Source organism: Brevundimonas sp. SGAir0440 (genome assembly GCF_005484585.1).
Lineage (GTDB): Bacteria > Pseudomonadota > Alphaproteobacteria > Caulobacterales > Caulobacteraceae > Brevundimonas.
The window spans coordinates 783,036-837,775 of the sequence record NZ_CP039435.1; the positions used below are offsets into that span (position 1 = coordinate 783,036).

Consider the following 54,740-nt stretch of genomic DNA (forward strand, 5'->3'; position numbering starts at 1 on the left):
CTGGCGTTTGGACTGTTTGGTGTCGCCGGTGCGCGTCTCGACGTGGATGTTCAGCCCGATCTCGCGGATCGGCGTCATCAGATTGCGCTCGACGTCCGTCGTCAGGGCCTTCAGCGGCGACAGATAAAGCGTATGCACCCCCGACCCCGGCCCGGTCGCCGGCTTCGGTCCGCGCTCTGCCAAGTCGATCAGGCTGGGCAGAAACCCCGCCAGCGTCTTGCCCCCGCCGGTCGGCGCGACCAGCAGGGCATGGCTGCCGGCCTGACCCGCCTCGACCATCTCCAGCTGATGCCGCCGGGGCGCCCAGCCGCGCGACGCGAACCAGTCGGCGAACAGGGGCGGAAGCGTTGCGGGAGCGGCGGCGGTCGTCACGGACGGGATATAGCATGTTCCCGTTCCGTTTCAGCCCCAGGGTCGCTATCTATCGGACGTGTCCGACGAATCCGTCCTTTCCGAAGCCCGCCCGACCGGCGCCCAGCCGTGGGCGGACTTGCCGCCGGCGCTCGCCACGCCGCCCGGCGCGGGGGCGGTGTGCGACGAGGCGGGGGCCAGGAAGATCGGGCGCGGGGCGGCCGAGGGGTTCTTCAGCACCGGGCCGGTGATGACAGCCCATGCGTCGCTTACTGCGCGCCGGTTGGGGCTGACGCCGCCGCCCCGGTCGCCGGAGCTGATGGACGTGCTGGAGCTTTACGCCTTCGTGCGGCCGGCGCGCTTCTGTGCGCCGTCGCCGACGGGGCTCGCGCTTTCGTTGGGCTCAGCCGAGCCGAAGTCGGCGGAGGACCAGGCGGCGGCCCTGCGCGAGGCGGCGGGTCTGCTGCTGCGAGAACTGGCCGATCCGGCCTACCCGGAGCGCGAGGCGGCCTATGTCCTGGCGCTGACGATGCAGCGGGCGGGCTGGGCCTGGGGCGAGCGGGTGGTTCAGGCGCTGGAGGCCGGCGGCGTGCGGGCGCGCCAGCATCGCGGGTCGGGTATGGATGTCTGGTCGCGGCTGATCGAATGGGAGGACGAGGCGCCGCGCGGCGAGGCGGGATCAGCGCCGGTCGACAGCGAGAGCGCGCGCATCCGGCTGGAGAAACTGCTTCAGGCCTCGGGTCTGGACGAGACGCGGCCGACCCAATCGGACTACGCCGCCGAAGCCGCCTTCGCCTTTTCGCCGAGGAATGAGGAGGGGCGGCCCCGCATGCTGCTGGCCGAGGCGGGAACCGGCACCGGCAAGACTCTCGGCTATCTGGCGCCCGCCTCCCTATGGGCCGAGCGGAACCAGGGCGCGGCCTGGATTTCGACCTATACCCGCGCGCTGCAACGCCAGATCGACCGCGAAAGCCATTCGCTGTGGCCCGATCCGGCCGAGCGCAGGAAGAAGGCGGTGATCCGCAAGGGGCGCGAGAACTATCTGTGCGTCCTCAACCTGCAAGACATGGTGCAGGCGGCCCAACTGGGGAATGGCGACCTGATCGGCCTGGCGCTGGCCGGGCGCTGGGCGCTGCATACGCGGGACGGCGACATGACAGGCGGGGACTTTCCCGGCTGGCTGCCCGGGCTGTTCGCCATGCCGGCCGCTCATGCGGCGGGAGCGGCCAATCTGGTGGACCGGCGCGGTGAATGCGTCCACGCCGCCTGTCCGCACTACCGCACCTGTTTCGTCGAAAAGACGATCCGCGCCAGCCGTCGGGCGGACCTGGTCATCGCCAACCACGCCCTGGTCCTGACCCAGGCGGCGTTCGACGGCGCGCGCTCGGCGCGGGGCCAGAAGTCGGACGGCGAGACGGCGGCGCTGAAGCGGATCGTCTTCGACGAGGGCCACCACCTGTTCGACGCCGCCGACAGCGCCTTTTCCGCCTGTCTGTCGGGCCAGGAGGCGGCCGAGCTGCGCCGCTGGATCCGTGGGCCGGAAGGGCGGGGGCGTCGCGGCCGCGGGCTGGAGCAGCGGCTGGGCGACATGGTCAACGACAATGAGGCGGCGTTGAAGGCGCTGCAGGACGCCATCCGCGCCTCGGCCGCCCTGCCGGGCGAAGGCGTGTCGGGCCGCGTCGCGCCGGCCTCGGGCGAGGTCAATCCGATCGGCCCGATCGAAGCCTTTCTGGCCGCCGCCCTGGACCAGCTGCGCGCCCGCACGGCCGAGACCAATGCCTATGGCGGACCCGAGTTCGGCATGGAATGTGCGCTGAAGCCGGTGACCGATCCGGTCGCCGAGACGGCGCGCGCCGCAGCCAAGGCCCTGGCTGCCATCGAGGCGCCGCTGCTGGCCTTGTCGCGGCATCTGGAAGACATCCTCGACGACGAGGCGGCCGAGTTGGACGGGTCGCAACGGTCGCGCATCGAGGGGGCGCTGCGCGGGCTGGATCGGCGCGCGCGCATGACCCTTCCGGGTTGGCGTTCGATGCTGGCGGCGCTAGAGGATGGAGGCGATCAGCCCGATCCCGATTTCGTCGACTGGCTGTCGGCCGAAACGGCCTTCGGACGCATTCACGACGTGGCCCTGCGTCGCCACTGGATCGACCCGACGGTTCCGCTGGAGGCCGCCGTGATCGTGCCGTCGCACGGGGTGCTGGTCACGTCCGCCACCCTGTCCGATCCCTTGCAGGAAGACCCGTTCGACCTGGCGCGCCTGCGCACCGGCTCGGCGCGTCTGATCGAGCCGCCGCGCACCCTGAAGGTCGAAAGCCCGTTCGACTATGCGGCCAACAGCCGGGTCATCGTCGTCAACGACCTGGTCAAGGACGATCCGCGCCAGACGGCGGCGGCGATGCGCGAACTGTTCCTGGCGGCGGGCGGCGGAGGCCTGGGCCTGTTCACCGCCATCCGCCGGCTGAAGGCGGTCTATGAGCGGCTGGGGCCGGATCTGGCCAAGTCGGGCGTGCCGCTTTACGCCCAGCACGTCGATCCGCTGGAGGTCGGGGCGCTGGTCGATATGTTCCGGGTCGAGGAGAATTCCTGCCTTTTGGGCACCGACGCCGTGCGCGACGGGGTGGACGTGCCGGGGCGCTCCTTGCGCGTTCTGGCCTTCGATCGCGTGCCTTGGCCGCGCCCGGACCTGCTGCACAAGGCGCGGCGCGAAAGGATGGGCGGCAAGGGCTATGACGATGCGCTGGCCCGGGCCCGCATCGCCCAGGCGTTCGGCCGGCTGATCCGACGCGGCGACGACAAGGGGGTGTTCCTGATGCTGGACGCCGCCACCCCCACCCGCCTGTTCGCCAGCCTGCCGCCAGGGACCGAGGTGCAGCGCATGGGCCTGGCCGATGCGGTCGAGTTGACCCGCAGTTTCCTGAATCCCGAGACGACATAGGATGTCCAAGACCACGCCCGCGACCGTCGCCCTGACCAGGGCCGGGGTCGCCTTTGATCGGTTTCCCTACGACTATGATCCCGACGCGCCGCGCGTGGGGTTGCAGGCCGCCGAGGCCTTGGGGATCGGGCCGGAGCAGGTGTTCAAGACGCTGATGGTACTGGTCGATGGTGCGCCCGCCTGCGTCATCGCGCCGTCCGACTGCGAGGTCAGCATGAAGAAACTGGCGGCGGTGCTGGGGGCTAAGTCGGCCCAGATGATGAAGCCCGCCGACGCTGAACGGCAGACCGGCTACAAGGTCGGCGGGGTCAGCCCGTTCGGCCAGAAAAGGGCTGTCCCGACCGCGATGGACGAAACCGCCATCCTGTTCGATCAGATCCTGATCAACGGCGGTCAGCGCGGGCTTCTGCTGGGTCTGGCGCCGGAGGATGCGCGTCGGGCGGCGAACGCCGTGCTGGCCGACCTGACCGCCTAGAAGGCCGCTGTGCGGCGCGCTATAGGTCCGGCATGACCGACGCCTCGACGACCAAGCGACACAGCCGCAAGGGCCTGTATGCGCCCTTCATCCTGGTGTTGATCGCGCTGGCCGCCTGGACCGGATGGTGGTTCTATCTGACGCGCCAGATCGACACGCGGCTGGAGGCCCAGATCCAGACCCTGCGTCAGGTCGGCTGGAACATCCGCTTTGCTGGCAAATCCATCGACGGCTGGCCGTTTCGCACGCATGTGGCCTTGACGAACCTGATGGTTCAGGCGCCGTCGGGCCATGCGATCGAGGCGTCCCAACTGACCGCAGAGGCCAACGCCTATCAGCCGACCAAATGGGTGGTGGTGGCCCCGCAGGGCCTGATGCTGACCCGCGCAGGCAAGGGCGAGGTCGCGGTCAAGGGCGACGCCATCCGCATGAGCGCCAGCGGCATCGATCAACGCTGGCCCAATCTGGCGCTTGAGATGGTCAATCCGGTCTTCACGGCCCAGACCGGCGCCGAACCCTTCCCCATCGCCCGCGCGGCGCGGATCGAATTCTACGCCCGGCCGCATCTGGAGGGCTCGACCACGCCGACCGACGACGTCGATGTCATGTTCCGGCTGGTCGACGGGCAGGGGCGGGCGGACGGCCCCGTCGAAGGCTTCGCCCAGGATGGCCGCCTGACCACCCAGCTGGAGGCCGAGATCGGTCAGGCCAGCTTGCTGAAGACCGGGGGCGACGCCGCGGGCGTCTTTTCCGCCTGGACCAAGGCGGGCGGCGCCTTCCGCAATGTGCGCGGCGATCTGCAAGCCGGCGACAGCCGCGCGACGCTTTCAAGCGACGTGTTGAGCGCCGATGCGAACGGCCGGTTGACCGGCCAGGTCCAGCTTCAGGCGCAAAAGCCTCTGCCCGCCCTGGCCGGTCTGATGGCGACCCGACAGGGGCCGGTCAACCGGATCGGCGCGGCGGGGGCCGCCGCAGCGGCGGGCGCGGCCCAAGCCACGGGAAAGGCGACGGGTAAGGAGCAGCTGCCCCTGACGCTGGTCTTCCGCGACGGCCGCACCTGGCTTGGTCCTTTCCCGCTGGCCCCGGCGCCCAAGCTGTTCTGATGGCCCTGCTGGACGAACCCGAAGCTGACGACGCCCTGCTGGCGCTGGATCGCGCCTTGGTCAAGGCGGTGCGGGCGCGGGTCGCCGCCGGTCCGCGCGACCGGGCCGACGCCTCGGCCATCGCCCTGCGTCAACTGCTGGACGGCGCCTCGACGGACGAGGCTGCGGCGGTCAAGGCGGTGTGGGGCCGGATCGAGGCGGCGACCGGACCCGCGCTGGTCGTCTGCGGCGGCGTGGCCCAGGCCCTGGCGACGGACCGCTACGGCCTGCGGTCGCGGCCTCTGTCCGCCGACGAGGCGTTGAAGGCGGCCGAGGCGGGCTCGCGCGCCGTAATCGACCTGTCGCCCGACCGGCCGTGGTGGGGCCGCCTGCTGGCGCGGCCCGAACTGAAGATCGTCGCCGCCCTGCCGGACGATCGGCGCGGACGGCCCCAGGCCTTCGTCGTGTCAAAGGAGACGTCCGGCCCCACGGGCGAGGACCGCAGCTTCTGGGTCACCGATAGCGGCTGGTCCGAGACCAAGATCGTGGACGCCCTGGGCGACGCGGGACTGGTCGCCGATCCGCTGGCGGCGGCGGGCGGGTTGAAGCTGTTCATGCTGACGGGCTATGTGCAGGTCGACGACGGGCGGTTGAAGAGCGCGCCCGGCCGAATGAGCGGCGTGATCGGCGCCGCCCCCATCTTCTGAGATCAAGGCTTCCATGACCGACGCGACCGCACCCCAAGGCCCCGTGGCGAAACCCGGCATCCTCGACATCGCGCCCTATGTCGGCGGCAAGTCGTCCATCGCCGGCGTCGCCGAGCCGATGAAGCTGTCGTCCAACGAGAACATGCTTGGCGCGGGCGAGAAGGCGCGCGCGGCCTATGAGGCGGCGGTCAGGAACATCCACGTCTATCCCGACGGCCGGGCGACCAAGCTGCGGAATGCGGTGTCGGAACTGCACGGGTTGGAGCCTGAGCGGCTGATCTTCGGCAACGGCTCGGACGAGGTCTTCGCCCTGTTGAACCAGACCTATCTGACGGCGGGCGACAACATCGTCTGCGGCCAGTACGGTTTCCTCGCCTACCGCATCAGCGCCCTGGGTTGCGAGGCCCAGGTCAAGCTGGCGCCCGAGCCGAACTTCAAGGCCGAGGTCGATGCGCTCCTGGCCCAGGTCGATGACCGCACCAAGATCGTCTATGTCTCCAATCCGTCCAACCCCACCGGCAGCTACAATACGGGCGAGGAAATCCGCCGCCTTCACGCAGCGCTTCCTGCCCACATTATCCTGGTCGTGGACGAGGCCTATGCGGAATATGTGACCGAGGCCGACTGGGAGACCGCCTTCCCGCTGGCCAGGGACGCCGAGAACATCGTCGTCACCCGCACCTTCTCCAAGATTCACGGCCTGGGCGGTTTGCGCATCGGTTTCGGCTATGCGCCGCTGAAGGTCGCCGAGGCCATCGACCGTATCCGCCTGCCGTTCAACGTCTCTGTGCCGGGGCTTGAGGCCGCAACGGCCGCGCTGTCGGACGAGGCGCACCAGACGACGTCGCGCGATCTGATCTCGAACTGGAAGCCGCGCCTGACCCAAGCCCTGCGCGGCTTTGGGCTGAACGTCCTGCCGAGCGCCGGCAACTTCGTGCTGGTCCTGTTCGACAGCCCCGAACGCGCCGCCGCCGCCAACGACTATCTGAACATCAAGGGCATCATCGTCCGCCCCGTCGGGGGCTACGGCCTGCCCCAGGCCCTGCGCATCACCATCGGCACCGAGGACCAGAACCGCGCCGTCATCGATGCACTGAGCGAGTTCGCGGCGGGTTAGTCCGTCTCAGAAATCCGTGACGGCATAGCGCCGTCACGGAACAATGGTGAAGCCTTCGACGGGCTGCGACTCGACATGCCCGGGGTGATACATGTCGATATAGATCGTGGTCTTGGCTGGCTGACCGCTGCTGCAGGTCACGTCGAAACCGTCGATGACGTGGCTCGAATGCTGAATGCCCATACTGCCGATACGGGAGAAGATGGGCGGTTTGCCGTCGGAGCAACGCAAGCGGTTGAGGTAGGCCTGCTCTCCCGGCGGCATGTCAGCGCGGACAGGATTCGCCTCACTGCCCAATGCGCCGTTCGTCGCCCCTGTCGTGGCGCACCCGGCCAATGTTAAGAAGACAGCCGTCAGTCCGATCGTTCTCATAGACAGTTCCCCCTTGAGATCCCCAGACTTGCTCATGCGTGATGAATAGACAAGCCAGGTTGCATCTCAACCAAGCTTGAGCCCTCAGTCCGCGCTGGAAAACCGCACCACGCCGATCAGGCCCGCGCGCCAGACGTGGTCGTCGCTGACAAGGGGGCTGTCCTTGGTGTCGCCCAGGCGCTGTTCGTAGTTGACGAAGCCGCCGACGCCGAACCGCTTGCCGACCGGGATGGCCAGGAAGGCGACGGCGCCCGCGCCCGATAGACCGCCCGACGCTTCATAGGGGCTGAAGCCGCTGCCCGGCGCCTGTTCGGCGGTGACGCCGTAGTAGCGTTGTAGGCGCTTGTCGTCGCCGCCGGTCACATAGCCGCTGACCCGCAGCAGACCTACCGGCGTCACGCGCTGATGACCGACCGAGGCGAAATACTGCATGCCGGCGTCGTCACCCGACACGTCCTGGGCGACGCGTCCGCCGACCACGATCCCTCCGAACCGCTTGTAGGCGTAAAGCGCTGCATCTGCGCCCAAGCCGGGGCGTTCCAGGCTGGAGCCTTCGATGTCGCCGGCTGCGAAGCGGGGGCGCAGTTGAACGCCAGCGCGCGTGTCGTCCGTCTTGAACGCGTTCCAGCCCAAGCCGTCCAGACCATTGGCGTAGACCACGTCCTTGTAGTTGGCCGAACCCCAGGCGGTGTAGTTGACGTCATCGCCCGTATTGCCCGTTGCGCTGAAACCGTGGGTGATCCCGCCCCCGACATCGACCCGCCACGTCTTGGGCGCCTCGACCTGCTCATAGGGTTGCGACTGGGCCAGGGCGGAGCCGGCGACGGCGGCGAAGGCGACGGAGAGCAGAAGGGGACGAAGCATCGGGCGTTTCCATGAATGGCGCCCGAGCGGGGAGGTCAGGCCGGTTCAGAATGCGCAAGCTGGGCCTTTGGCTCCAGCAGCGCCAACGACGCCGTCTCTATGCGACTTTCCAGCAACGCCATCATGGCCCCGCGCTTCAGCTGGGCCGGGATCGGCTCAAGAAATTGGAACACGACCGTGCCGGGATAGCGGCGGAAGCCGTGGGCCGGCCAGTGGACGCCGGAGTTGGTGGCGACGGGCCAGCAGGGGCCTTCCAGATCGCGATAGATGGCGGCGACGCCGGGCTTGTAGTCGCCGGGCACGCCCGGATCGTTGCGCGTGCCCTCGGGGAAGATGACGATCTGGCGGCCTTCGGACAGGCGGTCGCGCGCCTGTCGCGTCATATCCTTCAGCGCCTTGGCGTGGCCCGCGCGATCCACGGCGATCATCTTCGACTTCCAGGCGAACCAGCCGAAGAAGGGCAGGGGCATCAGTTCCTTCTTCATCACGAAACAGGCGTCGGGCAGGACGGCCAGCAGGGCCACGATGTCCAGCATCCCCTGGTGTTTGGACGCGATCAGGGCGGCGCCGGACGGGGCGTGCTCCAGCCCGCGCACCTCGACCTTGACCCCTGCGATCCAGCGCAGGCCGAACAGGACGATCTTCGCCCACAGCTTGCACACGCCCTGAACATAGCGATGCGGCAGCAGCAGGACCGGCGACAGGCCGATGGCGATGATCGGCATCGACAGATAGAGCCAGGCGGTGAAGATCAGGGAACGCAGGGTGTTCACTTAGGACGCGGCCTTTTCGTCAGGGGCGGTTTCGGTCTCGGCCGTGACGGCGGCGGGCCGGTCGCGGGTGATGCGACGCACGCCCTCACGGCCCAGGACGGCGAGGTATTTCATATATTCCAGCGTCATCCGCCGCGCAGTCACCGCCGCCCGCCACCAGCGCGCATTGTCCAGCGACGGGGTGGAGATGGCGTAGGGCGTCAGTTTCACGCCCGGCAGTTGGCCCCGGATTTCGACCAGCGATCGCGGCATATGATAGTCGGAGGTGACGACGATCAGGCTGCGATAGCCCTTGGCGCGGCTCCAGGCGGCGATCTCCTGGGCGTTGCCGACCGTGTCCTCAGCCTCGAAACCCAGGTCGACGCAGCAGTTGAACAGACGGCTGGAGCCGGGCGTCAGCTCGCGCAGCTCCTGGCGGCGCACCTCGCGATTGACGCCGGAGATCAGCACCCGTTCGCCCTTGCCCTGTTCCAACAGGCGGATGGCGGTGTTGACCCGCTCGGACGACGGACCGGTCAGGGCCACGATGGCGTCGGCGCGCGCGGGATCGTCGGCCGGCGTCAGCTCGCGCACCCGGTGCGCAAAGGCGAACAGGCCGACCAGCCAGATCAGACCGGCGATGAAGATGACGCTCAACAGTCTCATGCGCCCCCTCCCTCTGTCGGCCGTCCTGACGCCAGCATTCGCATGGCGGCGAATCTCGCCGCGAGAACGGCAACCGTAGCCGCGAGCAGCGGGCAAGGCGAGAGCAACGCTAGGTCGCTCCAGCTGATCGGCAGGGCCGCCGTCAGGCCGCCCGATCCGCCGATGAACCGCAGGAGGATCAGAAGGACCGCCGCCAGCCCGGCGCCGATCGCGCCCGCGCCGGCCGCCATCAGGCCGAACCGTCGCTGGAACAGCCAGGCGATGGCCCCGTCGGTCGCGCCGTTCAGGCTCAGGGTCTCGATCACGCCTTGACCGGCCGCTAGGCCCGCCCGCGTCGCATAAGCGATGGCGGCGCCCGCAGCGAAGGCGACGGCCAGGAAGGCGGCGCCGGCCAGGACCGTGATCATGCCGGCGGACCGCTCGACCTCGCCGCGCCACAGGCTGTGATCGTCCACCGTGGCGTCCAGCCCGGCCTCGGCCAGGGCGCGGCTCAGGGTCACGGCGCTGGCCGGCGCCTGGGCGTTCAGTCGGACCGTCACCAGATGGGGCAGGGGCAGGTCGGGCAGGACCGCGTCGCCCAGCCAGGGGCGCAGCAAATCCTCGGCCGCCTTGCGGCTCAGGGCGGCGGCCTCCTCCACCCCATCGACGCCGGACAGGGTCTCGGCCGCGCGGGCGGCGGCGGTGTCGCCGGTTTCGCCGACGCGGGGACGGACCTGCACGGTGGCCTCGGCGCCCAGCTGTCGGGCCCAGCCGTGCGCGGCGCGGTCGGCGGCCGAGGCGGCGACGGCGGCGAGGCAGGCCAAAAAGCACAGGACGGCGATGACGGTCATCAGCCACGGCTCGCCGGCCGCGGCGGGCGGAAGCAGGCCGGGCCGGCGGCTGGAGAGGCTGAAGTCAGACAGACGGATCATGCGGCGGCCCGCGAGGGTTCGCTGAGCCGTCCAGCCTCCAACCTTAAGACGCGCGCCCCCGACCGCTGGGCCAGGGCCTCGTCGTGGCTGGCGATCAGGACGGTGGCGCCCAGTTTGTTCAGCGACTGGAACAGCCGCAGCAGCTTGTCGGCCATGACGGCGTCCACGCTGCCGGTCGGTTCGTCGGCCACGATCAGGCCGGGGCGGGTGATGACGGCGCGGGCGATGGCCAGCCGCTGCTTTTCACCGCCGGACAGGGCGGGGGGACGGGCCTCCATCCGGCGACCCAAGCCGACCCATTTCAGCATCTCGCGCACGTCGTCGGCGTACTCGGCCTCGGATAAGCCCGTGAGGCGCAGCGGCAGGGCGACATTGTCGAAGGCTGACAGATGATCCAGCAGGCGGAAATCCTGAAACACCACGCCCATCCGCCGCCGAAAGGCCGGGATGTCGCGACGATCGATGCGCGTGACATCCGATCCGAACAGGCGGAGGGTTCCCGTTCCGGGTTGGTCCGCCAGCGTCAGCAGACGCAGCAACGAGGACTTTCCGGCCCCGGACGGCCCGGTAAGAAAGTGGAAAGAGCCGCGCGGCAAAATGAGGTTAACGTCCCGCAGCACGTCGGGCGCGCCGACATAGCCGAAGCCGACGCCGGACAGGCGAACGGTCTCGGTCATAGCGGCGGGTTCGGCGGGCGAGGACGGCATGGTATGTGTTTCAGGAACAGGGCGCGGCGTCGCGCCTTACGGGAGGGGGCGACAGCCTCGCAGTCAGCCACATGATACTGACCTGCCCCGCCTGCGCCACCAGCTATTTCATTCGTGACGAAGCCATAGGCCCCGAAGGCCGCAAAGTGCGCTGCCAATCGTGCGGCGACGTGTGGCGCGCGACCCCCGACGAGCCGCTGGAACTGACCCTGACGCCCGAGCCGGCGGTCGCCGCTGCCACGCCTGCAACCTCGCCCGAACCCGATCCGGCACCGACCGCCTCCAGCCTGGCCGAAACGCCGGCGCCGGAGCTGCCTCGCGCCTTCCGCGCCCGCGCCGATCGGCAGAAGAAGCTGCGCCGCGCTGCGACCCAGGGCGTGATCTGGGCGGGTCTGGCCAGCGTCTTTATCGGCCTGATCGTTTCGGCCTTCCTGTTCCGCGTCGAGATCGTCCAGGCCTTCCCTCGGGCGGCTTCGGCCTACAAATTCTTCGGCGCGCCGGTCAATCCGGTCGGGCTGGACTTCGAAGCCCTGACGGCCAAGGCCGCGCCAAACCATCCCGGCATGATCGTGGTGTCCGGCGCCATCCGCAATGTGCGCGACGTCGAGATCGTCTCGCCGCCGATTCGCGTGGCCCTGCTGGACGCCGCCGGCGCCGAGGTCGGGTTCAAGATCGTAAAGATCGACGCGGCGCCGGTCCTGCCGGGCAAGGTCCAGGGCTTCGCTGCTCTGATCCCCGATCCGGGCGGCCACGGGGCCGGGATCGGCGTCGACTTCGCGCCGGCCAGCCCTTCGCCTGTAAAACCCCAAGCTGAACACGGCGGCCATGAGGCGAAGGCCGCGCCCGCGCACGCGCCGCAGCCCGCCGCCGAAACCTCTCAAGGACTGCGCTCGGCGACGGCGCCCGGCGCCGAGGCGCCGAACACGGCCGCGCCGATCGACGCGCGACCGGTCGGGGCTGTGGACAAGGGGCATGGTGAGGCGGTATCGGCCTCGCATCATGGCTGATCCCTCCCCGACGCCGACCGTTCTTCTGTCCGAGGCCGAGGTGGCGCGCATCGTCGCCGACCTGGCCCAGCGCATCGCGCCCGTCATCGACGACGATACGGTCGCCGCCGTGCTGCTGACCGGCGGCCTGTGGTTCGCCGCCGACCTGACCCGCGCCCTGTCGCGCGTCGGCCGCAACGTCCGTTTCGACGCCCTGTGGCTGGCCTCCTATGGCGACGAGCAGACCAGCCGGGGCCGGATCGACGTCTATGCGCCGTTCCAGCGCCCGATCGCGGGACGCCGCGTCCTTATACTGGACGACGTCTTCGACACCGGCCTGTCGCTGGCGGAAGCCGTGCGCATCGCCCGGGAGGCGGGAGCGTCCGAAGTCCTGACCTGCGTTTTCGCCAGGAAGCCTTGGCCCAAGCCCCGCGCGCCCGAGCCGGACTTCGTCGGCTGGGAGGCGCCGAACCGTTTCCTGGTCGGCTATGGCCTGGACCACGCCGGGACGCTGAGGGGCCTGCCGGACATCTGCGCCCTCGACTGAGCTCAAGGCGCGGCGACAGCGGGGATAATCCGTCCAGGGCTGAATTTCCGCCTGGTTCGGCGTTGACTCTCCGACACCCTTCCGTATATGTCGCCGCTCTTCGCCGCCGGGGCCCTCTCCGGGGGCGTATCTTTTTTTGCGTTTGCGCTGAGGCTTCAACATGTACGCGGTGATCAAGACCGGCGGCAAGCAGTACCGGGTCCAACCGGGCGACACCATCGTCGTCGAAAAGCTCGACGGCGACGCCGGCGCTGAGCTGAAGTTCGACAGCGTCCTGATGCTGGGCGGCGACAAGGGCGTGACCCTGGGCGCCCCCCTGATCGACGGCGCCTTCGTCGGCGCGACCCTGGTCGAGACCCGCAAGGGTGAGAAGATCAAGATCTTCAAGAAGACCCGTCGCCAAGGCTATCGCCGCACGAACGGCCATCGCCAGATGGAATCGGTCCTGCGCATCACCGGCATCGAAGGCGCCGGCGAGACCGCCAAGTGGGACGGCAAGGTCGATCTGACCACCAAGGCCGAGATCAACCTTCGCGCTCGCAACCTGGCCGCTCGTGACGCTGCGTCCTCGCTGGGTTCGACCGAGACGGTCGTGACCGACGTGGACGGCGCCGAGGTCAAGGGCGTCGTGGTCGAGAACTCGGCTCCCGCCAAGAAGGCCCCGGCCAAGAAGAAGGCTGCGCCCAAGGCTGAAGCCGCCGGCGACGAAGCCTAAGACATTCACCGGCGCTCACCGCGCCAGACCAGTTAAGAGAGACGTCCTCAAGTAGGCCGAAAGGCCGGTAGGACCCTCAAGAAAGTACGGAGCGGCAAGATGGCTCACAAGAAATCCGGTGGTTCGTCGCGTAACGGTCGCGACTCCGAGTCGAAGCGCCTTGGCGTGAAGAAGTATGGCGGTGAGCGCGTGCTGGCCGGCAACATCATCGTGCGCCAACGCGGCACCACCTTCCACCCCGGTGAGAACATGGGTATGGGCCGCGACCACACCTTGTTCGCCCTGACGAATGGCGCTGTGAAATTCACCACCAAACGTGGCGGCCGTTGTTACGTGTCGATCCTCGCGGCCAATGACGACGCCGCTCAGGCGATGGCCGCCGAGTAACGCAGTCTGGATCTTCCCGGATCGCGTTGCTCCTGCCAGCAGCCGATCCGGACCAGGGATGATAATCCGCGGGGAGTCTGGATCACCAGGCTCCCCGTTTGCGTTTCCCCGCCTCGAAGACCGTCCGAGCCCTTCAAGGAGATGGTCGACAATCCGAGGCAACGCCCATGTGCGTCATCGAAACCTCTCCTGTCGTCGAGACCCGGCGCCTGATCCTGCGCGCGCCCGCGCCCCAGGATGCGCCGCGCATCGCCGCCCTGGCCAACGACCTGGACATCGCGCGCATGACCAAGCGGATGCCGCATCCGTTCCAGATGCGCGACGCCGACGACTTCGTGTTGCAGGTCGCCTCGCAGGACCCAAGACGAGCCAACACCTTCGTCATCGACCATGAGGACGTGGGGCCCATCGGCGTCATCGGCCTGTTCGAGGGCGAAGACCGGGTGCCGGAAACCGGCTATTGGATCGGGCGTGAATACTGGGGTCGGGGCTTCGCCACCGAGGCGCTGGACGCCGCCCTGGTCTGGGCCAGCCGCAAGTGGAAGCGCCGGGCGCTGGTCGCCGGCCATTTCGCCGACAATCCGGCCTCTGGCCGCGTGCTGGAAAAGGCGGGCTTTCTCTACACCGGCGAGACGCGCCGGGCGTGGAGCCGTGCGCGTCGGGCCGAGGCCGATACGCGCATGATGGTGTGGCTGGCCTGACGGCCAGCCCGCAGGGTCAGCCGCCCGCCAGGGCGGGGCCATAGACGGCCGCGACGGCGACGGCGCCCACCACCAGCATGGCGCCCGCGCCGGCGATGAAGGTGGCGATGGTCTTGGACCGGCGACGCCGCATGCCGCCCGCCTTGTACTTGCGGATGATGACCGACGGCCCTCGCGTAAAGGCCTCGGATCCTATGATGTTGTGTTGGGACAAGAAAAAAGCTCCCCGAACTCTCGCACAGAAGCCGCGATCAGTCCGGGGCGCTCGTGGTCAGAAGATGGCGATCCGCGTTACCGGGGTCGCATCTTCGTGAGAAGGGGCCTGCGGGTCACAGGGTGACGGAGACGACCCGGCCGCCGCGCGTCTGCACCGACTGCATCAGCACCAGGGGCGCATCGCCCGAGGTGACCGGCACGATCAGGAACCAGCCGCCGTCTGGCAGGCCGTCAAAACGGAAACGGCCGTTTTCGCACCGCTCGGAGCGGACATAGTTGCGATAATCGGCGTTGGCGTCGGCGACGGTGCGGGCGCGAACGACGGCGGCAGGCACGGCCGCGCGCTGGGTCGAGCCGTACAGGGTGCGAATGCGCGCGCGGGTATAGGGTGTGTCCGGCGTCAGACCGACGCTGGCGACGCAGTCGAAGGCCTTGCCGTCCCGGGCGAAGGCGATCTGGCCTTGAATGCTGTTGCGGCCGGGCATCTGGGACCAGCCGAAATCCGCCTCGTTGAAGGCGGCCGGTCCCCCGTTCGGCAGGCCGCCGCCGGCTGTCGGCGCGCAGGCGGAGAGGGCGGCGGCGGTCAGGGCGAGAGCCAAGCCAGGGGCGGCGAACGAACGGATCGACATGGGGCTTCCTCCGGGATTTCGGGGTCGTGGGGGACGACTTCCCCCACTATCGCACGACAGGCCGGGCGACTTCCACGCTCAAGATTCCCCCTCTGGACCCGGACCCGACAACGCGCGAAACAGGCCCGACAACGCGCCCATTCGTCGAGGCGCGACAGCTCGGAAACGCCCTGCATGACCGTCACCTTCGCCGATATTCAAGCCGCGCGCACCCGGATCGCCGGCGCGGTCGACCGCACCCCGACCCGCTACTCCAGAAAGCTGTCGCAGCTGACGGGCGCCGAGGTCTGGGTGAAATTCGACAATCTGCAATTCACCGGCAGCTTCAAGGAGCGCGGCGCTCTGAACCGGTTGCTGATGCTGAGTCCCGAGGAGAGGAAGCGCGGCGTGGTGGCCGCCAGCGCTGGGAACCACGCCCAGGCCCTGGCCTATCACGGCGGACGTCTGGGCGTGCCGGTGACCATCGTGATGCCCGAGGGCACGCCCTTCGCCAAGATCAACGGCACGCGCTCGCACGGCGCGACCGTGGTGATCGAGGGGCTGGACTTCACCGGCTCGACCGAGGCGGCCAAGCGGCTGGAGGCCGAAAAGGGCTATGTCTTCGTCTCGGCCTTCGACGACGAAGGCATCGTGGCGGGCCAGGGTGTCTGCGCGATAGAGCTTCTGGAGGATGCGCCCGAGGTCGAAGCCTTGATCATCCCCATCGGCGGCGGCGGGCTGATCGCGGGCTGCGCCATTGCGGCCAAGGCGATGAAGCCAGACATCAAGGTCTTCGGCGTTGAGGCCGCGCGCTATCCGTCCTTCACCGCCAAACGGGCGGGAATGCCGCCGCTCTGCACCGGCCAGACCATCGCCGAGGGCATCGCCATCAAGGCCGTCGGCGACATTCCCTTCGCCCTGGCCGACCCGCTGGTAGACGACGTCTTCGTCTGCCAGGAAGCCGACTTCGAACGGGCCGTCGCCACCTATGTCACCTATGAGAAGACGGTGTCGGAAGGGGCCGGCGCGGGCGGTCTGGCCGCGCTTCTGGCCTATCCCGACCGGTTCAAGGGGATGAAGGTCGGGCTGGAGTTGTGCGGCGGAAACATCGATGCGCGGATGCTGGCGGTCGTCTTGAACCGCGAGATGGTCCGTGAGCGCAGATTGATCGTCTATCGCATCCTGGGCGACGATCGGCCGGGCATGCTGTCGGCCATGGCGGCGGTGATCGGCGGCCTGGGCGGCAACATCATCGACGTGGTCCACAACCGTCTGGCGCTGGACGTGCCGGCCAAGGGCGCCGAGTTCGACATCATGGTCGAAACGCGCGATAGCGCCCACGCCGACGAGATCGGCGAGGCCTTGAAGGAACGCGGCTATGAACTTCGGATGGGGTAAGGCGGCGATCGTCGCGGGCTTCTTGCTGGCGGCCTGCGGCCAAGCCGCGCCGGTCGATCCGAACGCAGGCAAGGCCGAGGCGGCCGCCTTCATGGCCAAGAACGGCAAGGAAGAGGGCGTTCAGACCCTGACCAGCGGCCTGCAGTACAAGGTGGTGCAGGCGGGGCCGGCTGGCGGCGTCAGCCCCGACCGCAACGACTTGGTCAAGGTCGACTACGAGGGCAAGCTGGTCGACAACAGCGTGTTCGACAGCTCATTCGCGCGCGGGGCGCCGGCGGTGTTCACGCCCGAGGAAGTGGTCAAGGGATGGACCGAGGCGCTGCAGAAGATGCGCGTCGGCGACGAATGGCTGCTCTATGTCCCGCCCGAGCTGGGCTATGGCGAGCAGGGCAATCCGAAGATCCCGGCCAACTCGGTGCTGATCTTCCGCCTGAAACTGCTGGACGTGGCCAAGGTGCCCGGCGGCGGATCGGGCGTCGGGATGGCGATGGGGTGACGGTTGGCGTTTCCTCCGCGCGAGGCGAAGGAAATGTGCACTGTTGATTTTTTTGAGTGCACTTTCGTGCAGATTTTTGCGAGCGGTTTGCAGGTCCCCGGCGGATGTCGAAGGTCAGGCGGGCAGTATAGCCGAATGCGCGGGGACGGTTGAGTAACGGTCGCTGGACGTTTTCAGGGCGTTGAAATTGCTGTGGTTCGTCGCGGCGGTTGCGCTGGCTAGACGGGTTCCAGGCCCCGCCATTCGGTCAGGACCGCGGGATCGGTCTCGGTCGTCGCCTCGGCCAGGGTCGCGAACTCGGCGGGCGGCGTCAGTTGCGACAGGGCCCAGACGGCGGCGCCGCGCACCAGGGGCGAGGGGTCGTCAAGCAAGGCCTTCGTCGGGGCGATGAGGGTCGCGTCGTCCGAGTTGCCGACGGCGTAGAGGACATTTCTGAGGAAGCGGTCGCGGCCGATCCGCTTGACCGGACTCTTGGTGAAAAGGGCGCGGAAGGCGGCGTCGTCCAACGCCAGCAGGTCATGCAGGCGTGGGCTTTGAAAAGCCGGGCGGGGCGCCAGCCGGATTTCGCGGGCTTCCTGGGCGAACTTGTTCCACGGACAGACCGCCAGACAGTCGTCGCAGCCATAGATGCGCGATCCGGTCAGGGTGCGGAACTCGACCGGCCAGGGCCCGGCGAACTCGATGGTCAGGTAGGACAGGCAGCGCCGGGCGTCGAGCTGGAACGGGGCGGGAAAGGCCTTGGTTGGGCAGGCGTCGAGACAGGATGTGCAGCGGCCGCAGTGTTCGGTCTCGGCCGCGTCCGGCGCGATCTCGGCGGCGGTCAGGATCGTGCCCAGAAACAGCCAGTTGCCGTGGGTGCGGCTGAGCAGATTGGTGTGTTTGCCCTGCCAGCCCAGGCCGGCGCGCTGGGCCAGCGGCTTTTCCATCAGGGGGGCGGTGTCGACGAAGACCTTGATGTCGGCCCCGTTGCGGGCCGCGATCTGGCCCGCCAGCTGTTTCAGCCGGCCCTTGATGACCTCGTGATAGTCGTCGCCGCGCGCATAGACCGAGATGTAGCCGGCCGAGCGGTCAGCCAGCTGATCCAGCGGGTTCTGCTCAGGGCCGTAGTTCATGCCCAGGACGATGGCGGTCCTGGCCTGATCCCACATGGCGGTGGGGTGCTGGCGGCGATCCAGCGTCGTCTCCATCCATTCCATGTCGCCATGCCGGCCCTCGTTCACGAAACGCCGCAGCCGCTCGCCCGCCGGCCAGGCGTCGGCCGCCGAGGCGAACTGGCAGACATCGAAGCCCAGCTCGGCCGCGCGCTGGCGGATGAAGGTTTTCAGGCGGTCGGACACGGGGCGGGGGATAGCATGAAGTCTCATCTGCAAGCAGCGGCGAAGAGACGTCTTTGTCAGTCGCCGGATGCCGCCGCGCCGTCGAACAGTTCGAGAATCTGGGTCCGAATGTCAGTGGGCCAAGGGGCGATCAGGGCGGTCAAACGATCGCGGTCGCCGGCGAACAGCGCGCGGCTGGTCTCCTCGAAGTCGGGGGCGTCGCCGGCCATCTCGACCATGAAGCCGTAGGCGGCTTCGGTGCGACGGCGGCGTACATCGTTGTCGGCGCCGGTCTTGCGGGCCTGTTCCACCAGACGGCGCAGGGCGGCCGAGGCGCCGCCCGGCTGGGTCGCCAGCCAGTCCCAATGCCGGGGCAACAGCGTGACCTCGCGTGCGGCGACGCCCAGACGCGGACGGCCGCGCTTTTGAGCCAAAGCCGGTTCTTGTTCGCGGAGGTCCAGGTCGACCGGCCGACCGGTCGCCAGATCGAACACGCGTAGCGCGGCGTGAGGCGAGGCCGCCAGGGCCTTGCGACAGGCGGCAGCCACGGCGGCGTCCGAGCCTCTTGCGATGCGTCGGGGGCCGTCGAACAGGATCAGATCGCGAACTTCGTCGCTCATGTATTTACCCGGATGAAATTGTCTGTCATCTTTATACCCGGATAAATAAGAGAGCGCCATGACCCCGACAAATCGCAAGAGCCTGATCGCCGAATATAAGGAGCGCGTGACCATCGCCGGGGTATATGCCGTGATCTGCAGCGCGACGGGTCAGGTCTGGGTCGGCAAGAGCCGCCACATCGACACCGAGCAGAACGGCCTGTGGTTTGCGCTGCGCCACGGCGGCAGTCCGTATCGGTCGCTTCAGGCGGCGTGGAAGGCGCACACACCCGAGGATTTTCGCTTCGAACAGCTGGACCGTCTGCCGGAAGACATCTCAAACTTGAGGCGCAAGGACGAGCTGCTTAGTCGCGCCAAGCTGTGGATCGCCCGGTTGGGCGCCGAGGCGCTTTAAAAATCCAGGTCCGCATACCACGCCGACGGCGGCACGCCGACGAAGCGGTCGGCGAGCAGGGGGCGGAAGCAGGGGCGGGATTTGAGCTTGGAGTACCAGGTCTTCAGGCCGGGCCAGGTCTTCCACTGGATCTCGCCGAAATAGTCCAGCACCGACAGGTGGGCGGCGGCGATCAGGTCGGCCTGGGACAGGCGGCGGCCGGCCAGCCAGTCGCGCGCGGCGACCAGGTCCTCCAGCATGGCGAGGTGGGATTTCAGGGCGTCGCGGCCGTCACGCAGGGCGCGGGCTTCGGGCGGGCCTAGCTTCAGCAGCGGTTTTTCCATCCGCTCGTGCAGCAGGACGGCGTCGACCTCGTCCATGAAGCGGCGCTCGAACCAGCCGGTCAGGCGGCGCGCCTCGGCCCGTTCGGCCAGATCGGCGGGCAGCAGCAGCGGCCCCTTTTGCTGATCCTCGATCCAGCCCAGGATGGCGGGCAGTTCGCACAGCACCAGCGGGCGGCCGCGATCCATCGTCTGGATCACCGGCGGCAGGCCGGACGGGTTAAAGTCGTTGACCGGGCAATCGTCCTCCCACGGACGGACCGGCGCATCCGTCCATTCGATCCGCGCCTCTCCCAGCGCCAGTCGCGCGGCGCGTGAGGCGGGCTGGAAGGCGAAGTGGAAGAGAACACAAGGGTCGGCCATCTAAGGGTGATGCGCCCGGACCCGTTAATGCGCGTTTACTGCATTGAAATTGGACGCAAGGTCAGGACCACGGCCCCTTGGGCGCGGGGCCGGTCGAGGCGGCTTGGGGCTCGGCGGGAGCCGCGGCCGGGACCGCGGGCTGCGGACGGGCGTGGCCGCGCGGGTCGGCGTGGATCAGGATGTCGGCGGCGGGATACTGAGCCAGCACCCGGTTCTCGGCGGCGACGACGATGGCGTGGGCGGCGTCCAGCGTCTGGTGCGCGTCCAGGTCGACATGCATCTGGATCATCATCACCTGACCAGACATGCGGGTGCGCAACTGGTGCACGCCGAAGACCTGGGGGTCGGCCAGGACGGCCTTGGTGATGGCGGCGCGGTCGGCCTCGGGCACGGCGCGGTCCAGCAGGTGATCGGCGGCGGCCTTCAACATGCCCGTCGCGCCCCAGAACAGCCAGACGGCGACGACGATGCCGGCGGCCGCATCCAGTCCCGGCGCGCCCAGGAAGGCCCCCGAAATCACCCCGATCAGCACAACGACGTTTGCGGCCAGGTCGGCGGCGTAATGGGCGCGGTCGCCGGCGACGGCGAGAGAGCCGGTCTTCTTCAGCGTCTGGGTCTGCATCCACACCAGCCAGGCGGTGATGGCGATGGCCGCGACCATGACGCCCGTGGCCCAGACGCCGGAGGTCACGGGACGGGGGTCGAAGATGCGCTGCACCCCCTCCCAGGCGATGAAGAGGGCCGAGGCGAAGACCAACCCGGCCTGGACCAGGGCCGACAGCGCCTCGCCCTTGCCGTGGCCATAGCGGTGGTTCTCGTCGGCCGGGGCGGCGGCCCAGCGCACGGCGAAAAAGGTGGTCAGGGACGCCGCCAGATCCAGCACCGAATCCGCCAGGGTCGCCAGGATGGAGACCGAGCCTGAGGCGCCCAGCGCAAAGGCCTTCATCGCGATCAGCGCCACCGCGACCCCGACCGACAGGCGGGTGATGCGGCGGGTGGCCAGATGGGCGTCGTCGAGCGAGGCGGGGGCGGGGGCGGGCGTCGTCATTGTCGGCTTCTTCTCGCGCAATCGTGGCTGAAAGCCAACCGCTGGCCCAAACGGGTCGTTCCGTCAGAAACGATCATGCTCTAGGGGGAAGGCATCCGGGCGCGGCGCGTTCCGGGCGCATTGGTTTTCGAGGGTCTCATGTCGGACTGGCTTGCCGCCATCATCCTGGGTCTGGTCGAGGGGCTGACCGAGTTCATTCCGGTCTCGTCCACCGGCCATATGCTGCTGCTGGGCCATTTCATGGGCTTCGAGAGCGCGGGCAAGACGTTCGAGATCGTGATCCAGCTGGGCGCCCTGCTGGCCATCGTCAGCGTCTATTTCAAAAAGCTGTGGACCCTGGCGACGCGCTGGCCCTTCGACGCCGAGGCGCGCCGATTTCTGATCGGCCTGCTGGTCGCCTTCGCGCCGGCCGTCGTGATCGGTTTCCTGGCCTATGACTTCATCAAGACGGTGCTGTTCGAGACGCCGCAGGTGGTGTGCATCGCCCTGATCGTCGGCGGGGTGATCCTGTTGCTGCTGGATCGGATGGACAAGACGCCCAGGTGGCTGGACGCCGAGGCCTATCCGATGCGCATCTATTTCCTGATCGGCCTGTTCCAGTGCCTGGCCATGATCCCCGGCGTGTCGCGGTCCGGCGCCACCATCGCCGGCGGCCTACTGCTGAGAACCGACAAGCGGTCGGCGGCCGAGTTCAGTTTCTTTCTGGCCCTGCCCACCATGGGGGCGGCGGTGGCCTATGACCTGCTGAAGAACCACAAGACGCTGGATTTCAGCGACATCGGCCTGATCGTCGTGGGCTTCGTCGTGGCCTTCATCTCGGCCCTGGCGGTGGTGCGGTTCCTGCTCGATTTCGTGTCCAAGCGCGGCTTCGGCGTCTTCGCCTGGTGGCGGATCGTGGTCGGGGTCGTGGGGCTGGCGCTGTTGCAGGCGGGGTTCTGAGGCCATGACCACGCTTCTGTATGGCCGCCCGCCGGTCGTCTTCGATCCGCCCGGCGACGCAATCCAGACCTCGCCCCTGATCCCGGACTCGGCTGCGCTGGAGGCGCAGGAACCGGGCTCGGCCGACAGCATCATGATCTACGCCCCGCCCGGCGTGCTGGAGCGGCGCTACGTGCTGGCCCTGGCGCTGAAGGCGCTGAAAGTGGGGGGACAGCTGGACGTCATGGCGCCCAAGGACAAGGGCGGATCGCGCCTGGGCAAGGAGCTGAAGACGTTCGGCCTGGAGGTCGCCGAGACCGCCAAGGCGCACCATCGTCGCTGCATCGTCATTCGACCCGAAACGGTCGAGGGGCTGGACGAAGCCATCGCCTCCGGCGGGCCGCAGATCGTGCCGGGACTGGAAGCCTGGTCGCAGCCCGGCGTGTTCGCCTGGGACCGGATCGATCCGGGTTCGGCGCTGCTGGCCGAACACCTGCCGCCGATGAAGGGCGAGGGGGTCGATCTGGGCTGCGGCTATGGCGCGCTGTCGATCGTAGTGCTGCGCTCGCCCGCCGTGACCAAGCTGAAGATGGTCGATCTGGATCGCCGCGCCATCCAGGCCGCTCGCCGCAATATCGAGGACGACCGCGCCAAGGTGTGGTGGTCGGACGCCCGCACCCTGGACGCCAAGGGCGACAAGGATTTCGTGGTCAGCAATCCCCCCTTCCACGACGGCGGGGCCGAGGACAGGCGGCTGGGGCAGGCCTTTATCCGCAAGGCGGCCGAACTGCTGAAGAAGGGCGGCGTCGCCTGGGTCGTGGCCAACCGGCACCTGCCGTATGAGGCCGAGCTGAACGCGGCGTTCAAGCGGGTGCGGCTGGTCGCCGAGGCGGGCGGCTACAAGCTGTTCGAGGCGGTGAAGTGACCGCGCTCAAGCAGTCCGAAGGGCGGTAGCGCATGAAGAAAGTCCCGACGTCGAGGGTCGATCGTCTGCTGGGCTCGATGGGCTATGGATCCCGCGCCGAGATGGCGCGGATGGCCAAGGCGGGCGGCATCGTGCTGGACGGGACGGACCTGACGGACGTGTCCAAACGCATCGCCGTGACGCCCGATCTGCCCGGCCGGATGGAGATCGACGGCGAGCCTCTGGACCCCGTGCAGGGTCTGGTGATCCTGCTGAACAAGCCGCTGGGCATGACCTGTTCCCACAAGGAAGAGGGGGCGCTGGTCTATGACATCCTGCCGGGGCGCTGGCGGGCGCGCGATCCCGCCATCTCGACCATCGGACGGCTGGACAAGCAGACGACGGGTCTGCTGCTGCTGACTGACGACGGCGATCTGCTGCACCGGGTGATCAGTCCCAAGCGCCATGTGGCCAAGGTTTACCGGGCGGGTCTGGCGCGGCCGCTGACCGGAACGGAAGGCGCGCTGTTCGCTTCGGGCGAGCTGGTGCTGGAGGGCGAGGACAAGCCGTTGGCGCCGGCGGTGCTGGAGGTGGTTTCGCCGACCGAGGCTCTGCTGACGGTGACGGAGGGGCGCTATCATCAGGTGCGCCGGATGTTCGCCGCCGCCGGCAACCACGTCGAAACCCTTCATCGCGAACAGCTGGGCGGACTGGTCCTGCCCGCCGATCTGGCGCCTGGTCAGTGGCGCCTCGCGACGGCGGACGAGGTCGCTTCGATCTTCACGGCGCCCGGGAGCGTGGGTTGAGGCTCTTGACGCCTGCGGGATCGGACGCGCAGGTCGAGGGATGACGACCAAGATCAAGATCTGCGGCCTGACCACGCCCGACACGCTCAACGTCGCTCTGGTGGGCGGAGCGGATTTCGTGGGGGCGGTGGTGTTCCCCAAAAGCCCGCGCCATCTGGATCCCGAAACCGCCGCCGCCCTGTTCGAGCGGGCGCGGGGGCGGGCGAAGATCGTGGCGGTGACGGTCGATCCCGACGACGCCCTGCTGCAACAGATCGCCCGGACGCTAAGGCCCGACCTCATCCAGCTGCATGGGTCTGAGGCGCCGGCGCGGGCAGAGCGCGTGCGGGCGCTGACGGGGGCGGGTGTGATCAAGGCCCTACCCATCCGCCAGGCGGACGATTTCGCCGCCGCCGATGCGTGGGATGATCATGCCGATCATCTGATGTTCGACGCCAAGCCGCCGGAGGGGTCGGCGCTGCCCGGCGGGGTGGGGCACAGTTTTGACTGGACCCTGCTGTCGGGTCGCGCCTTTCGACATCCGTGGTTCCTGGCGGGCGGTCTGAACCCGGACAATGTGGCCGAGGCGCTGAGGATGACGGGCGTGCCCATGGTCGATGTGTCCTCTGGCGTGGAAAGCGCGCCGGGTGTTAAGGACGCCGACCGGATCGCGGCCTTCATCCAAAACGCGCGCCGGTCGTAATTGCGACGCCTCTCCGCGTGAAAGTCGAAACCGTGAACGCCCAGACCCCTATTCAAGCCGCCGATTCCACCCAGTCGCTGTCGAACGCCTACGCCTGGCCGGACGCGCAGGGTCGCTTCGGTCCGTATGGCGGTCAGTTTGTGGCCGAGACCCTGATGCCGCTGATCCATGAGCTGGACGCGGCCTACAAGGCGGCCAAGGCGGACCCCAGCTTCCAGGCCGAGCTGGACGGTTATCTGGAGCATTACGTCGGTCGCGAGAGCCCGCTGTATTTCGCCGAGCGCCTGACCGAACATTTCGGCGGGGCCAACATCTGGCTGAAGCGCGAGGACCTGAACCATACGGGCGCGCACAAGATCAACAACTGCATGGGCCAGATCCTGCTCGCCCGCCGCATGGGCAAGACGCGCATCATCGCCGAGACCGGCGCGGGGCAGCACGGCGTCGCCTCGGCGACCGTGTCGGCGCGGTTCGGCCTGCCCTGCACGGTCTATATGGGCGCGGTGGACGTGGAGCGGCAGCAGCCGAACGTGTTCCGCATGCGTCTGCTGGGTTCGGAAGTCTTCTCGGTCACGGCCGGCGCCGCGACCCTGAAGGACGCGATGAACGAGGCGATGCGCGACTGGGTCACCAACGTCTCGGACACCTATTACATCATCGGCACGGCGGCGGGTCCGCACCCCTATCCGGCCATGGTGCGCGATTTCCAGTCGGTGATCGGCAAGGAGATCAAGAGCCAGTCGATGGCCCGGATGGGCAAGCTGCCTGAAGCGGTGGTCGCCTGCATCGGCGGCGGGTCCAACGCCATCGGCGCCTTCCACCCCTTCATCGAGGACGAGGGCGTGCGCCTGATCGGCGTCGAAGCGGCCGGCCATGGTCTGGATACGCCGGATCACGCGGCCTCGCTGAAAGGCGGGCGGTCGGGCGTGCTGCACGGCAACCGGACCTACTTGCTTCAGGACGAGGACGGCAACATCGTCGAGGGGCACTCGATCTCGGCCGGTCTGGACTATCCGGGTATCGGGCCGGAACACGCCTGGCTGCACGACATCGGCCGGGCCGAATACCGCTCGGCGACGGACAATGAGGCGCTGGAAGCCTTCCAGCTGTGCTCGAAGCTGGAAGGCATCATTCCGGCGCTGGAGCCCGCCCACGCCCTGGCGCGGACGGGCGAAGTGGCGCGCGAAGTCGGCAAGGGCGGCGACGTCGTCCTGCTGATGTCGGGGCGCGGCGACAAGGACATCTTCCAGGTCGCCAAACATCTGGGAGTGAACCTGTGATCCGTACCCTTCTTGCGGCGACTGCCGCCCTGAGCCTGTCCGCCGCGGTTGCGCAGGCCCAGACGCCGGCCCCCGCTGCGCCGCAGTCGGCGCCGCAAGGCGGTCCGGCCGACGTCGGCCTGCTGCCCGGCGCGGAGCTGTCGCCCGATTGCGGGGGGCTGAACAATCTGACGGGGCGGGCCTGGTGCGTGACCGCGCAGCTGGGCCAGATCGGCGCCCTGGCCGACGCCTATATCGCCGATCTGGAAACCAAGAACTGGCTGGCCGCCGGCGGCGACGACAACCGCGTCGTCTTCATCAAGCGCCGCGAGGCCGGCGGCTGCGACGGGATGCAGATGGTCGCCTTCTACGACACCACAAAGACCGCCGTCGCCGAGCTGCCCGGCTATCTGGGCTTCGCCACCATTCCGGGCGACGTGTGCGCGGCTGCTGCGGCCGCGACCCCGCCCGTCGGTCAGGTTCCGGCGCAGCCGCAATGAACCGCGTTGCCATCGTTGGCTTGATGGCTTTGCTGGTTTCGTGTGCGTCATCACCACCCGAAAATTCGGTGCAGGCGGTAAACCTAGTGATTGCTCGGTCGGCTGATATTGCCGTCTGTGACAAGGCCGGAAATATGCGATTTATAGAACGTGCATTTGTGCGCGATCAGATGGTGTGTGATCGGCGCCTGATCCCATCAGGATTTGATATCGCCTACGGCTCTCGATGCTATCCGATCACAGACTTCCAATGGTTTGCAGCATCCCTAGAGACGCCGCGAAAATCTTGTCAGGCAATCTCATGACCACCGCCCGTATCGATGCGCGCTTCAAGGCGCTGAAGGCCGAGGGCCGTGCGGCCTTCATTCCCTATGTGATGGGCGGCGATCCGTCGCGCGAAGAGGCGCTGGAGATCCTGAACGGCCTGCCGGCTGCGGGCGCCGACATCATCGAACTGGGCTTTCCGTTCAGCGATCCGATGGCCGAGGGGCCGCCGATCCAGCGGGCGGCGATCCGGGGCATGGCGGCGGGTTTCGGCCTGCGCGCGACGATGGATTTGGCCAGGGAATTCCGTCAGGGCGACGACGCCACGCCCATCGTGCTGATGGGCTATCTGAACCCGATCGAGAGCTTGGGCTATGACGCCTTCGCCGCCTACGCCGCCGACTGCGGCATCGACGGGCTGATCGTGGTGGACTGCCCGCCGGAAGAGGCCGGGCCGCTGATCGAGGCGCTGGACAAGGTGTCGATCTCGCTGATCCGCCTGGCGACGCCGACCTCGGACGACGAGCGGCTGAAGATCGTGGTCCAGGGCACATCGGGCTTCGTCTATTACGTCGCCGTCGCGGGCGTGACGGGCGTCAAGGAAGCGAACGCCGACGTGGTGGCGCCGGCGGTCGAGCGGGTGCGCAAGGCCTCGGGCCTGCCGGTCGCGGTCGGGTTCGGGGTCAAGACGCCTGAACGGGCCGCCGAGATCGCCCGTGTCGCCGATGCGGTGGTCGTCGGCTCGGCCCTGGTGGACGAGGTGGCGGCGGCGCTGGAGGCGAACGATCCCGTCGCGCCGCGCGTTCTGGCCCGGGTGAAGGCGCTGGGCGATGCGGTTCGATCCGTCGCCGCTAGTGCTTCCGTGGCGGAAACCGTCTAAGAGCGCGCGGATGAACGACAAGACCAAGCCTCAGGAAAAGCGCGGCGGCTGGCTGAGCCGCTTTGCGCCGGGCGTGCGCAAGATCGTGTCGCGCCGCGACACCCCGGACAATCTCTGGGTCAAGGATCCCGACAGTGGCGAGATGCTGTATCGCTCGGACCTGGAGGCGGCCCTTTGGGTGACGCCGTCGGGCCGGCATATGCGCATCGATGCGCCGACGCGCCTGAAGGCCACCTTCGACGGCGGCGTCTTCCAGTCCATCGATACGCCCGACGTGCCGGAAGATCCGCTGAAATTCTCGGACGGCAAATCCTACAAGGATCGCCTGAACGCCGCGCGCAAGGCCGCGGGCCGCAAGGACACCATGGCCATCGGCTATGGTTCGGTCGGCGGTCAGGACGCGGTCGTGATCGTCCAGGACTTCACCTTCATGGGCGGGTCGCTGGGCATGGCGGCGGGCGAGGCCTTCATCAAGGCGGCGCGCGAGGCGGTCAGCCGTAAGGTTCCGCTGGTCTGTTTCACCGCCGCCGGCGGCGCGCGGATGCAGGAAGGCGCCCTGTCGCTGATGCAGATGGCGCGCACCACCCTGGCCATCGAAGAGCTGAAGGACGCCAGACTGCCTTATGCCGTGGTGCTGACGGATCCGACGACGGGCGGGGTGACGGCCTCCTACGCCATGTTGGGCGATGTGCATCTGGCCGAACCGGGCGCCCTGATCGGCTTCGCCGGGCCGCGCGTGATCGAGGCGACCATCCGCGAGAAGCTGCCGCCCGGCTTCCAGCGCGCCGAATATCTGCAGGAAAAGGGCATGGTGGACCGGGTCGTGACCCGCGCCGACCTGCCGCGCACCTTGGGTCAGATCCTGTCCATGCTGATGGGCGGGACGCGCGCCGCCGCCTGAGACCGTTTGAAGGGCCAGTCGATCGCGGTCGAGGCCCACAGGCACCACCAGATGATGACCGGCTGAAGCAGCAGGCGCGGGCCGTGATAGGCCCAGCCTAAGGCTGCGCCCGACGCCATAAAGTTCACGGCATGCTGGATGTTGGCCGGATAGACGCAGACGGCGTAGGCAGCCAGCGCCCAGCCGGCGGCGACGCGTAGGCGCGGGATCATCAGACCCGCCGCGCCCAGCAGTTCTGCGATCCCCGTCAGGGCCACGACCAGGGCCGGCTGCGGAACCCACGCCGGCGTGATCCGCACGAAGGGGCCGGGGACCATCAGATGCAGTACGCCTGCGCCCAAAAAGACGGCCGCAAGGACGAGGCGCGCCGCGGTTCTGATCTGCGGCCTGGAAGTCATGTCGCGGTTCTCGAAATCAGCAGGTAAAGGAGGCGGATGGATCCCGTCTCCGAACGACTACGCGCGCGCCACCCCCAGCGGATCGACCTTTCGCTGGAAAGAATGCGCGTGCTGTGCGCGGCCCTTGGCGATCCGCAGCACAAGCTTCCGCCGGTGATCCATGTGGCGGGCACCAATGGCAAGGGGTCGACCGTCGCCCTGATCCGCGCCATCGCCGAGGCGGCGGGGCTGAAGGTGCACGCCTATACCTCGCCTCACCTGGTGCGGTTCAATGAACGGATCCGGCTGGCTGGAACGCTGATCGAGGACGAGCATCTGAACGCGATCCTGGACCGGATCGAGGCGGTCATGGCCGAAACGGACAGCGAGGCCACGGTGTTCGAAAGCACCACCGCCGCGGCCTTTCTGGCCATGTCCGAGACGCCCGCCGATCTGGCCATCATCGAAGTGGGTCTGGGCGGGGTGCTGGACGCGACCAATGTGATCGAGCGGCCGCTGCTTAGCGTCATCGCCCCGGTCGACTACGACCATGCGGAGTTTTTGGGCACGGATCTGGCCGCCATCGCCTCGGAAAAAGCCGGGGTGCTGAAGGCCGGAGCGCCGGCCGTGATCGCGCGCCAGAAGGAAGAGGCGATGGCCGCCATCGAGCGACGCGCCACGGACGTCCATGCACGGCTGACCGTGCTGGGTGTGGACTTCGACGCCTGGGCCGAGCGGGGCGGCCTGGCGTTCCAGACGGCCGAACTGTTCATGGACCTGCCGGCGCCGGCCCTGGCAGGCGCGCACCAGATCGACAATGCGGCCCTGGCCGTGGCGGCGGCGGTCGAACTTGACCTGCCCGAGGCTGCGATCGCCGAGGGGCTGAAGCGCGTGCGCTGGCCCGCGCGGCTGCAACGGATTTCGGGCGGCCCCTACGGCGCTGCGGCCAAGGCGGCGGAGGCGGAGCTGTGGCTGGACGGGGGACACAATCCCCATGCAGCGCGGGCGCTGGCGGCGTTTCTGGCCGAGCGTCAGGCGCGGGCGCCGCGTCCCCTGGCCCTGATCTGCGGCATGCTGAACAACAAGGACGCGGGTGGATTCATCGCCGCGCTGAAGGACAGCCAGGCCACCGTCTTCACCGTCGGCTTCGACGGGGCGGCGGCCGAGCCGACGGCCCTGGCGGCCGTGGCGCGCGGGCATGGGCTGGCGGCGACCCCGGCGGGTTCGGTTGCCGAGGCGCTGGACCTGGCGCTGCGCCTGGGCGCCGGCCGGGTCGCCATCTGCGGATCGCTGTATTTGGCCGGCGAGGTCCTGGGCGCCAGCGAGGAGACCTGGCCCGTCTAGCGCGTCATCCAGGGCTTGGACTTGCCGGCGGCGATGCGGGCGGCCTGTTCGCGCTGGAAGCGACCGCCGCGCGGCGGCTTGGCGCGCGCATCCAGCTTGGCGGTCTTCAGGCGCAGAGCCTTCTGGACCGGGGTCTCGCCGGGGATGTCGTCAGCCGGGTTCGGGGTGTCTTCGTCGCTCATGGCGCCATCCTAGCATGAAAAACGCCCGCCGGTCGGACCGGCGGGCGCTTGATCTGACAGGGTCGAAAGGGCTCAGGCCTTGACGCCGGCCTCGGCCAGCCATTCGACGATCTTGCCCTTGGGCATGGCGCCGACCTTCATCGAAGCCATCTGGCCGTCCTTGAACAGCATCAGGGTCGGAATGCCCTTCACGCCCAGCTTGGACGGGGTCATGGGGCTGTCGTCGATGTTGATCTTGGCCACGGTGACCTGACCGCCCAGTTCGTCGGCGATCTGTTCCAGCGCCGGGCCGATCTGTTTGCAGGGGCCGCACCATTCGGCCCAGAAATCGACCAGGACCGGGGTCGAAGATTTCAGGACGTCGGCGTCAAAGCTTTCGTCGGTGACTTTCACTGTCGCCATAAATGGCTCCTTGGGCGCTATCGCTCGGCGCGCGGCGCCTCGCTACTTGAGCGCAGGTTTATGTTGGCCGGAGCGTCCGGGTTCGGTCGCAGATGTGGGAGCGAATCGCGGGCAATTCAACTACCCGCGAGCGCCGCCGCCAGCAGGGTTTCGGGAATGGGCATCAGCTTGGGCCCGTCGGTCCAGACCAGGGCGGCCTCGACGGGGCGGTCGGGATAGAGGCGCCTAAGCACGGCGACATAGACGGCGGCCTGCAGCACATAGGCGGGATCGACCGCCTCGACGGCGTCTGGCGCAGGGCGGTTGGTCTTGTAGTCGACGACCAGAACCTTCTCGGGCGTGACCACCAGCCGGTCGATGCGGCCGTTGATGGCGACGCCGGGCGGCAGGTCGGGCGCCGATCCCGTCAGGGCCACCTCGGCGCGGGAGCCGGGACCGAAGACGGGGGCGAAGCGGGCGTCGTCCAGCACAGAGAAGGCGGCGGCGATCATCTCTGCGCGCTGGGCCTCGTCCAGATCAGTCTCGCGAGCCAGCAGGCGTTGGGCGGCGTCGGGGCGGTCGGCGGGCGCGATCTCGGGCAGGCGTTCCAGCAAACGGTGGATCAGGTCGCCGCGCCGGAATCGGCCCAGCGATGCCCCGCCGGCCGCGCGGTTGGCCAAAGGCGAGGGGGCGGGAATGCGGATCGCGCCGCCCTCCATCCGTGACGGCGAGGCGAAGCGGGCGGCGGCGTCGGCCGGCGGCGGCGAGGCGGTCCAGGTTGGCAGGACGGCGGCGGACCGGACTTCATCGGCGGCGACCAGACGACGCTCGGGGTCGACGCCATAGCGACGCACACCGTTCTCGACCTCGCGCACCTGATCGCCCAGGCGGTCGAAGGTTTCCTCGAGGATCGACCACCAGCTGCCGGCCTCGGCGCCTCGGCTGGAGGCGCGGCCCATGACGATGACGCGGTCCCGCGCGCGGGTCAGGGCGACATAGAGCAGGCGCAGGGTCTCGTCGTCGGTGCGGGCCTGGCGCGCGGCGCGGGCGTCGGCCGAGGCCGGGCAGTCGTCCTTCGCCGAGCCGGGCGCCATCAGCCAGGCCTCGTCCTCGCCCTCCGGCGTGACCGCGGGCATCAGGGAAGGGCCTTGCGCCTTCGCCTTCATGGTGGTGTCGGGCAGGATGACGATGGGCGCCTCCAGACCCTTGGCGCCGTGGACGGTCATGACGCGAACCTCGCCGCGCGCGCCTTCCAGTTCGCGCTTCACCTCGACGTCGGCGGCCTCCATCTGGGCCAGGCAGGTCTCCAGATCGACCGCGCCCCGGTTCTCGGCGGCCAGCACCTGGTTCAGGGTCTCGTCGATGGCTTCTTCCGCCTCGCGCCCCAGCCGGGCCAGGATGCGGGCGCGGCCGGACCACCCCGTATCGTCCACCCGGTTCAGGGCCTGGGAGAAGAAGGCGAAGGGATCGCCGCCGCGCGCGCCGATGGCGGCCTGCAATGCATCGCGGGCGCGGGCCCATTCGAGGCGTTCGTGCGCCCGGTCGCGCAGGTCGCGCCACAGCTGGCCGGCCTTTCGGTCCTCGCGCCCGGCCAGCGCATAAAGGCCGTCCTCGTCCACATCGCACAGCGGGCTGCGCAGCACCTCTGCCAGGGACAGGTCGTCGTCGGGGAAGAGGGCGAAGCGGGCCAGCGAGATCAGGTCGTCGAAGACGATATGGCTGGACAGTTTCAGGCGGTCGGCGCCCGCGACCGGGACGCCCTCGGTCTTCAGCGCGCGAATGATTTCTTCGAACGTCGCGTCGCGGCGTCGGACCAGGACGATGTAGTCGCCATAGCCGGCGGGGCGCAGGTCGCGGGTGCTGCGATCGAAGACGGCGACGCCGCTTTCGACCTGGCGGCGGATCTCGCGGGCCAGGTCGCGGGCCAGGCGCTTCCTGGCGCTGCCGGCGCCTTCCTGATCGACGGGATCGTCCCAGGCGTCGGTTTCTGGCGCGGGCTCGTCCAGGAACAGGGGCCACAGGTCGATGGCGCCGTGCTGGCCGATGCGGGCGGGCAGGTGTCGGGCGATGTCGCCTTGCGGGCCGGTCAGGGCGCGGGTGCGGTCCGGGTCGGCGAAGACGGCGTCGACGAAGGCCAGCACATCTTCGGTGGAACGGTAGGAGGTGTTCAGTTCCGGCCCGGCGAAGGGCTCGCCGGCGCCCTCGGCCAGGGCGAGGAAGGCCCCGCGTTCCTGACGCAGCCGTTCGGGTCGCGCGCCCTGGAAGGAATAGATCGACTGTTTCTCGTCGCCGACGGCGAATACGGTACGGCCGGACTTTTCGCCGGAGTAGAACTCGCCGGTCAGGGCGCGGACGATGGCCCATTGTTCGGGGGCGGTGTCCTGGGCCTCGTCGATCAGGACGTGATCGACTCCGCCGTCAAGCTTGTACAGCACCCAGGCGGCGGCACCGCTTTGGGTCAGCAGAGCGGCGGCGCGCGCGACCAGGTCGGGGAAGTCCAAAGCCCCGCGCTTGGCCTTGGCGGTTTCGTAGAAGGCGGCGTGGGCGCGGGCCAGGGTCAGGACCTTGACCGTATCATCCGCGACCTTGGCCTTGCGCAGGGCCTCGCGCGTGGCGAGGAATTTCGTCTGGAGGTCCAGCAGCCAGCCGACCGCGCCCTGCGGCGCCGATTTGGTGCCCATGCTCTTTCGCGGCTCGCCCGCCTGGGTGCAGAAGACCCCGGCCAAGGCCGCGAACCCGGCATAGGGCGGGGCGGCGACGCTCATGGCGTCGGCGATCTTCTTGTCATTGGCCGAGCCGGTTTCCATGGCCTCGGCCATGCGGTTCCATTCGCCGGGATCGATGAAGGCGACGAAGTCCCGTTCCAGATCTTCCGGGCTGCGGTCGCGCTCTGCGCCGGTCAGGGCCCAGGGATCGGGCGCGGTTCCCGCCTCGGCGCGGTCGATATAGTCCAGTAGATCGGCGCGTTTCGCCTCGATCATCGACAGCAGGGCCTGGAACCGCTGCCAGTCCAGCTCGACGGCGAAATGGCTGTAGGCCTGGCCGATTGGGCCGTCCGGATCGGCGACGGCGGCGCGGGCCAGATCTTCGCGCGCGGCGTGGCTGAGAACGGTCGCGGCCTGGTCTTCCAGCACGGTGAAGCGGGGCGAGACCCCGGCTTCCAGCGGGAACCGGCGCAGCAGCTTTTCGCAAAAGGCGTGGATGGTCTGGATCTTCAGCCCGCCCGGCGTCTCCAGCGCGCGGGCGAACAGCTTGCGCGCGCGGGAAAGCGCGGCGTGATCCATCGCCTGCGGGTCGCCGTCGTCCAAACGGGCCAGTTCGCGCGACAGGGCGGCGTCGTCCAGCACGGCCCAGCCGCCCAACTGGTCGAACAGCCGGGCCTGCATCTCGGCGGCGGCGGCCTTGGTGTAGGTGACGCACAGGATGGCGCCGGGGTCGACCCGATCCAGCAGCAGCCGCGCCACCCGGTTGACCAGGGTGGTGGTCTTGCCCGAACCGGCGTTGGCGGTGACGAAGACGGTCAGGCGCGGATCGGCGGCCAAGATCTGCGGGGCGACGATCTGGGGGGCGATGCTCATTCTTCGTCCCCGTCGCCGATCACCGACCACTCCCAGACGCGGGCCAGATGGTCGTAGTTGCCGCCTTGATTGCCCATGAACTGAGGTGCGGCCCAAGAAATGTAAGGCGTGTTCTCGTCGTCGAAACGAGCGACGCGGCGCTTCAGACCTTCCAGCGCCGCCTGGGCCAGGTCGACGGCCTCGAGGCCCGAGGCGCGGGTGACGACTTCGCCCGCCGTCTTTCGCCCGACCACGCGGACATAGGTCAGTTCGTCGGGCGTGACCGGGCCGTTGGTGTCCTTGAACCCCCCGTCGGCCAGGATGGCGGCGGTCAGGGTCAGCTGGGGGGCGAAGCCGGATTTGACCTGTTTGGCGGACGGCGCCGCCCCGGTCTTGAAGTCCATGACCGCCGCGCCGTCCGACGCCAGCTCGATCCGGTCGGCGAAGGCCTTGACGGTGAAGGGGCCGGCCGGGGCGTCGAAGGTCATCGTCCCCTGCTGTTCCACCAGGATGTCGACGCCGCGCGCCCGACGTCGACGCTCGAACTCGGTCAGCCAGCGGGCGCAGTTGCGGGCCAGCGGCGCCTCGCGCGCCATGGCCGCGTCCTCGAACCCGCGCGCGCCCAGTTCGCGCAGCAGATGGTCGTGCAGGATGGCCTCGCAGTCGTCAGGCAGGGCGTTCGGCCAGTCCAGCGTCAGCCGTTCGATGGCGGCGTGGACGGCGTTGCCGCGAGCCAGCGCTTCGGCGGACGCGCCAGGCCGCTCCATCGCCTCCAGCCCCAGCACCCACAGGGCGTAGATGGCATAGGGATCGCGCACCCAGCGTTCGATGCGGGTGACATACAGGCTGCGCGGACGGCGATGCACCGGCGGGCGCGGCTCCGGTCGTTTGGCGAACCGGGGCGGGCCGGGCGGGGGTGCGTCCAGGGCGCGGGCCCAGTCCAGCACGGTCGTGGGACGCGGCAACGCCACGCCGGCCCCGCGCGTCAACATCTCCAGCCTCCACAGCCAGCGCGAGCGGACAGCGGGCTGGCCGCCGCGCCGCTCGCTGTGGATCAGGATGACCTCGTCAGCGCAGGCGGCCTGGACGAAGTCCTGCGCCGTCTGGCCCAGTCGACGCTCGGGCGGCGGCAGACCGAGCGCCTTTCGCATCGGGCGCGACAGGAAGGGATCGGTGGGGGCCGCCTGGGGCCAGACGCCCTCCTCCAGCCCGGCCAGGATCATCCGGTCCGCCCTGACCAGACGCGCCTCGATGGCGCCGAGAATCCGCAGCGACGGATGGGTCGCGCCGCCGGTCCGCACCACGTTTTCCTTGACCAGGGACGTGACCAATTCGGCCAGTTCCGCGCGGCGGATGCGGCCGAGCGACGCTCCGCCCTCGATCAGGCCGGACAGAAGGCTGGCGGCGGCCTCGCCGTCGGGACCCGCCCAGGCGTTCTGGCCGGCGAGAGTTTCGATCAGCCGGGTCAGGGCCAAGGCGGCGAGATTGAGGTCCGCGCTGAGCTTTTGGTCCGCGTCGGGCGCAAAGACGGCGGTCGCGGCTTCGACGGCGGACTGAAGCTGATCGACCAGACGGGTCGCGGCCGACAGCCGGGCCTGTTTCCATTCCGGCGGCGCCTTGCCGCGCCGGTCGGGCTGGACCGCTTCCAGCAGACGGCGATGGATGGCGGCGAAGTCGCGCGGGCGGGGGCCGCGCAGGGCGTGTTCCTCCAGCGCGGCGACGGCGGCGGCCTGAGGAGCGTCGCCCAGATCGAACCGGACCAGCGGATGTTTGACGACGGCGAGCAGCAGATGGGGCTGGACCGGATCGGCGATCCAGCGCGCGCACAGATCGACCAGGACGCCGGCGGGCAGGCGCGACAGCGGGGCGCCGGCGGACGAATCGGGGATGACGCCCCAGCGTTCCAACCGGGCTGTGACGCGGCGACCCAGGGCCTGATCCGGCGTGACCAGGGCGCAGGTCTTGCCCGGCGTTTCCAACGTCTCGCGCATCATCAGGGCGATGGCGGCGGCGGCCTCTTCCTCGGCGCGCACGCTCAGCAGTGACAGGCCCTGCAGCCCTTCGGCGATGGGGTCGCGCGCCTCGCTGCGCGCGGCGGCAGCCGAGCGGATGTCGCGGATGGCGCGGCGCCAGTCATCGGTGGCCTCGGCGGGGCGCAGGGCCTCGTTGACGAGCCGCTGGCGCGCCAGTCCGCACGCCTCGACGGCGGCGGGAACGGCGGGACGGAACCAGGGGCGGACGGTTTCGCGCGCGATCTCGCAGCGGTCCAGCAGCCGCTTCATCGCGCTTTGCGGATGTTGTTCGTCCAACCGATCCCAGACGCCGGCGTCCAGATCCAGGTCGAGACCAGGCAGGACGACGCAGCCCAGCGGCGCCCGCGCCACGGCCTTCAGCACGTCGCCGGCGGCGGGGACGGTGCCGGTCGAACCGGCGGCGATGACGGGCTGGCGCGGCGGCTCGCGGTCCCACAGCTCGGCGAGGCGGCGCAGCAGGGTCGCGCGACGCCAGGCCGGATCGACCAGACCCAGTTCGGCCAAACGCTTCGGCCAGGCCTCGACCGCCAGACCCAGAAACTCGGCCGATCGTTCCCAGTGTTCGGCCATTTCGCCGTCGACCAGGGTCGTGATCCGCTCGGGGTTCTGAATCTCTTCCAGTTGGCAGGAATCGAGGAAGCCGCCCAGCGCATCGGCCAGGTCCAGCGCGCGCATCGGGCTCAAGGACGCATCGAACCGTTCGACGATCATCCGCGCCATCTCGAAACGGCGGGTCAGGGCGGGGATGGCGGGCGGCAGGTCCAGACCCAGGGCGCCCGGTGTAAACGGCGGCTCGTCCTCCTCCAGATCGCCTAGCGGCCGCACCTGAGGCAGCAGGATCGGGCGACCCTGAGACAGCTTGGACAGGGCGCCGGTGAAGGCGCGCGCGGCCCGGCGGTTGGGCAACAGAATGGTGGCGTCCGACAGGGTTTCGGGCGGCAGATCGCCCAGCCAGGCCAGCACCCCGGCGGCCAGGTCCTCAAGGAACGGCCGGTGCGCGGGGATGGCGTACCAGCGCGGCGTGTCGCCCAGAAAGGGATCGAACAGGCTCACGCCTCTCCCGCCAGTTTCGCCTCGGCTTCGTCCCGCGCCTGCGGGTCGCCGACGTGCATCCAGGCGCCGTCCAGAACGCAGCCGAACAGACGTCCCTCGGCGGCGGACTTGCGCCACAGGGGGCTGAGGGAGAAGGGGCCGTCGGGGCCGTGATCGGCGTATCCGGGGCGGATGATGTGGACGCCCATATAGGCGAACGGCGCGGACGGGGCGTCGCCACGGAACGTCAGCGTCCCGTCGTCGGCCATGAAGAAATCGCCGTCGCCCTCAAAGCCGATGGAGCCTTCGCGGCGGGCCAGCAGCAGGGCAGCGTCCATGGTCTCGGGGTTCCACAGCCGCACGAGGTCGGCGAGCGCATCGCCGCGATCGATCCAGACGCTGTCGATATTGGCGACGAACACGGGATCGTCGCCCAGCAAGGCGCGCGCCTTCTTCAGCCCGCCGCCTGTTTCCAGCAACTCGGCGCGTTCGTCGGAAATCACCATCTCGGGGCCGCGGCTCCGCGCCGTCAGATGCGCCTCCAGTCGGTCGGCGAACCAATGAACATTCACCACGGCCCTTTCGACGCCGGCCTCCGCCAGACGGTCCAGCACATGGTCGATCAGGGCGCGGCCCTGGACCTCGACCAAGGCCTTGGGTCGGTCGTCGGTCAGGGGCCGCATGCGCGTGCCCAGGCCGGCGGCGAGGACCATGGCCGTTTTTGGCGCAGTCTTGGGGGCGGTCATGCGCGTACCTCGGCTGGAACGTGACGATCAAACCAGCGTGCGACGGGCGCCAAGGCCGGCTGGTCCAGATTGGCGTTCAGATGCCGCCACATGCGCGGCAGGAACTGGCGGTAACGGGGCTTGCCGTCGCGCGCGATCAGGCGGGCGAAGATGCCGATGATCCGCGCCTCGTTGAGGGCGGCGAGGCCTGAGTAGTCGGCCATGAAGTCGGCGCGGTCGACCTGGGGCCGCAGGGCGAAATAGCGGTCCAGCGCCTCGGCCTCCAGCGCCGGCGAGACGTCGCGGCGGGCGTCCTGAAGCAGGGAGTGCAGGTCCCACGACGGGTGGGCGCGCACCGCGTCCTGGAAGTCGATCATGCCGACGCGCGCCGGGCCGTCGCGCTCGGGCAGCCAGATCAGGTTCTCGGCGTGATAGTCGCGGTGGGCCATGACCGTCGCCCCGGCCGCGCCGGAGGCGACGATGGGCGCCCAGGCCGCGCGCCAGTCGGCGACGGCGGCGTCGTCGAAGCGGACCCGATCGTCGAGTTTCGGCAGCCATTCGACGAACAGATCGGCCCCGCCCTGAAGCGCCGTCTCGTCATAGGTCAGAAGCGGCCAATCGCCGCCGGGACCGTGCAGGGTTTCGGGCGGAGCGCCTGCGTCATGCAGAACGGCCAGCGCCTCGATGGCGGCCAGATAAAGCGGCGTCTCGTCGGCGCCGCTCTCGATCACGCGGGCGAACAGGGCGTCGCCGAAATCCTCAAGCACGGCCAGGCCGTCGGCGGCGTCCAGGGCCGGGATCACGGGGGCGGACAGGCCCAAGGACTTCAGATGGGCGGCGACGGCGGCGAAGGCCTCGATCCGGCCGGCGGACAGGCGGGCGACGGCGTTCCAGCCGGCGGCGTGACGCTGCTCGGGCGTCCAGCGCGGATCGCAGGGCTGGCTTTCGGCGGCGGGCGCCTGATCCATCAGCATCAAGGTCGGACCGGTCGTCGGCGTCAGCCGCTCATACCGCCGCGTCGAGGCGTCGCCGGGCAGGGGGGCGCGCGCGGCGTCGGCCAGGCCGGCGGCCTTCAGGAAGTCGAGACGGAGGGTTTCGCGGTCAGACATGCAGTTCCTTCAGCCCCGTTTCCCATCGGCCTACGCCGGAAACGGTCGCAAGGCGGCCGTCGCCCTGTTCGGAGATTTCGATGATCAGCTGGTCCGCTCCTAGGAACCGGCCGGGATCGTCGCCAAGACGCTCGGGCCATTCGATGAGGGCGCACCCCTCGTCCAGCGCCTCGTCCAGGCCGATCTCGAACGCTTCTTCCGGCCGGGTCAGGCGATAGAGGTCGAAATGGGCGACGGGAGGGTCGCTTTCGTAGAACTGGACCAGGGTGAAGGTCGGGCTGGGCACGTCCTCGTCCGGCGTGGTCAGGGCGCGGATCAGGCCGCGCGCCAGGGTCGACTTTCCCATGCCCAGCGGACCGTAGAGCAGCAGACTGTCGCCCGCCGCCAGCAGGGGGGCGATGGCCTGGCCCAAGGCGGTGGTGGCCTCGGTGTCCGGCAGGGCGATCTTCATGGAAACACCGCGTCGTGGTCGGCGGCCAAAGTCCGCTCGGTGAAGGTCTTCAACGCCTCTGTGGCCTTGGCGGCGTCCACGTCCAGCCGATCGGCGGGAATGGGCAGGCCGACATCGACGCCGAACGGCTTGCCTTCCTTGTTCAGCAACTCGTGGAACAGGGTCACGTCGCGCAGCTCCTGCGAGACCTTATCGAACAGGTGAAACAGCCGGCTGTACGGGCCGGTGACGTGCATGGGTACGACCGGCGCATCGTGTTTGCGCGCCATCGAGGCGGCGGTCGGGGCCCATTCAGGATCGGTCAGGACGCCGTTCTTCTCGCGCGCCAGACGGCCGGCGGGGAACATGACGACGCAGCGTTCGGCCTCGAACGCCTCCTTGGCCGCGTTCAGCGTGGCGCGGGTCTTTTCGCGGGTGCGTTTGTCGTGGACCCATTCGACGGGGATGATGGTCTCGTCCAGCCGGGGCGAGACGCGGATGGCGTCGGCGTTGGCGAAGAAGATCATGTCGCTGCGCCGCTGCTTGATCGCGTCGAACACGGCGACCCCGTCGGCGATGCCGGTGGGGTGGTTGCAGACGACGACGCAGCGGCCGGTCGCGGGCAGGCGCTCCAGATTCGTCGTCGTCACCTTCAGCCTCAGCAGGTCCGAGACAAAATCGAAGGTTTCGGTCCCCGACAGGTCGCGGATGGCGTCGGCCATCCGCACCGCCGCCCCATAGCCCAGCACGCCGTAGAGCGCCGGCCGCACGACCGGCCACAGCGGCGAGGCGGTCAGGCGCGGCGCGCGTTCGGCGATCAGCACATCGACGATGTGGGGCTGACGACGGGCGGGAGGGGTGGCGGCGGTCATGAAGGATCGCTTGTCGCCGGTTCGGTCGGAGGGGGCAAGATGCGCGGCGTCGTGGACGCTTGGCGATCGGACGGGCGGCCCCTATCACTGGAGAAAAGCTGTGGGGAATGAAGACATGACGCGTTCACGCTGGATGGCGGCGGTCGCCTTTGGAAGCCTGATCCTGGCCGCCGCGCCCAGCCTGGCGCAGCAGGCCTCATCCGCGCCGGCCGCCGCCCCAGCGCCCGCATCGCGCGGCTTGTCGCTGAAGGATCTGGCGATGATGGAGCGGGTCAGCGAGCCGCGCGTCTCGCCGGACGGCCGCCAGATCCTCTACGCCGTGCGCACCACCGACTGGGAGGGCAACAAGGGCGTCAACGGCCTGTGGCTGGCGGACGTGTCGGGTGGCGAGCCGCGCAAGTTGGCGATCTCGGAAGGCGGCGCCTCGGGCGCGCGCTGGGCGCCGGACGGCGGGACGATCTATTTCCTGTCGTCGCGGGGCGGGTCGAACCAGGTCTGGCGCACGGATGCGGCCGGCATGGCGGCGGCCCAGGTGACGACCCTGCCTTTCGACGTGTCGGGGTTCCGCATCGCGCCGGACGGCAGGTCGCTGGTCCTGGCCGTCTCGGTCTTCGTCGATTGCGACACCCTGGCCTGCACCAAGACGCGGCTGGATGCCCGGGGCAAGTCGACGCTCCAGACCTATGACCGTCTGCCGCTGCGCGACTTCGACCACTGGGTCGATACGCGCCGCACCCATCTGTTCGTTCAGCCGCTGAACGGGTCGGGTTTGAGTGGCGGCGAACCGCGCGATCTGATGGCGGGCCTGGACGCCGATGTCTCGGCCGGCGATTCCAGTTTCGACATTTCGCCGGACGGCCGGACGCTGGTCTACGGCACGCAGACGCAAGGCGCGGGCGAGGCCTTCACCAGCAACAGCGACGTCTTCCGCGTCAGCCTCGACGGCGGCGCGCCGGTCAATCTGACGGAAGGCAACAAGGGATCGGACGGCAATCCGGTCTTCTCTCCGAACGGTCGCCAGCTGGCCTGGCTGTCGGGCCCGCGCGAGAACGTCGGCGGGGATCAGGCGGCGGTCTGGGTGGCTGAGGCCGACGGCTCCGGCGCGAGGAAACTGACCGACTGGGATCGCGGCGCGGGCGGCCTGCAATGGCGCACCGACGGCCGGTCGCTGCTGGTCTCGGCGGCGGACGAGGGGCAGAACCGGCTGTTCTCGGTCGACGCCCGCACCGGCCGGATCACGCCCCTGACCGGAAACGGCACGGTCGGCGCCTATGAGGAGAAGGCCGGTGTTCTGGCCTACGCCCACGAAAGCTTCGTCGCCCCGACGCAGATCTTCGTTCAGACGCGCGGCGAACCGCGCCAGATCAGCCGACAGAACGCCGAGGTGCTGGCGCAGCTGGACCTGCCGAAAGGCGAGGTCTTCACCTTCGCAGGCTGGAACAATGAGCCGGTGCAGGGCTGGGTGTTCAAGCCGGCGGGCGCGGTCGAGGGGCGGCGCTATCCGGCGGTCTATCTGATCCACGGCGGGCCGAAATCGCCCTGGACCGAGAACTGGTCCTACCGCTGGAACCCGCAGGTCTATACGGCGGCGGGCTATGCGGTGGTGATGATCAACTTCCACGGCTCGCCCGGTTATGGCCAAGCCTTCACCGACGCGATCAACGATCACTGGGGCGATCGGCCGCTGGAGGATCTGCAGAAGGGCTGGGCGGCGGCACTGTCGAACAATCCGTGGATCGACGGCGACCGGGCCTGTGCGCTGGGCGCCTCCTACGGCGGCTATATGGTCAATATGATCGCCGGCAAGTGGAACGGGCCGTGGCGCTGCCTGGTCAACCACGCCGGGGTGTTCGACGTGCCGCAGCTGATGAACGCCATGGATATCGGCAACTTCATCTGGGAGTTCGGCGGACCGAGCTGGGAGCGCAAGGCCGTCTATGACGCCTTCAACCCTGAGACCTACGCCGGCGACTGGACGAAGCCGATGCTGGTACTGCATGGCTCCAAGGACTTCCGCGTGCCGATGGAGCAGGGACTGGCGACCTTCTCGGCGCTTCAGCGTCAGGGCGTGCCCAGCCGCTTCGTCCATGTGCCGGACGAGAACCACTGGGTGCTGAAACCCCGCACCTGGGTCGATTGGCAGCAGGAAATCCTGGATTGGGTGGGTCGCTATACGGCGCCGGCGGGCTGAGCGACCCATTGACGCGCCTTGGCAGGGTGCTACGCCTCGCGGCCAGAAAGCTTCGCGAGGAAGATCTTGATGCGTCACCGTTCCCTTCTGTCCGCCGCCTGCGCGGCTGTTGCGCTGATGAGCGCCGCGCCTGCCCTGGCCCAGGTGCCGCCCGCGCCGGTTCCGGCCGCGCCCGCGACGCCGGACGCCTTCACCTATCAGGACATGATCTCGGCCAACCGGCTGGGCGATCCGCAGGTGTCGCCGGACGGCCGCTATGTCGTCTATTCGGTAACGACCACCGATGTTCAGGCCAACAGCCGCGCCGGCAGCCTGTGGATCCTGGACCTGAACGCGCCGGACACGGCCCCGCGCCGCCTGGCCATCTCGGATCAGGGCGCCAACACCGCGCGCTGGGGCGGGGACGGCAATCTGTACTTCCTGTCGGGCAAGTCGGGCGCGAGCCAGGTCTGGCGCGTCGCCTCGCCCACATCGGCGCCGGTTCAGGTGACCAACCTGCCGACCGACGTGAACGCCTATCGGATCAGCCCGACGGGCGACAAGGTGGCCGTGTCCCTGGCCGTCTATCCGAATGCTGCCGACCTGAACGCCTCGGTCCAGCAGGGCAAGGCCATCGCCGAGCAGAAGACGACGGGCCAGGTCTATGACCGCATGTTCGTGCGTCATTGGGACACCTGGAACGACCACACCCAGAACCACCTGTTCGTCCAGTCGATCGGCCGCGACGGCAAGGCCACGGGCACGCCGGTCTGGATCACCAAGGGCTTTGACGGCGACACGCCCTCCAAACCCTTCGGCGACGAAAGCGAGTTCGTCTTCACGCCCGCGGGCGACGCCGTGGTCTTCTCGGCGCGGCTGGCCGGTCAGACCGAGCCGTGGAGCACCAACTTCGACCTGTGGAAGACCAACGGCCTGTCGGGCGACGGCACCTTCACCAATCTGACCGACGGAAACGACGCCTGGGACACCGGCCCGGTCTTCTCGCCGGACGGACGGACCCTGGCCTATCGCGCCATGGCGCGGCCGGGTTTTGAAGCCGACCGCTATCAGATCGTGCTGATGGACGTCGAAACGGGCCAGAAGCGTGAGATCGCCACGAACTGGGATCGCTCGGCCGACACGCTGCAATGGTCGCGCGATGGGCAGACGCTGTACACCACGGCAGGCGACGTCGGCTCGACCAAGCTGTTTTCGGTGGATACGCGCAACGGCGTGGTGACGCCGATCACGGGCGCGGGCCACGTCTCGGCCTTCCAACAGACGCCGTCGGGCTTCGTCTTCGCCCAGGACAGCCTGCGCGAGCCGGGCGACCTGTATTTCAAGACCTATCTGGGTCGCGAAATGCCGCGTCGTCTGACGCAGTCCAACCCCGCCTTCGCCGCCAAACAGTTCGGCGAGTATGAGCAGTTCAGCTTCGCTGGCTGGAACAACGAAACGGTCCATGGCTATGTCATCAAGCCGGCCGGATACGTCGAGGGCCGCAAATATCCGGTCGCCTTCCTGATCCACGGCGGGCCGCAGGGTTCGTTCGGAGACGGCTGGTCTTATCGCTGGAACCCCGAAACCTATGCGGGCGCGGGCTATGCGGTGGTGATGATCGATTTCCACGGCTCGACCGGCTACGGTCAGGCCTTCACCGACGCGATCAGCCAACACTGGGGCGACCGCCCGCTGGAAGACTTGCAGAAAGGCTGGGCGGCGGCTCAGGCGAAATACAGCTTCCTGGACGGCGACAACGCCTGTGCGCTGGGCGCCTCCTACGGCGGCTATATGATCAACTGGATCGCCGGCAACTGGTCCAATGAGTTCAAGTGCCTGGTCAACCACGACGGCGTCTTCGACACCTTCGGCATGGGCTATTCGACCGAAGAGCTGTGGTTCACCGAGTGGGAATACGGCGGCACGCCTTGGGACAAGCCTGAGGGCTATCAGAAGTTCAACCCGGCCAACCATGTCGACAACTGGAAGACGCCGATGCTGGTGGTTCAGGGCGACCGCGACTTCCGCATCCCGACCGCCCAGGGCCTGTCGACCTTCACCGCCCTGCAACGGCGCGGCATCGACAGCCGTCTGATCGTCTTCCCCAACGAAAACCATTGGGTGCTGAAGCCGGCCAACAGCCTGCAATGGCACAATGAGGTGTTCGGCTGGCTGAACAAATATCTGACGCCGACGCAGTAACAGGGGTCCGTCCGGACGACAAAAAGGGGCGCGGTCCGACGACCGCGCCCCTTCTTCATGCCCGTTTGATCGGGATCAGAGCGCCGCGCGCTGCATCGGCGCGCCGGCCAGGCGATCATACTGATGCGCGGTCATGCAGCGCGGCGCGGCCCATCGCTGGCCCGACTGATAGGCGGCGACGGCCTGTTGCGCGGTGACGAAGGTCGGCGTCGCGCCGTGGTCGCGCTGATAGGCCGTGCGTGAGGCCACGTCGGTTCCGCATACCCTGACCGTTTGCAGCACGGCCGCGCGCTCGGCGGGGCGCGGACTTTGCGCCAGCGCCGGCGTCGTTGCGGTCGCCAGGGCGGCGGCGATCAGGGCGGGGGTCAGAAAACGGGTCATCGGCAGTCCTCCACGGCCTGAATTAAGATCAGGACTCTGACGAATTATGCGGCGATCCTGAGATTTGTAAAGATTATGCGACAACTTCGCGTCAGATCGACGACAAGCTGACCCTGCGGCGCCAAACCGGGGCTGGCGCGTTTCCTCTGGCTGACGGAGACGAGCGATTGTCGAACCCACGGAATTGGCGCACTTTTCGGGCCGACCTGAACCAGCGGGCGTGGGCTCCGGCCGGGGCGCGTTTGCGCGCCTGGCGCGACTGGGTGCGCGACAACGATCCCGTCTATGCGGCGGCTCGACGACCGGGGGCTGCGGAAAAATGGGCGGCGGGCGTGGTGCTGGTTCTCGTGGCGGCCGTGGTTCTCTTCCTGGCCCTGTTCGACTGGAACATGCTGCGCGGGCCCATCGGCCGCTGGGCGTCCGTCAAATACGATCGCGAAATCGCCCTGACCGGCGATCTGGACGTCAATCTGTTCAGCTGGACGCCGTCCGCCGTGGTGCGGGGGCTGAAAATCGGCGGCCCCGACTGGGCGCGCGATCGCGACACGGCCGACGTCGATGAGGTCCAGGCCTCGGTTCGGCTGAGAAAGCTGCTGGCCGGGCAGGTGGAGATGCCCCTGCTGAGCTTCACCCGGCCCCGAGTTGTGCTGATCTCCACCAAGGACGGCCGCAAGAGCTGGCAGTTGAATCCCAACAAGCCTGATGACGGCGCAGGGCTGAACCTGCCGGTCATCCAACAACTGGTGATCAGGGACGGCCAGCTGACCTTTGAGGAGCAGAGGCGCGGACTGACGCTGGAGGCGGCGGTCAATGCGCGTGAAGCATCCAGCGGCCAGGCCGGTTTCGTGCTGAACGGGCGCGGCGATGTCCGCGGCGCGCCCATGACCGTCAGGATCGAGGGCGGTCCCTTCATCAACATCCGGCGCGACCGTCCCTATCTGTTCGAGGCGGATGTGACCGGCGCGGACTCGTCCCTGGTCGCCAAGGGGGCGATCACTCGACCATTCGATCTGGGACGGTTTGATGCGACCATGACGATCCAAGGCCGCAATATGTCGGACCTCTATCTGCTGACCGGCGTCGCCCTGCCCAATACGCCGCCGTACCGGCTGTCGGGCGCGCTGAACCGCGATCGGCGGATCTGGACCTTCAAGGATTTCGACGGACGCGTCGGAGCCTCCGATCTGTCGGGCGAGGTCAAGGTCCAGTCGGGCCAGCGGCTGCGCGTCGACGCCGACCTGACCTCGCGCCGTCTGGACATCGACGACCTGGCCGCTGTCCTAGGCGCGCGGACCCAAACCAATGCGGCGGGCACGGACACCGAGGCCCCAGTCGTGGTCGGCGGCAAGCTGCTGCCGGACGCCAAGCTGCAGACCGAGCGTCTGCAGACCATGGACGGCACCCTTTCCTATCGGGCCGGATCGGTGAAGGCGAACGCCTTTGACGTGCGTCAGGTGAACTTGGGCGCCGATCTGAAGGACGGCATCCTGAAGCTGGATCCGATCAGCTTCGACTTCAACCGGGGCGCGCTGAACGGCACGGCGCGAATCGATGCGACGAAGGACGCCCCCTACAGCACCGTCGATCTGCGTCTGGCCGGCTATCCGCTGGAGTCCATCATCCCGGCGCGCAACGGCTCGGCGCCCGTCACCGGCAGGGCGCTGGGACGGGCGAAGCTGGAGGGGCCGGGCGCCTCCATCCATGATTTCGCCGCCGCATCGAAAGGCTCGCTCAGCCTGGTGGTGCCGAACGGCAAGATGCGGGCGGCCTTCGCCGAACTTCTGGGCATCAACGCCAGCGCGGGGCTGCTGAAGCTGCTGAGCGGAGATCAGTCCGAAAGCCAGATCCGCTGCGCCGTCGCCGATTTCAACGTCAGCAACGGCACGGCGACCGCCCGCACCTTCGTCATCGACACCGATGTGGTGCTGGCCCAGGGCAAGGGCAGCATCAACCTGGGCGCCGAGACGATGAACCTGCGGATCGAGGGCGAATCCAAGAAGCCGCGACTGTTGCGCCTTTGGGCGCCGATCACAGTCTCGGGCCCCCTGACCGCGCCCAAGGTCGGGGTCGATGTCGGTTCGGTGGTGTCGCAGGGCGGTCTGGCGGGCCTGCTGGGCGCGGTGGTGGCGCCGGTGACGGCCCTGTTCGCCTTCGTCGATCCGGGCCTGGCCGAGGACGCCGATTGCGGCCGGCTGATCGCCAACGCCCGCTGATCGTTGATGACGACGACCGATCCGGCGATCCAAGCGTATTGTGGGTGATGGAGCCTTTTGCATGACACGCCGTGGACTGTTCGCACCTGCCCTTGCGCTTCTCGCCGCCGCATGCTCGCCGCTGAGCCTGCTGAACACCTTGGGACCGAGAGACGGCGGCGTGCGACGCGTCGCGCGCGACATTCCCTATGGCGACGATCCGCGCCAGCAGATGGATCTCTATGCGCCGACCGCGCCTGGCCCCTATCCGACCCTGGTCTTCTTCTATGGCGGCGGCTGGGATTCGGGCTCGCGCAGCCAGTATGGCTGGGCGGCGCAAGCCTTGGCTGCGCGCGGGTTCGTGGTCGCCCTGCCGGACTACCGCATCGTGCCCCAGGTCGTCTTCCCGGCCTTCATCGAGGACGCGGCCGCCGCCACGGCCAAGGCGGCCGAGGTGGTCGGTCAATATGGCGGCGATCCGGCGCGGCTGGGCGTGCTGGGCCATTCTGCGGGCGCGCATCTGGCGATGATGATCGCCCTGGACCGACGCTATATGGCCGCCGTCGGCCGGCCCGATCTGATCAAGGCGGCCGCAGGTCTCGCAGGCCCTTACGACTTCCTGCCGTTCGATGTGGCGGCGTCGCAGAACGCCTTCGGCCGTGCGCCGGACCCGACCCTGACCCAGCCCGTGACCTTCGTGCGTCGTGACGCCCCGCCGATCTGGCTGGGTCACGGCACGGCCGACACGGTGGTCCACGACGAGGACACGGTCATTCTGGATCAGCGGATGCGCGCGGTTGGCGGGCGCTCAGAGGCCAAGCTTTATCCAGGTCTGGACCACGCCGACCTGATCGCGACCTTCTCGCCCCTGTTCCGCAAGAAGGCGACAGTGCTGGCCGATGTGACGGACTTCTTCCACCGGCAGCTGGGCTGAACCGACGAAGAGTGGTGCGGGCGGCCGGGGTCGAACCGGCACTCCTTTCGGAACTGGATTTTGAGTCCAGCGCGTCTACCAATTCCACCACGCCCGCAGCGGAAGGATCGCCTCATGCCACAGAGGGATGAGGCGGGTCCAGCCTTTGTGTCACTGCATAATGAAGTTGACGCGGAAGGCCATCATGCGCGGCGCAGTCGGTTGGTCGCCGTCATAGGCGACGGTGGCGTCGCGGGCCGCCTTGAGCACCGCTTCGCCGAAGCGACCATCAGTGGGATGTTCGGTTTCGATGACGCAGTCGCGCAAGCGACCGTCAGGTTGGGCGACGCATGTGGCGACGGCGAAACCTTCCGAATAGTTGTTGGCGGGATAGCGCGGACGGATCTGGCGCGCCCATCGCATTCCAACCTGCAGACCTTCCTCGGAGATGGCGTCGAGTTCCTGGTCGCGAGGGTCAACAAGCGGGCGGCCGCAGGCCGTCAGGGTCTCGTCGATCGCCGAACCGGACGCAGGGAGTTCCAGATCATAGCGGAGGTTTCGACCCGCGCCGCCGCCATCGGGCACGATGATCTGAATTCGCCCGCCCAGGCGAAGTTCGCGCGCAAAAGGCGCAGGAAAATCAGCGACGGCCCCCGCACGATCTGTCGTGACGTTCCAGCGCCATTCCTTGGCTTCTTCGTCTCGAAAGATGATCGTGATCGGGCGTGTCTTCGTCCGGCGCGCCACCTCCGGCAACCCGAACAGCAGCGCCGAATAGGCTCCGTCCATGCAGCGAGTCGCGATCGACAGGCCCGGCGTGGTCGTGACGTAAGCGATCGTCGATTTCTTTCGGGCGTCCTTGACCAGATCCCAGTCTTCGCCGGTGTTCGGCGCATCCTGCGAGACGGCTGAGCCGGCCGACAAGGCGACAGCGAGAGCGACTACGGCGTTCTTCATGCGACGACCTCCACATGGCTGTCCGTGCCGCCGGACTGGATGCGGCGGGCGCGGATGTACATTTCGACGCGCTGCATCACGATCAGGCCCATGGCGAAGACCAGGAAGGCGTCGGTGACGGCCAGGGCGTTCAGATGCCAGGCGGCGGCGTGGCTTTCGATCAGGTCGCGCAGCAACGACCGGCCGGCGAACAGCACGACCAGCAGGATCAGCCCCAGCGGCGAGGCCTGGGCCATCAGTGCGCCGTCCGGCTCTTTTTCGATGGTGACGGTCTTGCCGCGATACCAGCCGGCGACGCCGCCCAGGAGGCCGCCGATGGCCAGAACCGCCCAGGCGTCGGGGCCGAACGGCGCATGGGCCATGTTCGGGTTCTGCGCCGAACCCCAGATGCCCAGGCCGATCAACGGCAGGACGATGGCCGGCATGACCCACAGCAGGTGCGGCTTAAGCACGCGCTTCCTGCGGTTCTTCAGCAACACGACCACCAGCATGATCGGGATCATGAGCAGCGGGATCAGTTTTTCAGGCGGCACGTCGTCTCTCCCCAAAGACAGGATACGGCCTCCCCCGAGGCCGCTGCCAGCACCCTAGCGGCGTCAGTCCGCGCTGGATAGCGGCGCTACGGTCTGTTCGATGGCGCCGAAGATCGAATGATGACGCGCGTCCAGCATTTCGATCCGCACCGTGTCGCCGTGTTTCAGGAAGGGCGTCTCGGCCGCGCCGCGCAGGATCGTCTCGACCGTGCGGACCTCGGCGATGCAGGAGTAGCCCAGGCCGCCTTCCGAAACCGGCTTGCCGGGGCCGCCGTCGGCGTCCTTGTTCGACACCGTGCCCGAACCGATGATGGTCCCGGCGCCCAGCGACCGGGTCTTGGCCAGGTGAGCGATCAGGGTTCCGAAGTCGAAGGTCATGTCGACGCCGGCGTCGGCCTTGCCGAAATCCTGGCCGTTCAACTGCACCGACAGGGCGCCGTGCAGCTTGCCGTCCTTCCATCGGTCGCCCAGCGCGGCGGGCGTGACCAGGACCGGCGACAGGGCGCTGGCGGGCTTGGATTGGACGAAGCCGAAACCCTTGGCCAGTTCGGCCGGGATTAGGTTGCGCAGGCTCACGTCGTTGACCAGGCCGACCAGGCGAATGGCGTCGAGCGCCTGTTCGCGCGTCGCGCCCTGCGGCACGTCGCCGACGACCACCACGATCTCGGCCTCCAGGTCGCAGCCCCAGGCCTCGTCAGCTAGCGGGATCGGATCGCGCGGCGACAGGAAGCCGTCCGAGCCGCCCTGGTACATCAGCGGGTCGGTCCAGAAGCTCTCGGGCATTTCGGCGCCGCGCGCCTTCCGCACCAGTTCGACGTGGTTCACATAGGCCGAGCCGTCCGCCCACTGATAGGCGCGGGGCAGGGGGGAGGCGGCGTCGCGCTCATGGAAACGGCCGCGCGGCACGGCCTCATGCTCCAGACTTTCGGCCAGGGCCTCCAGGCGAGGACCGCAGCGGTCCCAGTCATCCAGCGCCGCCTGCAGCGTCGGGGCGATCAGGAAGGCGTCGGTGAACCAGTTCAGGTCCTGAGAGACGACAACGAGGCGGCCGTCGCGGCCGTGCTTGAGCGAGGCGAGTTTCATGACCAAGGCCTAGACCGGATTTGCGATGTTGGGAACGGCGGAATCAGTCGGCGGCCGTCAGCAGGGCGCGGGCCTCGGCGCCGGTGCGCGCGGCGCGGTCGCGGACCTCGACCTCGACGATGACGCCGCCCTCGGGCTCGACGGCCCACAGATAGCGACGCTCGACCTCGACCGTACGGCCGGACGGGGCGAAACCCTCATAGCTGTCGCCCCACGGCGTGATCTTCCTGACCTCGACGAAGGGCATGGCGCAGGCGGCATCCAGCTCCTCGTTGGCCATCACGGTCAGTTCGTCATCGGATGCAAGCATGGGTCTCGGTCTGGGAAAAAAGAGTCTAATTCGTCTAATTGGTCTGAACGGCTGCTCAGGGTTCGTCGGCGTAGATGGCGACGCGGGCGGGGTCGGTCGAGGAGACCGCGCCGCGATACATGCCCGAGGTGGACATGGCGAAGGCGGGGCGGCCATCCAGGCCCATGACGATGACGCCGCCCTTGCCGCCCAGACGATCGGCGTCGGCGATCTCCGCCTGACCGGCGGCCTGCGTCGCCGCGCCTCCCGCAATCCGCGCGCAGATGTCGCGGGCGACGGTGGCGCGGATGAAATATTCGCCGTCGCCGGTGGCGGACACCGCGCAGCCGTCGGCGTTGGAGGCATAGGTGCCGGCGCCGATTATCGGCACGTCGCCGACTCGTCCCCAGCGTTTGGCGGTCATGCCGCCGGTCGAGGTGGCGGCGGCGAGACGACCCTGGCTGTCCAGCGCCACGGCGCCGACCGTGCCGAACTTCTTCTCGTTCAGGGGCGGGGCGACTTCGGCCTGGGCGCCCGGCAGAGGCGCGCCGGCGGGGCGTTCGGGGATCGGTTGTCCGGCCTCGGTCAGGGCCTTGACCAGCCCCTGCCAGCGCCGCTCGGTGAAGAAGAAGGCCGGGTCGCCCTGCTCCAGCCCGACCGAGGCGGCGAAGGCGTCGGCGCCGGGGCCGATCAGCATGACGTGGGGCGACCGCTCCATCACCGCGCGGGCGGCGGCGACGGGATGACGCGTGGTGGTCAGGCCGGCGACGGACCCGGCGGTCAGGTCCGACCCGTTCATCACGGCGGCGTCCAGTTCGTTACGGCCGGCCGCGGTGAAGACCGCCCCGCGCCCGGCGTTGAACAGGGGATCGTCCTCCATGACCTGAACGGCGGCCTGGACCGCATCCAGCGCCGAGCCGCCGCTTTTCAGCACGGCCGAACCGGCGTCCAGCGCGCCTTGCAGCGCCGTGCGATAGGCCGCGTCCTGCTCGGGCGTCAGGCTGGATCGCTCGATCACGCCCGCCCCGCCGTGGATCGCCAGAGACCATTGCGGCGCGGCATTCTCAGCCTCCCCCTGAGCCTGAGCCGAGGAAAAACACAGTGCAAAGAGTGCAATCAGTCCGGAACAGGCGATGCGCATCGTGAACCTCCTCTGCGCCGAAAACACAGTGCAATTTGTGCACTTTTCCCAATGACGCCGGTCGGTCGCAGTGTAACGCCGCCGTTGGGCGTGTCAGGTCGATTGGCCGAAGAAAATCGGAAACGTCGCAAGATCAGTGGGATGGTTCGCGGCAATAGGATGGTTGCAGATGATCACCGAAGGCCTTGCTGTGCCGCAGGGCCGCTGTCAGCCAAGCGGATGGGGCGTTGCTCGGCCAGGTTTAGAGCCCTCACCGGCCGAGAGACTCAGCGGCGGCTACGCGACTTTTTCAAGCGGTCCACCAGCATCGCTCCGCTAGACGTCAGCAAGCACATTGGCACAATCCACGGCTGATACTGTTCGCCGCTGCTCCCATAATGGACGACCAGGGCGACGATGATTGTCGCCAGCGTCCAGAGCGAAAGGGTGGCGTAGGCGACGAGTAGAACTGGATCGCGGGTCATCTGAGGCTATCCAAGGTTGTGCCTGAAGTCTGACCAAACTTTCCTGAAGTTGTCCACCCAAAGACCGTTATCCGCGCGGAGTAGACTCTGCGCCCGCGAAAGACACATGTCTGGCTCGCCTCACCCTCGGTGATGCAGCCGCTTCCAGACCTGGTATCCGACGATGGGGGCGAAGCCGCAGAGGAGGGCGGCGATCAGGACCATCCAGAAGCCGCCGCCCAGCCAGACTTCGCCGGCCAGGGCCCCGGCGCCGGCCGCCAGGACCGGGCCGAGCCAGGGCAGCCAGGTCGGCGGCCGCATCGTCATTCAGGCGTCGACCTTGATGACGCCGCGACGGATCTGGTCCAGTTCGATGGAATCGAACAGGGCCTGGAAGTTGCCGTTGCCGAAGCCTTCGTTGCCCTTGCGCTGGATGATCTCGAAGAAGATCGGTCCAAAGGTGTCCTGGGTGAAGATCTGCAGCAGCAGGCCTTCCTCGTCCGAACCGTCGATCAGGATGCGGTTCTTGCGCATCCGCTCCACGTCCTCGCCATGGTTGGGCAGGCGTTTGTCGATCAGTTCGAAATAGGTCTCGATGGTGTCCTGGAAGGCGACGCCGCGTTCCTTCATCGCCTCGACCGTCCCGAAGATGTTCTCGGTCGTCAGGGCGATGTGCTGGATGCCTTCGCCGTTGTAGCGACGGATGAACTCCTCGATCTGGGAGTTCTCATCCTGGCTTTCGTTCAGCGGGATGCGGATGGCGCGGTCGGGCGCGATCATGGCCTGGGAGAACAGGCCCGTCGCCTTGCCTTTGATGTCGAAATACTTCTGCTCTTCGAAGTTGAAGATCGAGTTGTAGAAGCCCGACCAGGTGCGCATCTGGCCGCGACGGACGTTGTGGGTCAGGTGGTCCAGGATCTCCAGGCCCATCGAGTTCTTGCGCTCGGCCTCTTCCCAGCCCTCGATCTCGTCCCAGGCGTCATACAGCGAGCCGGCGTCGCCATACTGGTCGATGACATAGAGCAGCGAGCCGCCGATGCCTTGCAGGATGTAGGGGTAGTCGTCGCCCAGCGCGCCGCCGGCGGCGTCCGTCGCGGCGACGGCACCGCGGGCCAGCGCGCCCTCATAGGCGGCCTTGGCGTCGGTGGTGCGGAAGGCCATGCCGTTGGCGGACGGGCCGTGATCCCTGGCGAAGTCGGCGGCCTGACCCTTGGGCGAGCGTTGCACCAGGAAGCTGATATCACCCTGTTTCAGGCGCACCACGTCGGTCTTGGGGTTCACGTGCGTCTGGGTGAAGCCCATCAGCTCCAGGCGCGAAATCATCGCCTCGGGCTCGGGGCCGGTGAATTCGACGAACTCGAAACCGTCGACGCCGAGGGGGTTTTCCTGGTCGATCTGCTGTGGCGTGGCCAGATCTTGGGCCTGGGTCATGTCGTTCATGGCGCGTCTCCCGCACAGATTTTTGAGGCGGGCTTAACCGAAAGGGGCCGCCGATTGGCGCGGAACCTAGTCACAGAAGACGACGGAGCCAAGACGAAGCCACGGGGTCGTGATGACGGGCGAGCGTGCGAGTATCGTTAAAGCCAAATTATCAAGAACTCAGGTGCGTCGCGCCCTGAGGTCCGGCATCGCATCCACTGCCCAGAGATCGGGGGCTTTAAGCGGCGCCTTGCAGACCGCCTCGACCGTCTTGCCGTCCGCCAGGGTGTAGCGGATGGGCAGGTTTTCGGCGCAACGGGCCTGGACGGCCTGGAAGACGCCCTGACCGTTCGACATCGGGTCCAGATCTTCGATCGCGACGACGACGGGATCGCCGGACAGGGCGCCGCATCGGTCGCCGGAGTCCAGCTTGATCCGGCCGTTGTCTGTAGAGAAGCCGCCCTCGCCGCCGCAGTTCTGATCGACCATGTGGAACAGAGCGGCCTGACGGAGGTCACGCGGACTGGGCCGATTGATCAGGGTGACGCCCAGTGCGGAGAGGCGGGTCTGTATGTCGGCCCAGCGGTCCGCGCCGGGACCGTCCAGCAGGACGGCGACGGCGGTGTCCGGCGTCAGGCGGCTGCGGAAGTCCGCCACCCCATAACCGTCCTCCGCACGACCGGACTGGAGCATGGCCTTCCAGATGTCGAAGATGTCCGCGCGGCCGTCGGAGGCGCGGCGGCTCTCCAGGTCCGCGATCCACTGCACGACGACGCCGCAGTTGTAGATGGCGTTTCCGGTGCGCAG

General features: G+C 68.4%; 59 protein-coding genes and 1 tRNA gene (2 of these 60 cut by a window edge). 27 read left to right on the plus strand and 33 right to left on the minus strand.

The window, feature by feature from the left end:
- Positions 1-279 carry the 5' end (the start) of a ligase-associated DNA damage response DEXH box helicase gene (locus tag E7T10_RS03815; RefSeq protein ID WP_246846137.1) on the minus strand. Its footprint begins 2,148 nt before the window's first position, so 279 of the gene's 2,427 nt are visible here — the first part of the coding sequence; it begins with the start codon at positions 277-279; its stop codon lies off the left edge, out of view.
- Between the two features lie 151 nt (positions 280-430).
- Here E7T10_RS03815 and E7T10_RS03820 point away from each other — a divergent pair, with 151 nt between their 5' ends.
- Genes E7T10_RS03820 through hisC form a run of 5 tightly spaced genes read left to right on the plus strand, consistent with a single transcriptional unit; the run spans position 431 to position 6,667 of the window.
- A complete protein-coding gene (locus tag E7T10_RS03820; RefSeq protein WP_137720798.1) occupies positions 431-3,286 on the plus strand; it encodes an ATP-dependent DNA helicase in 2,856 nt (951 codons plus the stop codon).
- Between the two features lies 1 nt (position 3,287).
- Positions 3,288-3,761, plus strand: a complete 474-nt coding sequence (gene ybaK, locus E7T10_RS03825) for a Cys-tRNA(Pro) deacylase (protein ID WP_137720799.1) — start codon at positions 3,288-3,290, stop codon at positions 3,759-3,761.
- 32 nt (positions 3,762-3,793) lie between these two features.
- Entirely contained in the window at positions 3,794-4,864 is a 1,071-nt protein-coding gene (locus tag E7T10_RS03830) for a DUF2125 domain-containing protein (protein ID WP_137720800.1), read from the plus strand.
- Positions 4,864-5,550, plus strand: coding sequence for a hypothetical protein (locus tag E7T10_RS03835; protein WP_137720801.1), 687 nt, complete (start codon positions 4,864-4,866; stop codon positions 5,548-5,550). The genes E7T10_RS03830 and E7T10_RS03835 overlap by 1 nt, the downstream gene beginning before the upstream one ends.
- Before the next feature lie 13 nt (positions 5,551-5,563).
- Complete coding sequence (hisC, locus tag E7T10_RS03840) at positions 5,564-6,667, plus strand: histidinol-phosphate transaminase (protein ID WP_137720802.1); 1,104 nt, start codon at positions 5,564-5,566, stop codon at positions 6,665-6,667.
- Between the two features lie 33 nt (positions 6,668-6,700).
- Here the strand turns inward: hisC and E7T10_RS03845 are convergent, their stop codons facing one another.
- The 6 genes from E7T10_RS03845 to E7T10_RS03870 form a co-directional block, all read right to left on the minus strand.
- Complete coding sequence (locus E7T10_RS03845) at positions 6,701-7,039, minus strand: hypothetical protein (protein WP_137720803.1); 339 nt, start codon at positions 7,037-7,039, stop codon at positions 6,701-6,703.
- Positions 7,040-7,123: 84 nt separating this feature from the next.
- Positions 7,124-7,903 (minus strand): MipA/OmpV family protein, encoded by a 780-nt coding sequence (locus E7T10_RS03850; protein WP_137720804.1) that lies wholly within the window; start codon positions 7,901-7,903, stop codon positions 7,124-7,126.
- Positions 7,904-7,938: 35 nt separating this feature from the next.
- Entirely contained in the window at positions 7,939-8,676 is a 738-nt protein-coding gene (locus tag E7T10_RS03855; RefSeq protein WP_137720805.1) for a 1-acyl-sn-glycerol-3-phosphate acyltransferase, read from the minus strand.
- Positions 8,677-9,321 (minus strand): YdcF family protein, encoded by a 645-nt coding sequence (locus E7T10_RS03860; protein WP_017506413.1) that lies wholly within the window; start codon positions 9,319-9,321, stop codon positions 8,677-8,679.
- Entirely contained in the window at positions 9,318-10,232 is a 915-nt protein-coding gene (locus E7T10_RS03865) for an ABC transporter permease (RefSeq protein WP_137720806.1), read from the minus strand. Before E7T10_RS03865 ends, E7T10_RS03860 begins: the two co-directional genes overlap by 4 nt.
- Positions 10,229-10,939, minus strand: a complete 711-nt coding sequence (locus tag E7T10_RS03870) for a cell division ATP-binding protein FtsE (protein ID WP_091750615.1) — start codon at positions 10,937-10,939, stop codon at positions 10,229-10,231. The genes E7T10_RS03865 and E7T10_RS03870 overlap by 4 nt, the downstream gene beginning before the upstream one ends.
- A gap of 71 nt (positions 10,940-11,010) precedes the next feature.
- On the opposite strand from E7T10_RS03870, the gene E7T10_RS03875 reads away from it, so the two are divergent.
- From E7T10_RS03875 to E7T10_RS03895, 5 genes are all read left to right on the plus strand, one after another.
- Complete coding sequence (locus E7T10_RS03875; RefSeq protein WP_137720807.1) at positions 11,011-11,946, plus strand: MJ0042-type zinc finger domain-containing protein; 936 nt, start codon at positions 11,011-11,013, stop codon at positions 11,944-11,946.
- Positions 11,939-12,472 (plus strand): phosphoribosyltransferase, encoded by a 534-nt coding sequence (locus E7T10_RS03880; protein ID WP_137720808.1) that lies wholly within the window; start codon positions 11,939-11,941, stop codon positions 12,470-12,472. The genes E7T10_RS03875 and E7T10_RS03880 overlap by 8 nt, the downstream gene beginning before the upstream one ends.
- A 160-nt stretch (positions 12,473-12,632) precedes the next feature.
- Positions 12,633-13,187 (plus strand): 50S ribosomal protein L21, encoded by a 555-nt coding sequence (gene rplU, locus E7T10_RS03885; RefSeq protein WP_137720809.1) that lies wholly within the window; start codon positions 12,633-12,635, stop codon positions 13,185-13,187.
- 99 nt (positions 13,188-13,286) lie between these two features.
- Positions 13,287-13,574 (plus strand): 50S ribosomal protein L27, encoded by a 288-nt coding sequence (gene rpmA / locus E7T10_RS03890; RefSeq protein ID WP_066552731.1) that lies wholly within the window; start codon positions 13,287-13,289, stop codon positions 13,572-13,574.
- 167 nt (positions 13,575-13,741) lie between these two features.
- The gene (locus E7T10_RS03895) at positions 13,742-14,275 is read left to right on the plus strand and encodes a GNAT family N-acetyltransferase (protein WP_045810625.1); all 534 of its coding nucleotides are present in this window, start codon (positions 13,742-13,744) and stop codon (positions 14,273-14,275) included.
- A gap of 16 nt (positions 14,276-14,291) precedes the next feature.
- Here the strand turns inward: E7T10_RS03895 and E7T10_RS03900 are convergent, their stop codons facing one another.
- Complete coding sequence (locus E7T10_RS03900) at positions 14,292-14,489, minus strand: hypothetical protein (protein ID WP_039244035.1); 198 nt, start codon at positions 14,487-14,489, stop codon at positions 14,292-14,294.
- A 115-nt stretch (positions 14,490-14,604) separates the two neighbouring features.
- Positions 14,605-15,120 (minus strand): hypothetical protein, encoded by a 516-nt coding sequence (locus E7T10_RS03905; RefSeq protein ID WP_055807750.1) that lies wholly within the window; start codon positions 15,118-15,120, stop codon positions 14,605-14,607.
- Positions 15,121-15,294: 174 nt separating this feature from the next.
- Here E7T10_RS03905 and E7T10_RS03910 point away from each other — a divergent pair, with 174 nt between their 5' ends.
- Together E7T10_RS03910 and E7T10_RS03915 are read left to right on the plus strand one after the other, a co-directional pair.
- On the plus strand, positions 15,295-16,497 hold the full coding sequence (locus E7T10_RS03910) for a threonine ammonia-lyase (RefSeq protein ID WP_137720810.1): 1,203 nt from the start codon (positions 15,295-15,297) through the stop codon (positions 16,495-16,497).
- A complete protein-coding gene (locus E7T10_RS03915; protein WP_137720811.1) occupies positions 16,478-16,993 on the plus strand; it encodes an FKBP-type peptidyl-prolyl cis-trans isomerase in 516 nt (171 codons plus the stop codon). The genes E7T10_RS03910 and E7T10_RS03915 overlap by 20 nt, the downstream gene beginning before the upstream one ends.
- A 218-nt stretch (positions 16,994-17,211) precedes the next feature.
- Here E7T10_RS03915 and queG read toward each other — a convergent pair whose 3' ends face one another.
- Both queG and E7T10_RS03925 read right to left on the minus strand, forming a co-directional pair.
- On the minus strand, positions 17,212-18,357 hold the full coding sequence (gene queG / locus E7T10_RS03920) for a tRNA epoxyqueuosine(34) reductase QueG (RefSeq protein WP_246846092.1): 1,146 nt from the start codon (positions 18,355-18,357) through the stop codon (positions 17,212-17,214).
- A 29-nt stretch (positions 18,358-18,386) separates the two neighbouring features.
- Positions 18,387-18,929, minus strand: coding sequence for a DUF2239 family protein (locus tag E7T10_RS03925; RefSeq protein WP_137720812.1), 543 nt, complete (start codon positions 18,927-18,929; stop codon positions 18,387-18,389).
- A gap of 58 nt (positions 18,930-18,987) precedes the next feature.
- Here E7T10_RS03925 and E7T10_RS03930 point away from each other — a divergent pair, with 58 nt between their 5' ends.
- Positions 18,988-19,323, plus strand: a complete 336-nt coding sequence (locus E7T10_RS03930) for a GIY-YIG nuclease family protein (protein WP_137720813.1) — start codon at positions 18,988-18,990, stop codon at positions 19,321-19,323.
- Here E7T10_RS03930 and E7T10_RS03935 read toward each other — a convergent pair.
- Positions 19,320-20,006 (minus strand): glutathione S-transferase family protein, encoded by a 687-nt coding sequence (locus E7T10_RS03935; protein WP_112863432.1) that lies wholly within the window; start codon positions 20,004-20,006, stop codon positions 19,320-19,322. The genes E7T10_RS03930 and E7T10_RS03935 overlap by 4 nt on opposite strands.
- A gap of 61 nt (positions 20,007-20,067) precedes the next feature.
- Positions 20,068-21,054: a cation diffusion facilitator family transporter gene (locus tag E7T10_RS03940; protein ID WP_137720814.1), complete on the minus strand. Its 987-nt coding sequence runs from the start codon at positions 21,052-21,054 to the stop codon at positions 20,068-20,070.
- 138 nt (positions 21,055-21,192) lie between these two features.
- On the opposite strand from E7T10_RS03940, the gene E7T10_RS03945 reads away from it, so the two are divergent.
- The 9 genes from E7T10_RS03945 (at position 21,193) to accD (ending at position 28,168) form a co-directional block, all read left to right on the plus strand.
- Positions 21,193-21,993, plus strand: a complete 801-nt coding sequence (locus E7T10_RS03945; protein WP_137720815.1) for an undecaprenyl-diphosphate phosphatase — start codon at positions 21,193-21,195, stop codon at positions 21,991-21,993.
- Positions 21,994-21,997: 4 nt separating this feature from the next.
- A complete protein-coding gene (locus E7T10_RS03950; RefSeq protein ID WP_137720816.1) occupies positions 21,998-22,897 on the plus strand; it encodes a class I SAM-dependent methyltransferase in 900 nt (299 codons plus the stop codon).
- A 32-nt stretch (positions 22,898-22,929) separates the two neighbouring features.
- The gene (locus E7T10_RS03955) at positions 22,930-23,682 is read left to right on the plus strand and encodes a pseudouridine synthase (RefSeq protein WP_137720817.1); all 753 of its coding nucleotides are present in this window, start codon (positions 22,930-22,932) and stop codon (positions 23,680-23,682) included.
- Positions 23,683-23,722: 40 nt separating this feature from the next.
- Positions 23,723-24,364, plus strand: a complete 642-nt coding sequence (locus E7T10_RS03960; protein ID WP_137720818.1) for a phosphoribosylanthranilate isomerase — start codon at positions 23,723-23,725, stop codon at positions 24,362-24,364.
- 77 nt (positions 24,365-24,441) lie between these two features.
- Entirely contained in the window at positions 24,442-25,644 is a 1,203-nt protein-coding gene (gene trpB / locus E7T10_RS03965) for a tryptophan synthase subunit beta (RefSeq protein ID WP_168189973.1), read from the plus strand.
- Complete coding sequence (locus E7T10_RS03970; protein ID WP_137720819.1) at positions 25,641-26,123, plus strand: hypothetical protein; 483 nt, start codon at positions 25,641-25,643, stop codon at positions 26,121-26,123. The genes trpB and E7T10_RS03970 overlap by 4 nt, the downstream gene beginning before the upstream one ends.
- Complete coding sequence (locus E7T10_RS03975; protein WP_137720820.1) at positions 26,120-26,428, plus strand: hypothetical protein; 309 nt, start codon at positions 26,120-26,122, stop codon at positions 26,426-26,428. Before E7T10_RS03970 ends, E7T10_RS03975 begins: the two co-directional genes overlap by 4 nt.
- The gene (gene trpA, locus E7T10_RS03980; RefSeq protein WP_137720821.1) at positions 26,425-27,267 is read left to right on the plus strand and encodes a tryptophan synthase subunit alpha; all 843 of its coding nucleotides are present in this window, start codon (positions 26,425-26,427) and stop codon (positions 27,265-27,267) included. The genes E7T10_RS03975 and trpA overlap by 4 nt, the downstream gene beginning before the upstream one ends.
- Before the next feature lie 10 nt (positions 27,268-27,277).
- Positions 27,278-28,168 (plus strand): acetyl-CoA carboxylase, carboxyltransferase subunit beta, encoded by an 891-nt coding sequence (gene accD / locus E7T10_RS03985; protein WP_039246013.1) that lies wholly within the window; start codon positions 27,278-27,280, stop codon positions 28,166-28,168.
- Here accD and E7T10_RS03990 read toward each other — a convergent pair.
- Positions 28,123-28,566 carry a DoxX family protein gene (locus E7T10_RS03990; protein ID WP_137720822.1) on the minus strand — a complete coding sequence of 148 codons (444 nt, stop codon included), beginning with the start codon at positions 28,564-28,566 and terminating at the stop codon, positions 28,123-28,125. The genes accD and E7T10_RS03990 overlap by 46 nt on opposite strands.
- Positions 28,567-28,602: 36 nt before the next feature.
- Here E7T10_RS03990 and E7T10_RS03995 point away from each other — a divergent pair, with 36 nt between their 5' ends.
- Complete coding sequence (locus E7T10_RS03995; protein ID WP_137720823.1) at positions 28,603-29,889, plus strand: folylpolyglutamate synthase/dihydrofolate synthase family protein; 1,287 nt, start codon at positions 28,603-28,605, stop codon at positions 29,887-29,889.
- Here E7T10_RS03995 and E7T10_RS04000 read toward each other — a convergent pair.
- From E7T10_RS04000 to E7T10_RS04035, 8 genes are all read right to left on the minus strand, one after another.
- Entirely contained in the window at positions 29,886-30,071 is a 186-nt protein-coding gene (locus E7T10_RS04000) for a hypothetical protein (RefSeq protein WP_017506225.1), read from the minus strand. The genes E7T10_RS03995 and E7T10_RS04000 overlap by 4 nt on opposite strands.
- 72 nt (positions 30,072-30,143) lie before the next feature.
- Complete coding sequence (gene trxA / locus E7T10_RS04005) at positions 30,144-30,473, minus strand: thioredoxin (RefSeq protein ID WP_017506226.1); 330 nt, start codon at positions 30,471-30,473, stop codon at positions 30,144-30,146.
- 116 nt (positions 30,474-30,589) lie between these two features.
- Positions 30,590-34,030: a double-strand break repair helicase AddA gene (gene addA, locus E7T10_RS04010; protein ID WP_137720824.1), complete on the minus strand. Its 3,441-nt coding sequence runs from the start codon at positions 34,028-34,030 to the stop codon at positions 30,590-30,592.
- Positions 34,027-37,095: a double-strand break repair protein AddB gene (gene addB, locus E7T10_RS04015; protein ID WP_137720825.1), complete on the minus strand. Its 3,069-nt coding sequence runs from the start codon at positions 37,093-37,095 to the stop codon at positions 34,027-34,029. The genes addA and addB overlap by 4 nt, the downstream gene beginning before the upstream one ends.
- On the minus strand, positions 37,092-37,787 hold the full coding sequence (gene murU / locus E7T10_RS04020) for an N-acetylmuramate alpha-1-phosphate uridylyltransferase MurU (protein ID WP_137722547.1): 696 nt from the start codon (positions 37,785-37,787) through the stop codon (positions 37,092-37,094). Before murU ends, addB begins: the two co-directional genes overlap by 4 nt.
- A 29-nt stretch (positions 37,788-37,816) precedes the next feature.
- Positions 37,817-38,908, minus strand: a complete 1,092-nt coding sequence (gene amgK, locus E7T10_RS04025) for an N-acetylmuramate/N-acetylglucosamine kinase AmgK (RefSeq protein ID WP_137720826.1) — start codon at positions 38,906-38,908, stop codon at positions 37,817-37,819.
- On the minus strand, positions 38,901-39,359 hold the full coding sequence (gene tsaE / locus E7T10_RS04030) for a tRNA (adenosine(37)-N6)-threonylcarbamoyltransferase complex ATPase subunit type 1 TsaE (protein ID WP_137720827.1): 459 nt from the start codon (positions 39,357-39,359) through the stop codon (positions 38,901-38,903). Before tsaE ends, amgK begins: the two co-directional genes overlap by 8 nt.
- Positions 39,356-40,210 carry a GNAT family N-acetyltransferase gene (locus E7T10_RS04035; RefSeq protein ID WP_137720828.1) on the minus strand — a complete coding sequence of 285 codons (855 nt, stop codon included), beginning with the start codon at positions 40,208-40,210 and terminating at the stop codon, positions 39,356-39,358. Before E7T10_RS04035 ends, tsaE begins: the two co-directional genes overlap by 4 nt.
- Before the next feature lie 115 nt (positions 40,211-40,325).
- On the opposite strand from E7T10_RS04035, the gene E7T10_RS04040 reads away from it, so the two are divergent.
- Positions 40,326-42,401, plus strand: coding sequence for a S9 family peptidase (locus E7T10_RS04040; protein ID WP_137720829.1), 2,076 nt, complete (start codon positions 40,326-40,328; stop codon positions 42,399-42,401).
- Between the two features lie 69 nt (positions 42,402-42,470).
- Positions 42,471-44,582 carry a S9 family peptidase gene (locus E7T10_RS04045; RefSeq protein WP_137720830.1) on the plus strand — a complete coding sequence of 704 codons (2,112 nt, stop codon included), beginning with the start codon at positions 42,471-42,473 and terminating at the stop codon, positions 44,580-44,582.
- A 75-nt stretch (positions 44,583-44,657) separates the two neighbouring features.
- On the opposite strand, the gene E7T10_RS04050 is transcribed toward E7T10_RS04045, so the two are convergent.
- On the minus strand, positions 44,658-44,963 hold the full coding sequence (locus tag E7T10_RS04050; protein WP_137720831.1) for a hypothetical protein: 306 nt from the start codon (positions 44,961-44,963) through the stop codon (positions 44,658-44,660).
- A 242-nt stretch (positions 44,964-45,205) separates the two neighbouring features.
- Here E7T10_RS04050 and E7T10_RS04055 point away from each other — a divergent pair, with 242 nt between their 5' ends.
- Both E7T10_RS04055 and E7T10_RS04060 read left to right on the plus strand, forming a co-directional pair.
- Positions 45,206-47,176 carry an AsmA family protein gene (locus E7T10_RS04055; protein WP_246846093.1) on the plus strand — a complete coding sequence of 657 codons (1,971 nt, stop codon included), beginning with the start codon at positions 45,206-45,208 and terminating at the stop codon, positions 47,174-47,176.
- A gap of 61 nt (positions 47,177-47,237) precedes the next feature.
- Complete coding sequence (locus tag E7T10_RS04060; RefSeq protein WP_137720833.1) at positions 47,238-48,089, plus strand: alpha/beta hydrolase; 852 nt, start codon at positions 47,238-47,240, stop codon at positions 48,087-48,089.
- A 12-nt stretch (positions 48,090-48,101) separates the two neighbouring features.
- Here E7T10_RS04060 and E7T10_RS04065 read toward each other — a convergent pair.
- The 10 genes from E7T10_RS04065 to E7T10_RS04110 form a co-directional block, all read right to left on the minus strand.
- A tRNA-Leu gene (locus E7T10_RS04065) sits at positions 48,102-48,186 on the minus strand.
- Between the two features lie 53 nt (positions 48,187-48,239).
- Positions 48,240-49,025 (minus strand): hypothetical protein, encoded by a 786-nt coding sequence (locus E7T10_RS04070; RefSeq protein ID WP_137720834.1) that lies wholly within the window; start codon positions 49,023-49,025, stop codon positions 48,240-48,242.
- A complete protein-coding gene (locus E7T10_RS04075; RefSeq protein ID WP_137720835.1) occupies positions 49,022-49,558 on the minus strand; it encodes a CcdC protein domain-containing protein in 537 nt (178 codons plus the stop codon). The genes E7T10_RS04070 and E7T10_RS04075 overlap by 4 nt, the downstream gene beginning before the upstream one ends.
- Positions 49,559-49,621: 63 nt before the next feature.
- The gene (locus E7T10_RS04080) at positions 49,622-50,641 is read right to left on the minus strand and encodes a fumarylacetoacetate hydrolase family protein (protein WP_137720836.1); all 1,020 of its coding nucleotides are present in this window, start codon (positions 50,639-50,641) and stop codon (positions 49,622-49,624) included.
- A gap of 43 nt (positions 50,642-50,684) precedes the next feature.
- Positions 50,685-50,951: a hypothetical protein gene (locus E7T10_RS04085; RefSeq protein ID WP_137720837.1), complete on the minus strand. Its 267-nt coding sequence runs from the start codon at positions 50,949-50,951 to the stop codon at positions 50,685-50,687.
- A gap of 55 nt (positions 50,952-51,006) precedes the next feature.
- Positions 51,007-52,071 carry an isoaspartyl peptidase/L-asparaginase family protein gene (locus E7T10_RS04090; RefSeq protein WP_137720838.1) on the minus strand — a complete coding sequence of 355 codons (1,065 nt, stop codon included), beginning with the start codon at positions 52,069-52,071 and terminating at the stop codon, positions 51,007-51,009.
- A gap of 266 nt (positions 52,072-52,337) precedes the next feature.
- Positions 52,338-52,535 (minus strand): hypothetical protein, encoded by a 198-nt coding sequence (locus E7T10_RS04095; RefSeq protein WP_137720839.1) that lies wholly within the window; start codon positions 52,533-52,535, stop codon positions 52,338-52,340.
- Between the two features lie 120 nt (positions 52,536-52,655).
- Positions 52,656-52,841, minus strand: coding sequence for a hypothetical protein (locus E7T10_RS04100; RefSeq protein ID WP_137720840.1), 186 nt, complete (start codon positions 52,839-52,841; stop codon positions 52,656-52,658).
- Positions 52,842-53,954 (minus strand): 4-hydroxyphenylpyruvate dioxygenase, encoded by a 1,113-nt coding sequence (hppD, locus tag E7T10_RS04105; RefSeq protein WP_137720841.1) that lies wholly within the window; start codon positions 53,952-53,954, stop codon positions 52,842-52,844.
- A gap of 159 nt (positions 53,955-54,113) precedes the next feature.
- Positions 54,114-54,740, minus strand: the final stretch of a protein-coding gene (locus E7T10_RS04110) for a hypothetical protein (RefSeq protein ID WP_137720842.1). Its footprint extends 966 nt past the window's final position; only the last 627 of its 1,593 coding nucleotides appear in the window; the start codon falls outside the window, past its right edge; the stop codon is at positions 54,114-54,116.

Excerpts from the sequence above, each read along its gene's own strand:
- E7T10_RS04085 (WP_137720837.1), bottom strand. The coding sequence starts at position 50,951 with ATGCTTGCATCCGATGACGAACTGACCGTGATGGCCAACGAGGAGCTG.
- E7T10_RS03930 (WP_137720813.1), top strand. The coding sequence starts at position 18,988 with ATGACCCCGACAAATCGCAAGAGCCTGATCGCCGAATATAAGGAGCGC.
- E7T10_RS04000 (WP_017506225.1), bottom strand. The coding sequence starts at position 30,071 with ATGAGCGACGAAGACACCCCGAACCCGGCTGACGACATCCCCGGCGAG.
- accD (WP_039246013.1), top strand. The coding sequence starts at position 27,278 with ATGAACGACAAGACCAAGCCTCAGGAAAAGCGCGGCGGCTGGCTGAGC.
- E7T10_RS03995 (WP_137720823.1), top strand. The coding sequence starts at position 28,603 with ATGGATCCCGTCTCCGAACGACTACGCGCGCGCCACCCCCAGCGGATC.
- E7T10_RS03990 (WP_137720822.1), bottom strand. The coding sequence starts at position 28,566 with ATGACTTCCAGGCCGCAGATCAGAACCGCGGCGCGCCTCGTCCTTGCG.
- ybaK (WP_137720799.1), top strand. The coding sequence starts at position 3,288 with ATGTCCAAGACCACGCCCGCGACCGTCGCCCTGACCAGGGCCGGGGTC.
- E7T10_RS03945 (WP_137720815.1), top strand. The coding sequence starts at position 21,193 with ATGTCGGACTGGCTTGCCGCCATCATCCTGGGTCTGGTCGAGGGGCTG.
- E7T10_RS03925 (WP_137720812.1), bottom strand. The coding sequence starts at position 18,929 with ATGAGCGACGAAGTTCGCGATCTGATCCTGTTCGACGGCCCCCGACGC.
- addA (WP_137720824.1), bottom strand. The coding sequence starts at position 34,030 with ATGAGCATCGCCCCCCAGATCGTCGCCCCGCAGATCTTGGCCGCCGAT.
- queG (WP_246846092.1), bottom strand. The coding sequence starts at position 18,357 with ATGAGACTTCATGCTATCCCCCGCCCCGTGTCCGACCGCCTGAAAACC.
- trpA (WP_137720821.1), top strand. The coding sequence starts at position 26,425 with ATGACCACCGCCCGTATCGATGCGCGCTTCAAGGCGCTGAAGGCCGAG.
- trxA (WP_017506226.1), bottom strand. The coding sequence starts at position 30,473 with ATGGCGACAGTGAAAGTCACCGACGAAAGCTTTGACGCCGACGTCCTG.
- E7T10_RS04090 (WP_137720838.1), bottom strand. The coding sequence starts at position 52,071 with ATGCGCATCGCCTGTTCCGGACTGATTGCACTCTTTGCACTGTGTTTT.
- E7T10_RS04040 (WP_137720829.1), top strand. The coding sequence starts at position 40,326 with ATGACGCGTTCACGCTGGATGGCGGCGGTCGCCTTTGGAAGCCTGATC.
- amgK (WP_137720826.1), bottom strand. The coding sequence starts at position 38,908 with ATGTCTGACCGCGAAACCCTCCGTCTCGACTTCCTGAAGGCCGCCGGC.
- E7T10_RS03935 (WP_112863432.1), bottom strand. The coding sequence starts at position 20,006 with ATGGCCGACCCTTGTGTTCTCTTCCACTTCGCCTTCCAGCCCGCCTCA.
- E7T10_RS03915 (WP_137720811.1), top strand. The coding sequence starts at position 16,478 with ATGAACTTCGGATGGGGTAAGGCGGCGATCGTCGCGGGCTTCTTGCTG.
- E7T10_RS04095 (WP_137720839.1), bottom strand. The coding sequence starts at position 52,535 with ATGACCCGCGATCCAGTTCTACTCGTCGCCTACGCCACCCTTTCGCTC.
- E7T10_RS03975 (WP_137720820.1), top strand. The coding sequence starts at position 26,120 with ATGAACCGCGTTGCCATCGTTGGCTTGATGGCTTTGCTGGTTTCGTGT.
- E7T10_RS04080 (WP_137720836.1), bottom strand. The coding sequence starts at position 50,641 with ATGAAACTCGCCTCGCTCAAGCACGGCCGCGACGGCCGCCTCGTTGTC.
- E7T10_RS04045 (WP_137720830.1), top strand. The coding sequence starts at position 42,471 with ATGCGTCACCGTTCCCTTCTGTCCGCCGCCTGCGCGGCTGTTGCGCTG.
- E7T10_RS03835 (WP_137720801.1), top strand. The coding sequence starts at position 4,864 with ATGGCCCTGCTGGACGAACCCGAAGCTGACGACGCCCTGCTGGCGCTG.
- E7T10_RS03940 (WP_137720814.1), bottom strand. The coding sequence starts at position 21,054 with ATGACGACGCCCGCCCCCGCCCCCGCCTCGCTCGACGACGCCCATCTG.
- E7T10_RS03865 (WP_137720806.1), bottom strand. The coding sequence starts at position 10,232 with ATGATCCGTCTGTCTGACTTCAGCCTCTCCAGCCGCCGGCCCGGCCTG.
- E7T10_RS04050 (WP_137720831.1), bottom strand. The coding sequence starts at position 44,963 with ATGACCCGTTTTCTGACCCCCGCCCTGATCGCCGCCGCCCTGGCGACC.
- E7T10_RS04100 (WP_137720840.1), bottom strand. The coding sequence starts at position 52,841 with ATGACGATGCGGCCGCCGACCTGGCTGCCCTGGCTCGGCCCGGTCCTG.
- hisC (WP_137720802.1), top strand. The coding sequence starts at position 5,564 with ATGACCGACGCGACCGCACCCCAAGGCCCCGTGGCGAAACCCGGCATC.
- E7T10_RS03830 (WP_137720800.1), top strand. The coding sequence starts at position 3,794 with ATGACCGACGCCTCGACGACCAAGCGACACAGCCGCAAGGGCCTGTAT.
- E7T10_RS03870 (WP_091750615.1), bottom strand. The coding sequence starts at position 10,939 with ATGCCGTCCTCGCCCGCCGAACCCGCCGCTATGACCGAGACCGTTCGC.
- E7T10_RS03860 (WP_017506413.1), bottom strand. The coding sequence starts at position 9,321 with ATGAGACTGTTGAGCGTCATCTTCATCGCCGGTCTGATCTGGCTGGTC.
- hppD (WP_137720841.1), bottom strand. The coding sequence starts at position 53,954 with ATGAACGACATGACCCAGGCCCAAGATCTGGCCACGCCACAGCAGATC.
- rpmA (WP_066552731.1), top strand. The coding sequence starts at position 13,287 with ATGGCTCACAAGAAATCCGGTGGTTCGTCGCGTAACGGTCGCGACTCC.
- murU (WP_137722547.1), bottom strand. The coding sequence starts at position 37,787 with ATGGTCCTCGCCGCCGGCCTGGGCACGCGCATGCGGCCCCTGACCGAC.
- tsaE (WP_137720827.1), bottom strand. The coding sequence starts at position 39,359 with ATGAAGATCGCCCTGCCGGACACCGAGGCCACCACCGCCTTGGGCCAG.
- E7T10_RS03960 (WP_137720818.1), top strand. The coding sequence starts at position 23,723 with ATGACGACCAAGATCAAGATCTGCGGCCTGACCACGCCCGACACGCTC.
- E7T10_RS03950 (WP_137720816.1), top strand. The coding sequence starts at position 21,998 with ATGACCACGCTTCTGTATGGCCGCCCGCCGGTCGTCTTCGATCCGCCC.
- E7T10_RS04060 (WP_137720833.1), top strand. The coding sequence starts at position 47,238 with ATGACACGCCGTGGACTGTTCGCACCTGCCCTTGCGCTTCTCGCCGCC.
- E7T10_RS03910 (WP_137720810.1), top strand. The coding sequence starts at position 15,295 with ATGACCGTCACCTTCGCCGATATTCAAGCCGCGCGCACCCGGATCGCC.
- E7T10_RS04070 (WP_137720834.1), bottom strand. The coding sequence starts at position 49,025 with ATGAAGAACGCCGTAGTCGCTCTCGCTGTCGCCTTGTCGGCCGGCTCA.
- E7T10_RS03875 (WP_137720807.1), top strand. The coding sequence starts at position 11,011 with ATGATACTGACCTGCCCCGCCTGCGCCACCAGCTATTTCATTCGTGAC.
- rplU (WP_137720809.1), top strand. The coding sequence starts at position 12,633 with ATGTACGCGGTGATCAAGACCGGCGGCAAGCAGTACCGGGTCCAACCG.
- E7T10_RS03845 (WP_137720803.1), bottom strand. The coding sequence starts at position 7,039 with ATGAGAACGATCGGACTGACGGCTGTCTTCTTAACATTGGCCGGGTGC.
- E7T10_RS03955 (WP_137720817.1), top strand. The coding sequence starts at position 22,930 with ATGAAGAAAGTCCCGACGTCGAGGGTCGATCGTCTGCTGGGCTCGATG.
- E7T10_RS03850 (WP_137720804.1), bottom strand. The coding sequence starts at position 7,903 with ATGCTTCGTCCCCTTCTGCTCTCCGTCGCCTTCGCCGCCGTCGCCGGC.
- E7T10_RS03905 (WP_055807750.1), bottom strand. The coding sequence starts at position 15,120 with ATGTCGATCCGTTCGTTCGCCGCCCCTGGCTTGGCTCTCGCCCTGACC.
- E7T10_RS03895 (WP_045810625.1), top strand. The coding sequence starts at position 13,742 with ATGTGCGTCATCGAAACCTCTCCTGTCGTCGAGACCCGGCGCCTGATC.
- E7T10_RS04035 (WP_137720828.1), bottom strand. The coding sequence starts at position 40,210 with ATGACCGCCGCCACCCCTCCCGCCCGTCGTCAGCCCCACATCGTCGAT.
- E7T10_RS03880 (WP_137720808.1), top strand. The coding sequence starts at position 11,939 with ATGGCTGATCCCTCCCCGACGCCGACCGTTCTTCTGTCCGAGGCCGAG.